General features: G+C 52.1%; 57 protein-coding genes and 4 pseudogenes (1 of these 61 running past the window's edge). 11 read left to right on the top strand and 50 right to left on the bottom strand.

The genetic code is table 11. The annotated features are described in order from the left end of the window. The 3 genes in view from IBT54_RS18335 to IBT54_RS18325 are tightly spaced (at most 52 nt apart) and all read right to left on the bottom strand, a layout consistent with a single transcriptional unit that may run on beyond the window. Positions 1-235, bottom strand: partial view of an isochorismatase family protein gene (locus IBT54_RS18335; RefSeq protein ID WP_236263490.1) — the beginning only. It extends 479 nt beyond the left edge of the window; only the first 235 of its 714 coding nucleotides appear in the window; the start codon lies at positions 233-235; the stop codon falls past the left edge of the window. A 52-nt stretch (positions 236-287) separates the two neighbouring features. Further along, positions 288-1,445, bottom strand: coding sequence for an alpha/beta fold hydrolase (locus IBT54_RS18330; RefSeq protein ID WP_201252647.1), 1,158 nt, complete (start codon positions 1,443-1,445; stop codon positions 288-290). 32 nt (positions 1,446-1,477) lie between these two features. Then, complete coding sequence (locus IBT54_RS18325; RefSeq protein ID WP_201252646.1) at positions 1,478-2,329, bottom strand: aldo/keto reductase; 852 nt, start codon at positions 2,327-2,329, stop codon at positions 1,478-1,480. Between the two features lie 144 nt (positions 2,330-2,473). Between IBT54_RS18325 and IBT54_RS18320 the strand changes: the two genes are divergently transcribed. Both IBT54_RS18320 and IBT54_RS18315 read left to right on the top strand, forming a co-directional pair. Next, positions 2,474-3,406 (top strand): AraC family transcriptional regulator, encoded by a 933-nt coding sequence (locus tag IBT54_RS18320; protein WP_201252645.1) that lies wholly within the window; start codon positions 2,474-2,476, stop codon positions 3,404-3,406. 992 nt (positions 3,407-4,398) lie between these two features. Next, positions 4,399-4,806 (top strand): DUF3742 family protein, encoded by a 408-nt coding sequence (locus IBT54_RS18315; RefSeq protein WP_201252644.1) that lies wholly within the window; start codon positions 4,399-4,401, stop codon positions 4,804-4,806. 27 nt (positions 4,807-4,833) lie between these two features. On the opposite strand, the gene IBT54_RS18310 is transcribed toward IBT54_RS18315, so the two are convergent. From IBT54_RS18310 to IBT54_RS18290, 5 genes are read right to left on the bottom strand one after another with little or no spacing between them, the layout of a single operon-like run. Next, on the bottom strand, positions 4,834-6,342 hold the full coding sequence (locus IBT54_RS18310; RefSeq protein ID WP_201252735.1) for a conjugal transfer protein TraG N-terminal domain-containing protein: 1,509 nt from the start codon (positions 6,340-6,342) through the stop codon (positions 4,834-4,836). Further along, positions 6,342-6,722: a hypothetical protein gene (locus IBT54_RS18305; RefSeq protein WP_201252643.1), complete on the bottom strand. Its 381-nt coding sequence runs from the start codon at positions 6,720-6,722 to the stop codon at positions 6,342-6,344. Before IBT54_RS18305 ends, IBT54_RS18310 begins: the two co-directional genes overlap by 1 nt. Next, the gene (locus tag IBT54_RS18300; protein WP_201252642.1) at positions 6,722-8,176 is read right to left on the bottom strand and encodes an integrating conjugative element protein; all 1,455 of its coding nucleotides are present in this window, start codon (positions 8,174-8,176) and stop codon (positions 6,722-6,724) included. Before IBT54_RS18300 ends, IBT54_RS18305 begins: the two co-directional genes overlap by 1 nt. An 8-nt stretch (positions 8,177-8,184) precedes the next feature. Continuing rightward, positions 8,185-9,162: a TIGR03756 family integrating conjugative element protein gene (locus tag IBT54_RS18295; RefSeq protein ID WP_370585144.1), complete on the bottom strand. Its 978-nt coding sequence runs from the start codon at positions 9,160-9,162 to the stop codon at positions 8,185-8,187. Beyond that, positions 9,159-9,554: a TIGR03757 family integrating conjugative element protein gene (locus IBT54_RS18290; RefSeq protein WP_201252641.1), complete on the bottom strand. Its 396-nt coding sequence runs from the start codon at positions 9,552-9,554 to the stop codon at positions 9,159-9,161. The genes IBT54_RS18295 and IBT54_RS18290 overlap by 4 nt, the downstream gene beginning before the upstream one ends. 233 nt (positions 9,555-9,787) lie before the next feature. Between IBT54_RS18290 and IBT54_RS18285 the strand changes: the two genes are divergently transcribed. After that, complete coding sequence (locus tag IBT54_RS18285; protein WP_201252640.1) at positions 9,788-10,384, top strand: hypothetical protein; 597 nt, start codon at positions 9,788-9,790, stop codon at positions 10,382-10,384. Between the two features lie 177 nt (positions 10,385-10,561). Here IBT54_RS18285 and IBT54_RS18280 read toward each other — a convergent pair whose 3' ends face one another. Genes IBT54_RS18280 through IBT54_RS18235 form a run of 10 tightly spaced genes read right to left on the bottom strand, consistent with a single transcriptional unit; the run spans position 10,562 to position 18,733 of the window. Further along, on the bottom strand, positions 10,562-10,957 hold the full coding sequence (locus IBT54_RS18280) for a hypothetical protein (RefSeq protein ID WP_201252639.1): 396 nt from the start codon (positions 10,955-10,957) through the stop codon (positions 10,562-10,564). Next, positions 10,954-13,818 (bottom strand): conjugative transfer ATPase, encoded by a 2,865-nt coding sequence (locus IBT54_RS18275; protein ID WP_201252638.1) that lies wholly within the window; start codon positions 13,816-13,818, stop codon positions 10,954-10,956. The genes IBT54_RS18280 and IBT54_RS18275 overlap by 4 nt, the downstream gene beginning before the upstream one ends. Next, positions 13,818-14,234: a TIGR03751 family conjugal transfer lipoprotein gene (locus IBT54_RS18270; RefSeq protein ID WP_166935535.1), complete on the bottom strand. Its 417-nt coding sequence runs from the start codon at positions 14,232-14,234 to the stop codon at positions 13,818-13,820. Before IBT54_RS18270 ends, IBT54_RS18275 begins: the two co-directional genes overlap by 1 nt. An 11-nt stretch (positions 14,235-14,245) precedes the next feature. Next, positions 14,246-15,781 carry a TIGR03752 family integrating conjugative element protein gene (locus IBT54_RS18265; protein WP_201252637.1) on the bottom strand — a complete coding sequence of 512 codons (1,536 nt, stop codon included), beginning with the start codon at positions 15,779-15,781 and terminating at the stop codon, positions 14,246-14,248. Beyond that, complete coding sequence (locus IBT54_RS18260; RefSeq protein ID WP_200547418.1) at positions 15,771-16,691, bottom strand: TIGR03749 family integrating conjugative element protein; 921 nt, start codon at positions 16,689-16,691, stop codon at positions 15,771-15,773. Before IBT54_RS18260 ends, IBT54_RS18265 begins: the two co-directional genes overlap by 11 nt. Further along, the gene (locus IBT54_RS18255; protein ID WP_200547419.1) at positions 16,691-17,347 is read right to left on the bottom strand and encodes a PFL_4703 family integrating conjugative element protein; all 657 of its coding nucleotides are present in this window, start codon (positions 17,345-17,347) and stop codon (positions 16,691-16,693) included. The genes IBT54_RS18260 and IBT54_RS18255 overlap by 1 nt, the downstream gene beginning before the upstream one ends. Then, positions 17,344-17,709: a TIGR03750 family conjugal transfer protein gene (locus IBT54_RS18250; protein ID WP_200547420.1), complete on the bottom strand. Its 366-nt coding sequence runs from the start codon at positions 17,707-17,709 to the stop codon at positions 17,344-17,346. The genes IBT54_RS18255 and IBT54_RS18250 overlap by 4 nt, the downstream gene beginning before the upstream one ends. A gap of 13 nt (positions 17,710-17,722) precedes the next feature. Then, the gene (locus IBT54_RS18245) at positions 17,723-18,124 is read right to left on the bottom strand and encodes a TIGR03745 family integrating conjugative element membrane protein (RefSeq protein ID WP_200539408.1); all 402 of its coding nucleotides are present in this window, start codon (positions 18,122-18,124) and stop codon (positions 17,723-17,725) included. 31 nt (positions 18,125-18,155) lie between these two features. Further along, entirely contained in the window at positions 18,156-18,398 is a 243-nt protein-coding gene (locus IBT54_RS18240; RefSeq protein ID WP_200547421.1) for a TIGR03758 family integrating conjugative element protein, read from the bottom strand. Continuing rightward, positions 18,398-18,733 carry an RAQPRD family integrative conjugative element protein gene (locus IBT54_RS18235; protein WP_200547422.1) on the bottom strand — a complete coding sequence of 112 codons (336 nt, stop codon included), beginning with the start codon at positions 18,731-18,733 and terminating at the stop codon, positions 18,398-18,400. Before IBT54_RS18235 ends, IBT54_RS18240 begins: the two co-directional genes overlap by 1 nt. Positions 18,734-19,113: 380 nt before the next feature. Between IBT54_RS18235 and IBT54_RS18230 the strand changes: the two are divergent. Further along, positions 19,114-19,455: pseudogene (locus tag IBT54_RS18230) on the top strand (SOS response-associated peptidase family protein); the annotation flags it as partial. A gap of 105 nt (positions 19,456-19,560) precedes the next feature. On the opposite strand, the gene IBT54_RS18225 reads toward IBT54_RS18230, so the two are convergent. The 6 genes from IBT54_RS18225 to IBT54_RS18200 form a co-directional block, all read right to left on the bottom strand. Next, on the bottom strand, positions 19,561-20,253 hold the full coding sequence (locus IBT54_RS18225) for a hypothetical protein (protein ID WP_234472886.1): 693 nt from the start codon (positions 20,251-20,253) through the stop codon (positions 19,561-19,563). Between the two features lie 266 nt (positions 20,254-20,519). Beyond that, positions 20,520-21,344 carry a helix-turn-helix domain-containing protein gene (locus IBT54_RS18220; protein WP_200547423.1) on the bottom strand — a complete coding sequence of 275 codons (825 nt, stop codon included), beginning with the start codon at positions 21,342-21,344 and terminating at the stop codon, positions 20,520-20,522. Between the two features lie 31 nt (positions 21,345-21,375). Further along, on the bottom strand, positions 21,376-22,023 hold the full coding sequence (locus IBT54_RS18215; protein WP_200547424.1) for a TetR/AcrR family transcriptional regulator: 648 nt from the start codon (positions 22,021-22,023) through the stop codon (positions 21,376-21,378). A gap of 12 nt (positions 22,024-22,035) precedes the next feature. After that, positions 22,036-22,881 (bottom strand): universal stress protein, encoded by an 846-nt coding sequence (locus IBT54_RS18210; protein ID WP_200547425.1) that lies wholly within the window; start codon positions 22,879-22,881, stop codon positions 22,036-22,038. A gap of 92 nt (positions 22,882-22,973) precedes the next feature. Continuing rightward, the gene (locus IBT54_RS18205; RefSeq protein WP_200547426.1) at positions 22,974-26,081 is read right to left on the bottom strand and encodes an efflux RND transporter permease subunit; all 3,108 of its coding nucleotides are present in this window, start codon (positions 26,079-26,081) and stop codon (positions 22,974-22,976) included. Between the two features lie 9 nt (positions 26,082-26,090). Next, entirely contained in the window at positions 26,091-27,272 is a 1,182-nt protein-coding gene (locus IBT54_RS18200) for an efflux RND transporter periplasmic adaptor subunit (RefSeq protein WP_200547427.1), read from the bottom strand. A gap of 331 nt (positions 27,273-27,603) precedes the next feature. Here IBT54_RS18200 and IBT54_RS18195 point away from each other — a divergent pair, with 331 nt between their 5' ends. Further along, positions 27,604-28,197 carry a TetR/AcrR family transcriptional regulator gene (locus tag IBT54_RS18195; RefSeq protein ID WP_004181878.1) on the top strand — a complete coding sequence of 198 codons (594 nt, stop codon included), beginning with the start codon at positions 27,604-27,606 and terminating at the stop codon, positions 28,195-28,197. 687 nt (positions 28,198-28,884) lie between these two features. On the opposite strand, the gene IBT54_RS18190 is transcribed toward IBT54_RS18195, so the two are convergent. Beyond that, on the bottom strand, positions 28,885-29,523 hold the full coding sequence (locus tag IBT54_RS18190; protein WP_200547428.1) for a TetR/AcrR family transcriptional regulator: 639 nt from the start codon (positions 29,521-29,523) through the stop codon (positions 28,885-28,887). Positions 29,524-29,782: 259 nt separating this feature from the next. Here IBT54_RS18190 and IBT54_RS18185 point away from each other — a divergent pair. Continuing rightward, positions 29,783-30,802, top strand: a pseudogene (locus tag IBT54_RS18185) (IS110 family transposase). A gap of 245 nt (positions 30,803-31,047) precedes the next feature. Here the strand turns inward: IBT54_RS18185 and IBT54_RS18180 are convergent. The 8 genes from IBT54_RS18180 to IBT54_RS18145 are packed head-to-tail and all read right to left on the bottom strand — an operon-like array spanning position 31,048 to position 37,739. Then, positions 31,048-31,821: a TIGR03747 family integrating conjugative element membrane protein gene (locus IBT54_RS18180; protein WP_201252636.1), complete on the bottom strand. Its 774-nt coding sequence runs from the start codon at positions 31,819-31,821 to the stop codon at positions 31,048-31,050. Then, entirely contained in the window at positions 31,814-33,913 is a 2,100-nt protein-coding gene (traD, locus tag IBT54_RS18175) for a type IV conjugative transfer system coupling protein TraD (protein ID WP_200547430.1), read from the bottom strand. Before traD ends, IBT54_RS18180 begins: the two co-directional genes overlap by 8 nt. After that, positions 33,906-34,478, bottom strand: coding sequence for a restriction endonuclease (locus tag IBT54_RS18170; protein ID WP_200547431.1), 573 nt, complete (start codon positions 34,476-34,478; stop codon positions 33,906-33,908). The genes traD and IBT54_RS18170 overlap by 8 nt, the downstream gene beginning before the upstream one ends. Further along, complete coding sequence (locus tag IBT54_RS18165) at positions 34,475-34,981, bottom strand: integrating conjugative element protein (protein WP_200547432.1); 507 nt, start codon at positions 34,979-34,981, stop codon at positions 34,475-34,477. Before IBT54_RS18165 ends, IBT54_RS18170 begins: the two co-directional genes overlap by 4 nt. Positions 34,982-34,983: 2 nt before the next feature. After that, entirely contained in the window at positions 34,984-35,613 is a 630-nt protein-coding gene (locus IBT54_RS18160; protein ID WP_200547433.1) for a lytic transglycosylase domain-containing protein, read from the bottom strand. Further along, positions 35,592-36,317 carry a TIGR03759 family integrating conjugative element protein gene (locus tag IBT54_RS18155; RefSeq protein ID WP_200547434.1) on the bottom strand — a complete coding sequence of 242 codons (726 nt, stop codon included), beginning with the start codon at positions 36,315-36,317 and terminating at the stop codon, positions 35,592-35,594. Before IBT54_RS18155 ends, IBT54_RS18160 begins: the two co-directional genes overlap by 22 nt. Before the next feature lie 10 nt (positions 36,318-36,327). Further along, the gene (locus tag IBT54_RS18150; protein WP_200578543.1) at positions 36,328-37,095 is read right to left on the bottom strand and encodes a TMF family protein; all 768 of its coding nucleotides are present in this window, start codon (positions 37,093-37,095) and stop codon (positions 36,328-36,330) included. Then, the gene (locus IBT54_RS18145; protein WP_200547436.1) at positions 37,092-37,739 is read right to left on the bottom strand and encodes a PilL N-terminal domain-containing protein; all 648 of its coding nucleotides are present in this window, start codon (positions 37,737-37,739) and stop codon (positions 37,092-37,094) included. Before IBT54_RS18145 ends, IBT54_RS18150 begins: the two co-directional genes overlap by 4 nt. Positions 37,740-37,939: 200 nt before the next feature. Between IBT54_RS18145 and IBT54_RS18140 the strand changes: the two are divergent. Beyond that, positions 37,940-39,257: pseudogene (locus tag IBT54_RS18140) on the top strand (IS4 family transposase). A 45-nt stretch (positions 39,258-39,302) separates the two neighbouring features. Here IBT54_RS18140 and IBT54_RS18135 read toward each other — a convergent pair. From IBT54_RS18135 to IBT54_RS18060, 17 genes are all read right to left on the bottom strand, one after another. After that, positions 39,303-39,551, bottom strand: a complete 249-nt coding sequence (locus IBT54_RS18135; RefSeq protein ID WP_007885438.1) for a DUF2442 domain-containing protein — start codon at positions 39,549-39,551, stop codon at positions 39,303-39,305. Next, positions 39,535-39,777 carry a DUF4160 domain-containing protein gene (locus IBT54_RS18130; RefSeq protein ID WP_200547437.1) on the bottom strand — a complete coding sequence of 81 codons (243 nt, stop codon included), beginning with the start codon at positions 39,775-39,777 and terminating at the stop codon, positions 39,535-39,537. Before IBT54_RS18130 ends, IBT54_RS18135 begins: the two co-directional genes overlap by 17 nt. Before the next feature lie 62 nt (positions 39,778-39,839). Then, on the bottom strand, positions 39,840-40,448 hold the full coding sequence (locus tag IBT54_RS18125) for a single-stranded DNA-binding protein (RefSeq protein WP_201252635.1): 609 nt from the start codon (positions 40,446-40,448) through the stop codon (positions 39,840-39,842). A 57-nt stretch (positions 40,449-40,505) separates the two neighbouring features. Further along, a complete protein-coding gene (locus tag IBT54_RS18120; RefSeq protein WP_200547439.1) occupies positions 40,506-40,988 on the bottom strand; it encodes an STY4534 family ICE replication protein in 483 nt (160 codons plus the stop codon). A gap of 329 nt (positions 40,989-41,317) precedes the next feature. Further along, a complete protein-coding gene (locus IBT54_RS18115; protein ID WP_201252634.1) occupies positions 41,318-43,384 on the bottom strand; it encodes a DNA topoisomerase III in 2,067 nt (688 codons plus the stop codon). 14 nt (positions 43,385-43,398) lie between these two features. Next, a complete protein-coding gene (locus tag IBT54_RS18110; protein WP_201252633.1) occupies positions 43,399-43,971 on the bottom strand; it encodes a hypothetical protein in 573 nt (190 codons plus the stop codon). 1 nt (position 43,972) lies between these two features. Continuing rightward, positions 43,973-44,686 (bottom strand): PFL_4669 family integrating conjugative element protein, encoded by a 714-nt coding sequence (locus IBT54_RS18105; protein ID WP_201252632.1) that lies wholly within the window; start codon positions 44,684-44,686, stop codon positions 43,973-43,975. Positions 44,687-44,904: 218 nt separating this feature from the next. After that, the gene (locus IBT54_RS18100) at positions 44,905-46,038 is read right to left on the bottom strand and encodes an STY4528 family pathogenicity island replication protein (RefSeq protein WP_201252631.1); all 1,134 of its coding nucleotides are present in this window, start codon (positions 46,036-46,038) and stop codon (positions 44,905-44,907) included. A gap of 101 nt (positions 46,039-46,139) precedes the next feature. Further along, positions 46,140-47,126 carry an ArdC family protein gene (locus tag IBT54_RS18095; protein WP_201252630.1) on the bottom strand — a complete coding sequence of 329 codons (987 nt, stop codon included), beginning with the start codon at positions 47,124-47,126 and terminating at the stop codon, positions 46,140-46,142. A 74-nt stretch (positions 47,127-47,200) separates the two neighbouring features. Then, positions 47,201-47,701 (bottom strand): hypothetical protein, encoded by a 501-nt coding sequence (locus IBT54_RS18090; protein ID WP_236263488.1) that lies wholly within the window; start codon positions 47,699-47,701, stop codon positions 47,201-47,203. Between the two features lie 167 nt (positions 47,702-47,868). Beyond that, entirely contained in the window at positions 47,869-48,036 is a 168-nt protein-coding gene (locus IBT54_RS25245) for a hypothetical protein (RefSeq protein WP_236263486.1), read from the bottom strand. 78 nt (positions 48,037-48,114) lie between these two features. Then, positions 48,115-48,480 carry a hypothetical protein gene (locus tag IBT54_RS25240; RefSeq protein WP_236263484.1) on the bottom strand — a complete coding sequence of 122 codons (366 nt, stop codon included), beginning with the start codon at positions 48,478-48,480 and terminating at the stop codon, positions 48,115-48,117. Between the two features lie 80 nt (positions 48,481-48,560). Beyond that, entirely contained in the window at positions 48,561-48,893 is a 333-nt protein-coding gene (locus IBT54_RS25235) for a hypothetical protein (protein ID WP_236263483.1), read from the bottom strand. Between the two features lie 285 nt (positions 48,894-49,178). After that, entirely contained in the window at positions 49,179-49,583 is a 405-nt protein-coding gene (locus IBT54_RS18075) for a hypothetical protein (RefSeq protein ID WP_201252628.1), read from the bottom strand. A gap of 13 nt (positions 49,584-49,596) precedes the next feature. Continuing rightward, positions 49,597-49,938 carry a hypothetical protein gene (locus IBT54_RS18070; protein WP_201252627.1) on the bottom strand — a complete coding sequence of 114 codons (342 nt, stop codon included), beginning with the start codon at positions 49,936-49,938 and terminating at the stop codon, positions 49,597-49,599. 98 nt (positions 49,939-50,036) lie between these two features. Next, on the bottom strand, positions 50,037-50,543 hold the full coding sequence (locus tag IBT54_RS18065) for a hypothetical protein (RefSeq protein ID WP_236263481.1): 507 nt from the start codon (positions 50,541-50,543) through the stop codon (positions 50,037-50,039). 152 nt (positions 50,544-50,695) lie between these two features. Next, positions 50,696-51,592, bottom strand: coding sequence for an integrase domain-containing protein (locus tag IBT54_RS18060; RefSeq protein WP_201252626.1), 897 nt, complete (start codon positions 51,590-51,592; stop codon positions 50,696-50,698). 878 nt (positions 51,593-52,470) lie between these two features. Between IBT54_RS18060 and IBT54_RS25390 the strand changes: the two genes are divergently transcribed. From IBT54_RS25390 to IBT54_RS18040, 4 genes and pseudogenes are all read left to right on the top strand, one after another. Then, positions 52,471-52,605, top strand: coding sequence for a hypothetical protein (locus IBT54_RS25390; RefSeq protein ID WP_255541628.1), 135 nt, complete (start codon positions 52,471-52,473; stop codon positions 52,603-52,605). Positions 52,606-53,802: 1,197 nt separating this feature from the next. Beyond that, positions 53,803-54,277: pseudogene (locus IBT54_RS25500) on the top strand (transglycosylase domain-containing protein). Positions 54,278-54,469: 192 nt separating this feature from the next. Further along, positions 54,470-55,120 carry a DUF2243 domain-containing protein gene (locus tag IBT54_RS18045; RefSeq protein ID WP_236263480.1) on the top strand — a complete coding sequence of 217 codons (651 nt, stop codon included), beginning with the start codon at positions 54,470-54,472 and terminating at the stop codon, positions 55,118-55,120. 12 nt (positions 55,121-55,132) lie between these two features. Next, positions 55,133-55,909, top strand: a complete 777-nt coding sequence (locus IBT54_RS18040; protein ID WP_201252623.1) for a cytochrome c oxidase assembly protein — start codon at positions 55,133-55,135, stop codon at positions 55,907-55,909. The last annotated feature ends 76 nt before the right edge of the window (positions 55,910-55,985 follow it).

Genomic DNA, 55,985 nt, shown 5'->3' with positions numbered 1-55,985 from the left:
CAGGAGGCAGCGTATTACATGTACTTACAAGGCCGGGGTGTAAATCAGCAAAGATAAAAATTGCATCATCTTTTATAACGCTGAATCTGTTAGTCATTTCTCGGCCTCCTGATAATTCGGGGTTATTAAGGTTTTTCTTTTCTTTATTTGCAGTTGCAGTTGCAGTTGCGGATACACCTAAAACTGTTGCGCCCAGCAATGCACTACCTACATTAATAAAATTTCTACGCTGCATTTTAACTTTCTCCACTGGCCAGTTTAGGAAGGAACGGATGAGTCTGATGTTGTCATTGTACTCTCTGATGAAAATGATACTGTTGTGTGCCGTCCAGGGCTCTGGAGTGAAGAAAGTTTTCTACAATATCTGCTATCCGTTGATTATTCTTATCTGCAAACGAAAAATGGGTGTTCCCGTGTATCCCATGCTCGGGAAGAATAAAGAGCGTAGCCTGCCCACCATGTCGGTTAAGAGTATCAACGAACTGCTGCGCACGTATTTCATTAACGCGCCAGAGTTCCTCACCAAAAATCTCACTCTCAGACCGTACAACGTTGTCCCCGATGATGACCATAACGGGGATAGCTGTTAATGCTCTAAACCGCTCAGGGGAAACAACCTGCGGAGCTGTTGCTTTTCCTACAAACGCAATTGAGGTTTTAACATTTTGAGGGAGGTCATTCGAAGGGAACGCAAACGCCCCTGGCTCGAAAGCAATAATGCTTCGAACCAATTTCGGAGACTCCATTGCAGTCTCCCATCCATACTGTCCGCTCAGTGAGTGAGTCATCAGAATGGCAGGTCCCGTTTGTTTCAACAAAGCAGTCATGGATTTTGCCATAAATTGTCTCTCCTGAATATCCGGTGAGGGTTCCGGCCCGGTATTGGGGGTCTGCCATCTTAAAAATTGCTCAATGGCACGCTCGTTTTGAGGGAATTGAGAGTCGTTGAAAAAAGCCGGTTTTTGAGGCGGGAGCCATTTACCCAGCCTGAACGTATTCCATGCGATGGATTCTTTATGGTCAGTGGGAATATCTGATACTGCGGGGGCCGGTTCTGTTCTTCCTGCCCTCCCACGGCGCGGCTGGTCAATTATAAAAACTGGCCAGTGTGCGCGGGTGAAAATTTGCCAGAATCCGTCACGTCCATCAGGCGTTGACTCCCACGATTTGCCTGATTGACCTCCACCATGCCACATCACTACAGGAAGGCTATGACTGCTTTGAGGAATAAAATACTGAGCATAACCATGATCGTAATGGAAAGTATTACCATCTTTATCCGTTTCGGTTTTTCCCGCAAACATCAGGCTACCCATGTCTGTCAGCACAATGGGAGGACGTGCTGCTTTATCGGCGAGCGAGATCTCTGCTGCGTTGCAAACCGTTGGCTGCAGCAGAGCTGCGGCCATCAATGGCAAAATTGAAGCAACAAATTTTTTATTCATTATAAGGCCGCTTAGTTTCGGAGAATTGAAATTCAGGTATTAAAAATTTTCGTGCCAACGGTTTTAATTCGCTCAGGATCGGTATGCGCGGTAAACAACGTTTCACCGGTTTCAAGCTGGCTGATTTTCTCCATATCAACATCGCTGATTGAGAAATCGAATACGTTAAAGTTTTCGCGGATGCGCGGCAGATTAACTGACTTAGGTATAACGATAACATTACGTTGTATCAGCCAGCGCAGAACAACTTGGGCTACGCTTTTATTATAAAGCTGTGCTATCGAGACAAGCAGCGGATTGCTGAACAGGTTGTTTTTTCCTTCAGCAAATGATGCCCAGGATTGTGCCTGTACGTTCATACTCTGCATGAACGCAACGTTTTGCCCCTGCTGCAAGAAAGGATGCATTTCAATCTGATTGACAGCTGGCGTAATACGATTAAAGGTTGCCAGATCGGTCAATCGGTCTGGAGCAAAATTACTCACGCCAATAGCCCTGATCAAGCCTTCATCATATAACTCTTCCATGGCGCGCCATGCACCGTGTACATCAGAATAAGGCTGATGGATAAGGTATAAATCCAGATAATCCAGCTTAAGACGATCAAGCGCTCGCAGAAATGCGCTGCGGGCTTTTTCATACCCAGCATCCTGTACCCATAATTTGGTAGTGATAAACAATTTATCACGCGCTATTCCGCTTTGCTGAATGGCTGCGCCAACGGCGGTTTCATTCTCATAAGCAGCAGCAGTATCAATAAGACGGTAACCCGTCTGAAGTGCGCCCAAAACGGCTTCCTGACATTCTTTCAAGTCCCGCATCTGATAGACGCCAAACCCGAGTAAAGGCATCTGAACGCCATTATTGAGAGTGGTAAATTTCATGAGCATTTTCCTGACAGTTTAGAAAGAGGTTATCAATTCTCAGCCAATATTGATTCCGTTTATCGACCAAAAGCATTGCTATTTTACAATGGCACGATTAGCATATTAATAATGTATAGTCTAAAAAACTTTACTTGGAGTCTAATGGATCCCTTTTCTGATGTTTTGAGTCTGCTGTCTGCACGCAGCTATGTCACTGCAGGTCTTTCCGCCGGCAACCACTGGGCTATGTCTTTTCCCGGGTATAATGGACTCAAGTTCCTTTTTATAAAAAAAGGGATGTTCTGGTTCAGGCTGGAAGCGAAACCTGAGTGGACGCTGTTAAGTGCGGGGCAAGGTCTCGTTCTGACCCGCTGTGCCCGCTTTTTGATGGCGACGGACCTTAACAGCCCCCCAGCTGAGTCCTCTGAGGGAAAAAGGCCTCGCGTCAGCGAGACCGTCAACTATGGAGGTGACGAAAATCTACTGCTGGCTGGAAAGATGGAAATTGATCTTACTTCGTCAGATATTCTTCTTAACGGCCTGCCGCTTGTTCTTCATTTTAATACGCAGACCGATGAGAGCTCTGCACTGAGCACGCTTATGTCGCTGTTATTTAGAGAAAAAGTAGCAAATAAGCCAGGTTCTGTTCAGGCCTGTGACTACCTTATGCATCTGATCATGATTGAGGTCCTGAGAAGTGGATATGAAAAGTCATCTAACGGCAGCAGAGTCATCGAAAAATTCAGTGATGCCCGTATAAACAAGGTACTTAGCGCAATTCATCAGGAACCTGAAAAGAACTGGAACTTGCTTGAGCTGGCAGCAATATCTGGTATGTCACGAGCTGGCTTTTCAAAAAAATTCAGGGAAGCAACGGGCATAACGCCTCTTCTGTATCTAACGAATTGGCGTATGCGGCTTGCGAGTAAATCCCTGAGATATACTCGTGAGTCTGTAAAAATGATTTGTTTTAAGCTGGGTTACAGTTCCGAGAGTACCTTTAGTACCGCCTTCAAAAGAGTTTATGGCGTCGCGCCTAGAATTTACCGTGATCAACACTTTCAAGTAGGATTGAAAAAGACGAATAAATCCTAGTCCTTCCCCACATAGGCGGTTCATTAGTTAACGGAACTTCACGGCTTTTTATCAAACTTTATTTAGCCAAGGTGCGGGGATAATTCATGTTTGTATCACAGCGCCCCGAAAGAGATCTCACCAGGGGCGTGACTAAAATTATTGAAGCGGTTTTTACGTCATATAACAGCGCTAAAATTTTTAATTGGTGCCTACTCAACCGGTACACATTGATGTAAGCCACGTCAGCCTTTGACACACAGCGGACATAATGTTTCCCGGGAAACCCTACTCAACGCGACTCCGGTGGGCGAGCAGTGCGCAGTCACCTTCTGGATGACGCGTTAGCGTCATGGAGGCACCAGATGACGGTGCATGTAACTCAGATGATAAACGGCACCGTAAGCCCGGCGTAGCCGGTTTATGACGTATATTATCTGCTAATTCAGCCTCTGCCCTGATTAGCCTGGCCCCGCTACCAGCAATGAAGAAGTTTTTGTAACCCCTTTAACCTCGATGAGCGGGCTTTGCGGCGCGTGCGACGTAATGGGCGTGATTTCCGGGGCCTTGGCGGCGGCAGCTTGCTGCTGACGCTTGGGGGGGTGTCAGATATAATTTTAGCGACAGGTACGGAACTTAACACGGTAGCTGCCAGACGCCGTTCAAGCAGCGGCTATTCAGGCGCACAGAAGCCAGCCGGTCGCAGACGAAAGAAAGAGCCAGCGGCACACTGACAGCAACTCTACACTCACTAGTTACAACACTCATTTATCAGCCTCCACTGATCCGGCCCTGCGGGCCGGGCGGCGGCGGCTGGTCAGGAGGGGCAACCGGGGTGCAGGTACGGCGCGGGTCCTGGTGGAGAGGGGCGCGGGGTTCTTGGTTTTGCACGGTGTTGGTGTTAATAGGAGTATTAATGTGTGTTGTAACTATAAGCTGGTGTCTTTACTCAATGTGCAATTCTGGTTAACTTTCGGTATCGTCAGCTTAAGACAAATTCAATTGAGGTGCGTATGAGTTCAACCGCATATGCTCGCGGAACAAAAGCTGCGTCTGTCTGGAAGCACTTATCTCGTGTCTACTTTGATGCTGATGACCGCTTTGCTGCCTGGGCTGAAAGGAAAAAGATACCGGCATCGATAGGAAAATCTGTTGTGCCCGTTTCTGTTCTTTTACTAATGACGCTGGCCATCGTTGCAGGATTTGCATTCGCCGCCGTAATCATAATTGTTGCTGCTTTTGTTTATATGGTTCGCCACATCCAGCTAAGTGGATCAGATGATTTGGATTCTACGTCATCTAACAGCTCCTGTGCTGCAGGCGGGCAATTCAGAAGCGGCAATGATGGAGAGGGTTTCTACAGCGGTCCTGACGACATTACGGTAACGGCTTCAAGGTTAGACAGAGAGGACGACGATTAGTCGATGCTAAACTAATCGTCGGTTTGATTAGATTTTCACTGCCCCTTTTGCCTTCTCAACAGCTTCTCCCCCACTCTTTTGAACCTGAGAGGTTCCACTTTTAAATGCACCGTCTAAAGTGCTGCCTATTCTGATTCCTGCCCATGACAGCGCCCCCATCCAGAACGCTGGCAGTACCAGAAACATCGTGGCCATAACAAAGTTCATGATAAGGTCATCCGAACTGTTCTGAAAACCCGCCATGTTAAAGCTGCTGTGCGTGTCAGAACTGTATAACGCTGTTAGCAGCCAACTGTCGAGCCATCGAGCCAGCTCCCACCAGAACGTCAGGAAGTTAAGGGCAAAAAGCACAAACGTGAGCGTAATGACGGTCTTAATTTCATAGGCTGAGAACGCCAGAATAAGCGGCAGAATCACCACCACCGCCATAAGCAATACAGCCTGCACCATTGGCAGCGCCTGGCGCATGGCATCGAATGCCGGAAACGCTGCCAGACTGCCTAACGCGGTGCCGCCGATCGCAGCCACGCGGGCTACGGAGTTATCAAGCGTGAAATCAGCGTTGCCTCCGTAGCCGGCATAGACGTGTCCGCCCTGTGATACTGTCAGACTCTCGGGGCTAACCAGGCGGCGGATAATAGCCTCCTTATAGTCTGCCGAGTTTCCCCCAATCATCGTCATGGCTGCCGACAGACGGGTCCACAATCCCGGGTCAGCCTGTTCGACTACGCGGGCCTGCAGTCCGGTATCCGCTTTATTCCACCATTCGCTGCAGGTCGGGTAGCCACCCCGGCCGGTATCCGGCCTTCCGCTATCGCGGCCTTCGTTCCAGGCAAATTCAGCTCGGGGCGTTTTCGATTGCAGGCTGCCGTAATAATTACTGAGGAAGGTTTTGCTGCCTATCCACTCAATATCGCGCAGCGTCGCTTTGTCTTTTGTCTGCCCCTGATCCTGACGTTTCCACATATACAGCGCGAGCGAATAGCAGTCGTTGGTAAAGTCCTGCAGCTCTTCCGCGAGAGATTTGTTGTTAATTCGCGTGTGCTGCACCTCAAAGCGCAGCTGACGCATGTCCGGGCGGCAGGGGATTGTGGCAACAGACGCCTGCGTAATGCCCTTCGCCAGCTTGTGAATCAGATACCACCAGACCGGCGCGGCAGCCGTCTGATCGTTAATGCTCGATATGACCGGTGAATATCCCGTGTCATCGGGCGCTTTTGGCGTCCACGTCCCGCAGCTCTGCGCACGCGCTGTGTCATATTTTATCGTACTCATATCGACGTTCATCAGCGGCATACAGCAGGCAATCATCACCAGAAAAGACGTGTAAATCGCATGTTCCATGCGGGGTATGGACAGAGCACCTTTATTCCCCTCATCTTCACCTTCCTCACGTACTTTCAGCCAGATGCCGATAAGCCGGAAAGCCACAGGCGCGGCAAACAGGCCGCTTGTGATGAGAATATTCCAGAGTCCGTTGTTAACCACCCAGCCGAGCAGGGTAAGGAAATATTCCAGGTAGCTGTTAGTCAGCATCATGACGCTCCCGTGCCGCCGAGCAGCACCAGTTCACAGACGACGGCAAAAATGACGCTGACAGCCGCAATGCGGATAAGAGGCTGGCGGTGTTGCGGGCCGAAGCCCGGCGCACGAAATACTTTCACAAAACCCCACGCCAGCGCACCATAAACCGCCAGGCGCCATATCAGCCAGCCATAGCGGGCATGCTCCATCCAGTCACTAAATGCAGCGGCCTGAGCAGAATCTTTGATAGCCCGGTCCGCGACGATGAGCCCGGCCAGGAGGAATGCCAGCAGAGCGCCGGCAGTAGACAGCACACGAAACAGCGCGGGGTGCCGGCGGAAAAATGAGGCGCGTTGCGCCCCGTTTTCGGTTTTCACAGGCTGCGCTCTCATCAGTTGCTTTCCGTCTCAGGAACGGCCAGACGGTTAATACGGTTGTCGGTGCTGTCATCGCTCTGCGTCTGCGGGTTACTGTTAACGCGCCCGTTTTCCCGATCGATAATGGTGAGCACAGAATTGCGGGACAGCTCGCGCTTGAGCTCCATTTCGTTGCGTAATGCGGTGATCTCGCGATCGATGGCCGCAACGCGACGATCGCCTTCCTCAATGGCCGCATTCTGCGCGGCAGCGTTAGGCTCTGACATGCCGGTAACGATCATGCGGCGCATAATCAGCGCGGTTTCAACCGTATCCGCCATCGCCAGCTCGCCGGCGAGGCGGGCGGTCAGGGCGGCGTTGTCAGGATCTCTCTGCAGTGCTCTGATGACGCCTGCAGTGATGGGTAAACTGCCGGTTTTGAGTTTTGCCAGGTTCGTCGCGTTGGGCTGCTCGGCGCCGTTAACGAGTTTGACCAGCTGTTCAGTATTCTCTTTGGTGGTCTCTTCCAGAATCGGCGCAAAGCCGGTGCCGGCCTGAGTAGCCCCCGGCTGCTGTTCGTCATCGCCGCTGGTACACTGAGATGCGTCGCTGCAGGTGCGCAGGGAGCTGTCCCCTACTACCTGCACCACGGCTTTGGCCGCTTCTTCAGCGCTGGCATATTTTCCGCAGGCTCCCCCGTTGCAGCTGTTGCTGCTGACTGGGTCAGAGCTCAGTACAGGCAGGCTGTTCATCATATTGAACCCTGCGGCCGTTAAGTCATGCGTTGGCCGGATGGCCTTCTGCCCCTGCCCGCCCCGTTTTTGTCCGCCGATCCAGTTCTGGCCTGAGTTGCCCTGCAGCTTGTCCGCTGAGTTATTCACGCGGACAGCATCAGCGTCTCCACTGTTAACAAGCGATCGGTACTCATCCATTACCGCGCCCTGCGTCCATTTGTTATTGCCGGCAAAATCCATCATGCGCTTCGACATGTTCTGGCAGTTGAGCTGGGCTTTATCAAAAGAGACGTTTGCCTGCAGCACGCCGTTTGTGAGCATGTCGTACAGGCCGGGATTGGCACGCTGGATAATCATTGCCGGCAGGCTGGCGACGGCACCGGTGGCGTTCTGCACCACATCGCCCATGAGGTTTTTAAAGCCGTTTGTTACCCCGTTGAGCTGATTACCGACCGTCGTTTTCAGGTCGAAGTTGCCGCACATCAGGTCGCTGCTCCAGCCAGCGCTCATACCGATTTTACGCATGCTGCTGCGCGTTGCCGGCTGTGAAATAACAGAGCCGCCGCCGAGTGTATAGTAAAGCTTGTCAGAAACCGCGCCGCTGACGTCCTTGCCGTAGCCTATGGCGCTGTTATTCACAGAGGGCAGTGAAATACCGAATGCGCCGGACTGGTTATCATCAGCCGCCTGCGCGGATGCCGCTGCGGACGCGATGCACAGCGCAAGCGCGGCCGATTTAAGTTGAACTGGTGACATTGTGCCTCTCAGAAGTCAGTTGAATAGAGGAAGGTCTGGCCCCGGCGCTTGCAGCAGCTGTAGGGCTGCCATAGCGCATAGGCTTCGTTGCCGTCCTGAGCGATGGGATACGCGCCGTCCGGAAAGACGGCGCAGGAAGCGGAGAGCGTGGGCGACAGGCGCTGCCATTTATGATTCGCCGTGCCCGTGTTTTCTTTCACCTCTCCGGGCGGCCAGTAGCCGGCTTTGTGCGTGCCCTTCAGTATCTGATAAACGTGAGGCTGCCCGGAGCGCGTGATAATGTCGGCGACCCGCTGCGCGACCACGGCGGAGGCTTTGTCATCGTCTGTCTGGCTGACGAAGCCGGAGCGGGGATAAATGTTGCCCCACATGTTGACGCTGGCCTGGCTGCCCAGTTCGCGCTGGCCGGGAACCAGCGCCTCGGGATAGAGCGATTCAGGCAGTCCCGACCGCCAGACAAGTGAATCCAGCGTGCTCAGAAAGTAGGGATTGAATGGCATGGCGGCGGTATCGCACGAATAACCGGCAATGCTGCCGCCAATAACCGAGGTGGCAGGGTGGCCTATCGCATCGGCGTACTTGAATTTGATGTTCGACTTGCGCTGTCCGGGCGTCTTGATATCGGCGGCGTTACCGCCGCCGGCTGGCGCACCGCTGGTTAGCGCGTTATCGATCGTATTGGACGCGCCGCTCATAAACGCCATTTCTGTCCAGGGATTCCCGCCCGGACCGGTGTAGGTAGATACCACCACTTCAGGAATGAAGTGCGTCACCTTAACGGAGGTTTTCACCGAACAGCCAAAGGGCGTGCACATCAGCCAGTAACAGATGCCGCTGACGCGCCAGTTGATGCAGTCCTGGGTGATGGCGCTGGCAATGATGCCGGCAGTATTAATGGCAGAAACCGTGGCCGGAGCCGCAGCTGCTATCAGCACGGTGGCAACACCTGCGGCGCTGAAGTGTGTTCCGGGGGATAAACGCATCATTTAACCCCCTGGCTGCGAAGCGTGGCAGCCTGTGCAACGTCGGAGGTGCCATAAACCACATCCCGATCATCGAAAACGACGGAGGGAAACTTATGTAGCCCGATCTCCCAGGCATGCACAACCTGCCGGTATGCCTGAGCAATCTCCTCCTGCTGTCCAGGCCATTGCGGCGACTGAGTGATTTCGCGGGCCTGCTGAGCGGCCATCTGCGGATCGGCTGCCAGCTGGCCGAAAATGGAGTCCTGCAGGCGGTCGGGGCCATCAAGCCAGACAACCGAGCTTTCTTCAGTCAGATTCTGAGGGGGATGTTCGGCATCGGTATACACAACAGTGCCGGCCATCAGCTGAAACGGTATAAATAGGAAAAGTGAGTGCAGTAGCCTGAGTCGCATAGCGGATCTCCGTTACGGTAACAGGCCGTCAGAGTGGCAGCGCATGGTCAGGCTTTCAGCAGTAAACTCTTTTTCCGATTTTGAAAATTACTAAGGCAGGGGTTAGTGATCCAGTTAGCGGTTGTTGATTGTGTCATCACTGCAATCATGGGGTTAAACTGTGAGCAGCTTTGTGCCGACAGAGGATTTTGATAAATTCTAGCAATATTATTCTTGAAGGAACATCGAAGTTAATGAGCATTCAAAATGGAAAAAAAATTCGGGCACGGATCTTTTTGGCCGCCGCTTTCATCATCACCTCCATACTTACCAGCACTAGTGATGCAGTTATGGAAGCATATCGTGATGTTGTTTCCCAAAATATTTACCCCGTCCTGAATTCATTCAGGTTTCAAATCTATGGCTTCTTTCATCCTCTCCTACAACATCATGACTATCATTTTTCAGTCACGTTCTATATCCCACCATCAGGTGGAAATTCGGGAGGCAGAGAAATGACTGGTGTATCAATCCCGGGTGAAAAGTGTACGCAGCCAGGAGGGCTAACTTCAAGCGAACCATCCAGCCTTAATGATGAAGGCTGGAAAAATAATGTTATTACAGAAGCATACTGTTCAAGCGGCAGAGTGACTGTAGCGCTTATTTCTTTAACTGGAGGGGAAAAGCAAATTATTTATGACGGTGTTTTCCAAGAGGGTAAAAAAATCCCTTTTTCTGGAATCTCTGGAAAATATAATGCGGGAGTGCTACAGCTTCTTTCAACAGACAGAACAGAGCCTATTGGCGAATGGGTACCAGTGAATGAATGTCAAAAGAATGGCACATGCTGATTTATAGTCCCATCTTTTATCTTTAAGTGAAGATGTATTATATGAAATATAATCGGTGCAAGATGAATTCAACTATTCCTCAAACAATGTGTAATCATATTGGGCATTATTGCATACGATTCCCGACCATTAAGCGAAAAAACCGGCCTTCAGGCCGGTTATACACTGACTTTGAACTCATTTCAAAAAAATGTTGTTGATCCAGAGTGTCAGGTAAACCATATCTGCGGCATCAGGTACGTTTACATGCCAGCGCGGCGAATCAAATTCGTGGTCAAGGGGAAGTCCTGCGCGACCTTCCTGCGTTAGCAGAATGTCCGCACGTTTGCCCCTGCTGTCCTCAAGATGAACTGACACGCAGCTGCTCTTGCCGATACGATGAGGGCTACAGGTGATCATAACCGGTGGCAGCAGTCGTGACCGCAGTGCATTTTCCATCGCTGCCAGGCGCTCAGACGTCGTCACTGTCATCGCGGGTTCACCCTGCGGGTGCAGGCTGAACATAACAGGGACAGGCGTTTCATCCGGCGCAGGGCGCTGGGTCAGAGGTTGCGCATACTTGAGCTTAATCATGCGGTCAGCATCTCTCTCTTATCATTGTGTTCGGGCATCCCGGCCGCATCTTCCGTCATCAATCCACGCAGACGATCCAGTTTTTTCGCTACGAGAATAGCAGCATCCAGCTCAGAACAGTTATGTTTACGCATCAGTGCTTTACGTTCGGCTTTTTCTTCTTTCTCTGTCATCCCTAGCGCGAGGTAAAGGCTGGGCGGAACAGCGCGAAACAGCGCTTCAATTTTCTTCGAGAGCACCACGCCTTCGGTATAGCACCGCGACAGCTTACTGGCGGAAAGCAGTACGGCTTTTTGCTCTTCTGAAAGCGTCCGGAATCGGGCAATATCCTCCACCTCTTTTTTTGGCATCGTCAGACAGATCCACCACTCCGCCATATTAAGCATCTTGCCGGCAGCGTTCGGGTAATCCTCAAGGTTCTGTGTGGCAAGCCATAGCCATGCGCCAAGCTTACGCCACATCTTGACCACTTTGGTCATATAGGGGGCAAGAAGTGGGTTAACCGTCACAACGTGCGCCTCATCCACGGTAAAAACGATGTCGCGTTCAAGGTACTGGTCACGTTCAGCAATGTTGTTGATGGTGTTGGTCAGTGACACCATCGTCAGCGCCATCTGCGCCTCGTACCCTTCACGAGCAAGATGCGCGAGATCAATCAGCGTAACGTCAGCCTCCGGCCACAGAGAACCTTCCTGATTAAAGAGCTCTGCCTCAAAGCTCCCCTGTTGCGTGAACATGCCCAGGGATTCGGCCATTTCAGCCGCTTTCGCCCGCCGGGTTTCGTTACGCACCTGTCCGTTGCCGCTTTCAGTCTCCAGTGAAATGGCGTTAAGCGCTTTCTGCAGGTCGCCCGGCAGCATCTGACGGCCTTCTTTCATAGTTTTACGCGCGGCCATAATCAACGCTTCGCGGATCATGGCGCGGTCGGCACGTTTCAGCGCGGCGTCTTCTTTCGGGTCGCCGCCGGTGATCATCATTCGGGCAGAAATCTCCATTTCGCCCAGAATGTCGCGCTTGCCATCCTCTTCATCATCATCCGGATCGTCCTCAATGTCCGGAAGATCGCTCTCATCAATTGCCGGAGCGGGCGCATCGCCGTCAAATAGCTTATGTGCATCAGCGAAGGGGGGCAGCGATACGCCGCTGCCGGGTTTGACGCTGACCTTGTTAACCGTAAGACCAAGACTTTCAAAGTAGTCTGCAGTAAGCCCGAAACTGTTACCGGCTTCTGCAATAAACAGGCGCGGGCGGTGCACTGCCATCAGCTGACAGAGCATTGAGCAGAGCGTGGCGGATTTACCCGCGCCGGTCGGGCCGAACAACAGCATATGCGCGTTCTGGGAGCGGTCATCTTTGTTCAGTGGATCAAAGTCCAGCACATCGCCGCCACGGTTAAAAAAGCTGAATCCGGCATTACCGGTCCCGGTTTCCCGGCCGGTAACGGGCAGCAGCCCGGCAATGTGCTGGACCCATGTCAGGCGGGTATACCAGTTTTTCCTGTCATGCTGCGGGTTAAAGCACATGGGCAGCGCCCGCAGCCAGGTGTTAAGCGGGCCGGTTTCATGCTCAGCACGTACCGGCTGCAGCCCTTCGTTCAGCAGTACTGTGCTGAGCTCGATGCGCTTGCGATGCATTTCGGGCATGTCTTTTGCGCGAAGGATAAACGTGATTGCCGCGCGATAGAGTTTGTGGCGGTTTCCCAGCAGTTCCTTGACGGCGGCGACGTCCTGGCGGACGCGACCGGACTCGGTATTCTCGCCGATGGCGTTTTTCGCCAGGCGGTTAAACTTCTCTTCCAGCGTGTCCTGCGGCTCTGCAACGACCGTAATGCAAAGCATGGTGCCTTCGGGGAAAGTGTCCATCAGCGCGTTGATTTTCTTTTCACCCCGGCTCTTTTCGCCGGTGAGTGTGCCTGGCTCAGGGGGTTTACGCAGGCGCTCCACGGAAATGGCTGAGTGGGCGATGTTATCAAGCCACCACACGCCGTTTTCGACATCTGAGCGTGGTGGCGTGAATAGCAGGGTTTCGGCAAAATCATTCTCTACAGGTATCATGCCTGCAGGCGTGTCGCGGCTGTCTTCATAGGCTGCCGCGCGGTAAAATGCTTCTTTATTCATGCCCTCTGGCGCGGGATTGAACATCCGCAGCAGCCAGGCGTGAACCTGCAAGCCATTCTGGCGTGTGCAGTTAATATTGACACTGGAAAAAGCGCTGCAGAGGCGCTCGCATGCCTGATTCAGCATGCCGATAGGTGACATCAAATCAACGCTGTTTTTAGTCGCCCAGCGGTAGATAACCATCCGCGTGCGTCGCTGTTGCCCTCGCCATGGCTGGCCGGTGATCAGTTTGTCTTCAAACAGACCTTCAGGGCGCGCAATCCCGCGCATATGCTGCTCGGTTTCTTTAAGCCATGCCTCGGTAAACTCGCTGTCCTGCGCGTGCGGTCTTACGTAACCGCGCAGACGGTCAAGGTAGGCATCAACGTTATTCTCGTCCTGACAGTAGAACTGAACGATCCACGGGTTGCTCGCCAGATCGTCAAAGCTGTCCTGCAGCGCATCTTCAACCACGTCACGGATCTGCTCCAGACGCTCGTCAGGTCGCCCTTCGGTTGCCGCCGGCGTCACTTCATAGACGGCCCCCACGGAGATACCATCGTCAAGCAGCAGGCACTGCTCCTCATCCAGAAATTCTGCCCACGGCAGATAATCAACGATGGACGGATTATGCAAATAAACGCGTTTTTCATCGGCCTGTGACATTTTGCCGGGACGGACAACGGGCTCCGGACCGGCCTGCTCAGAAACGTCAGATAAGTGATGGTTTTTTTTAGAGGATTTCCCTTTAAAGAGTCCGAACATTACAGCGCCTCCGTACGTTCGCCTGGCATGGCGTACTGCGTCTGGTCATAGAAGGGGAAAACAGTGCTGTAACCCGGCACGGGGGTGTTACCCTGTGCGAGATGAGGAAAGACGTACATCACCATGTCAGGATTAGGCAGGCGAGGGAACTGCTGGCTGATTTCGGACTCCTGCGTGCGGCTGTAGCTACGATCGTCGTGGAGTGCGGCCTGCTGTTCGCTGTCAGTAAGACCACGGCGCAGCGTGCTGCGTGCTTCACTGCCGCGCGATACACCTGATTCACCGTCGGTGCCTTTCCACAGCTCCAGCATGTTGCTGTTGCCCGGCGGCAGCATTTCATCTTTGTTTGTGGAGCAGCCGGCAAGCGTGCTGGCTGCAATAATCATGAAAATCCCGAATTTTGCAGTAATACCCATGGTCATTCTCCTCAGTCCAGTCCGCCGGTGCTGCCGTCTTCGCCGGGCAGGGTAAAGTCATAACGCACCCTGCGGCCTTTATCTTCGTAATCGATCGCCAGCTCGCGGGTAATATGCACAGCGAGATGCGCTCCGGGCTGAACATAAATTGCATCGAATGTTTGCCCGTAACGCTGCTTAACCCAATCAGTGGTTTCAGACATGCCGCCTGACAGGGCTTTACCCAGGACCGCTTGTCCTGCATCTCCTGTCATGGTTGAAGAGATACCATTTACATTGTTTTGAGTTGTGTACTGCCCCTGACTTAAGCCTTCGCCAGCTGCACCGGCTGCAGATAACCCAAAAATAGTTGGCAGATAGGTAGAAGCATTTGACTTACGTTCTCCACCAATACAGGGGATCCCGTTTTCATCAGAAATCCAGCCGATGCCGCCACTGGTGCCGGTATCTTTCCCGCCGTTCTGGTTGCTGTTATTGCTGCCTTTGCCGCTGCGGTCCGGTTTCGGCAGAGTACGTACAGTGCCGTCGGTGAATACAAACGTGACACTGTTGACCTGGCCGCGCACGCAGGACAGGGTCCAGTCGCCGGAGGCGGTGCCGGAGACGATCGCACCCTCAACGTCCGGCAACTCGATGCCGTTGGCCGTCAGGTTGTCTTTTCCGATGAGTACCTTAAAGGGATACGGGTCGGTTACGGTGCCGTTGATCGGCACGCGACCGAGCAGTGCCGTCATGGCGCGGCTGCCAATCAGCGTGGAGTTTTCCGGTAGTGTATATACCGGCTCGGCCTCCTCTTCTGCGCCTTTCTCAGCGGTTGAACCCTTTACCTGCTGTTCATAGCTGGATTTTTGCTTTGTCAGTGCGTTTTCACTGAGAAATGATGTTGGGAAGCCGGATTCGCCGGTGCTGCTGCTGCCTGCAGCGCCATTTTTCTGCGCTGAAGCCGAAGAGGGACTGTCCTGGGGCGAGACCCACATCAGGCCATCACTACCGGAGGCCGGAGGATTGCTATCGCCAGCACCCATGCCATCAAGGCCCAGACCGAGAGGGATATCGCTGTCAGCACCCTTTGCCTTGTCTGCAATACCCTTACCGGCATTCTGCAGTTTATTCGTGAGCTCATTGATTTTTGACGTCAGGACGTTCTGCTGCTGGCGCATCTGATTTTCACGATCGTGATAGCTTTTCTCCACGCCCTGAACCGCTTCATTAACCTGGCCGGAAACGTTGTTATTGCGATCGCGTAGCTTTTTGTTTTCGTCCAGCAGTCTGGCATTCTGCTTGTTAAGAGAATCCTGCTGCTGACGAACGGCGTTTAGCGAGCCCACGATGGTTTTCAGCGTATCCTGCGGCGTGTCGCCCTCGATGCCGAGCGCTTTGAGCTCTTGCGGAGACAGGTTTTTCAGCGCATCGTCTGTCTGCGCGTGTGTTGCCTGCGCGGCGGGCTCCTGTGGCTTGCTGTTATAACTTTTCACCGCAATGAATCCGCCGCCAACCAGAATGGCCGGAACCAGCACTTTAACCAGTCCGTTTGACTTAATTTTCATAGCGGATCACCTTCTGGGCCGGGCGGGTAGCAGCCTTATGGATTACGGATGGCTCACGTACAAACGCGTCATCAGGACGACCGGCGGTGACCAGGTACAGCGTAGTGGTGTCTTCGGGCGTGCCGGCGGCACCCACCCAGCGGTGCTGGAACGTTGCCGTGACAAACCGGCCCTGCAGCTCACGCGGATCGAGTACAACCTTCTGCGATGAGCTGTTGCGGATCCTCAGCGCAATGACGGTGCGACCGGCCACGCCCCAGCCCGCTACCGGTGACACGGTCACAGGAGCAGAGGGATATAACGTCGTAATGCGTGATGGCAGGTGCGGATTAACGGGATGAATGCCCGGCACGGCTTCAACGGTGCGCACCGGTGCATACAGATTCTGAGCTGCGTAGCGCGTCAGCAGTACCGGAACGGGAGCTTTATAACTCACTTTTTTTCGCTTCGCCTGCGTGCTGTTGCTGCCGCTGGCGGCTTTCTCCCCGGTGCCGGCGGTTGCCCTGCTGAGGGTGCTGACGTCGCCGCTGTAAACGATTTTAACCGGCTCGGCTGACGCGGTGGCCGTTGTATGGACGTCCAGCAGAATAACCTCACCGCTTTCCATGTCCTGCAGCTGCAGGCGCGTCTGAGGAAAATCGCTGTCAGCTTTGAGGTAGACCGCGCCGCCGGTGCTCTGTACGCGCAGTTTGCCGTTCAGTGCCGGCGGAAAACCCACGCGCACGTTTTTATCAACGAAAATCACGCGTTCCTGACCCGTTTTGAGTGGGATCTGCAGCGGCACGCGCTCCCATTTCATCAGCTCGTCCGCCTGCGCCGGTGCGGAAATCATCGCTGCCACCGGCAGCAGGGACAGTGACAGCGCCACAAGGCATGCACGCGATCCTGAGGTAAAAGATGGATTCAACATCAGAACATCCCCTTTCTTTCTGGTTTCGGCTGTTCAGGCGCGGCGGAAAGACGCTGCGGGATGCCTTCATAGCAGTCCAGCGCCATGCCAAATGGATTAGATTCAGAGTCGCCGTCCCAGCGCACGACTTTTAGCGGATAGCGCACCATCGCGCGTTTAACCGGTTCGGTGAGGTAGTACTCGTCGGCAACAAGATCGAGTTTCACCGCCCAGTTATCACGATCGATGACCTTCACGCTCTCACCTGAATAACCACGTCCGGGAATTTCGTAAACGACGCGCACACGGTCGGTTAACTCGTTTTTTTCACCGCGAACCTTTGAATCCTCTTCAAGAAATGCCTTGCACTGTGGCGTCAGGTAAGCTGAAAGCGACTGAATGCGGGCGGGATAGTCCACTTTGCCGTTTTTGGGCCAGGCGTTCAGCTGCTGGAAAATGTAATACGTAAAGCCGTACACGGTCGGAGGGGGGATTTCCCACCACGGGCGCGTGCTGCCCTTGCGCAAATCAGGCGGATTGTGGATGGTCAGCTTTTCAGGTGCCCGCATCCAGCCCCCCATTGCTGTAATTAGTAACAGCAGCAATACGACACAGGCCGCCCGCAGGGTAAAAATATGCTGATCGCGGCCCTTAACCGCGTGGCGAAAACGACTCATCTGATACTCCTGAGGGTTTTGCTGCGTCGCAGGGACCAGCCCCGCGAGTCAATAATCAATCTGAAATCCCCCAATCCCATGCGGCGCTTCTTTAACTCGAATTGCTGCCAGAGATAATTTTCTGGTTTTCCCCGTTTTTTGCTGGCAAGCCATTTGCCGCCAAACGCAATCAATACAAGTGGGAAAAGCAGAGCGCCGGTTGGAATGGCAAGCCAGCCAAAAAGTAACGCGAAGGGCAGGGAAAGTATGAAGCCGGATAAGATGCCAATTAGTGCTGTCAGTCCTAACTCGGGGGTATTAAACCCCCGAAATACGACTGGCTCAGCATTGAGGCGATCCGGTAAAAATTTAATGGTCGCCATCTGGGGCTGTCCCTTACGCGATAACTTCTGCAGACTTGCCGAGCAGCCAGATAACTGCGACCAGCATGACAACCCCGACAACAACAATGGACCCGAATTTGGTCCAGGAGGCACGGTCATTACGAACTTCACCAAACGTTACGAGACCAGCTTCAGCAACTTTAAAGAATGCAAAACCGCACAGAACGAGACCACCAAGAACGAGTCCATCCTGCACATGACCGCTGAGCGTTCCCATCAGGCCGGTTCCCGTGCCGCTCGACGTTGGACCTTCAACCGTCGGCAGATCGGCAAGAGCTGGCCTGGCAGCCAGAGCACTCAGCAGGCCAGCCGTCAGGATACGTGCCCAGGCTGATTTAGCTTTAGTCTGGGCTTTAGCGGTCACGCGGGTTACTGCTGATACGAATTTAGACATGATTTCACCTGTAAAAAGAGTGGGTTTAGGGTTAACTACAAAACATCCAGATACTTACGACTAACAATAAGACTGAGCGAACTACGGCTTTGCCCATTGCGCCCTCCTTCAGGCGCTGATTTGTCCAGCCTGAGTAGACATCCACGATTGCCCATGCTGCCCAGAAGAAGAGGAATGCAATCAGCAGCCCGAGACAGAGCAGGTGCAGCAGATTGGGTTCCACATTTCCGGAAGCCGCTTTAAAGGCTGCTTCCTGTGCAGCGGTCATTGCCATCAGGGACGCTCCCGGCGATAATTTCCTGCCACGCCAGACAAATCGCGGGGCTGGGCACGCGTGGGTTCCAGATAGCGATCAATGCCTGTGCTGATGGTTTTAAGGTCGTCGTTTGCCCGCTGATAATCGAAGAAATAGCGGCCACGCTCTGACGGATCAGCCTGTGCTGCGGTAACCCGCGCCCGTTCCAGCGAAGCCTGAACCTGGACGATCATTCGCTGAGCGGATGCCAGCTCGTCTTTCTCAGATGCAGACGCCGGAGAGGACGCGAGAAAGGTCAGGCCCAGCACACCGCCGCATAACAGAAGTTGTGTTGCCAGACGAAGAGATTTCATATGCACCTCCAGTGGTTGTTGAGTGCGGTAAGCATGCGAAATCTGGCAGCCGGGTTCAGCCGTTAACTCTTTTTGGAAAAATAAAAATTTAGAAAGCAGCTCAAATGCCGGAGGAAGTTGATTCAGATATTAATGATTGTTGTAACTAAATAGATGATCTGACGCGGCGCGATGCGCCTTGCCTGCTGACGGCCGGCATCTGAAAACAAGTTTCAGGTGCCTCCGTCCAGCTCTGATATGGGGAAACCAGCGTTAGACATTAAATTAATTCCCCGAACGCAGAATTTAATCTGCGGTTTCGCCGACTAATATTGAATGATGAGTAAAATCAGGCACAGCGCGCGTTAACAGGTATCGTGCAGAAAGGGAGGGGAAAAATTATGTGCGGAAGGTTTGCGCAGTATCAGAGCCGGGACATTTACCTTGACGCCCTTGGCGCAGCCGACAGCGATTACGCGCACGATCCAGAACCCATCGGCCGTTATAACGTAGCGCCCGGAACCAACGTGCTGTTGCTGAGCGAGCGCGACGAGGAACTGAAAATAGATTCGGTGTACTGGGGTTACGGACCCGAATGGTGGGACAAGCAGCCGCTCATCAATGCGCGGGGAGAAACCGCCGCATCGAGCCGTATGTTTAAACCGCTATGGAACAACGGCCGCGCCGTGGTGTTTGCCGATGGTTGGTTTGAGTGGGTGAAGGAAGAAGAAAGGAAACAGCCCTAATTTGGGTCAGTTTGGATATTAAAATGTGATGACGAAGACAAGTTTCACCCTCGTCATCTTGATAGCTAACCGTATTAAAATGACAGTCCGCGCTGATCCGTATCAGGTCCAGCTTTTCCGAAGAGCAGTGAATTTTTCACGCGTTTCTCCCAGATAAAGCGCTGAGGAGAGAAAGCATACGCTGTATCCCAGTAATTCAGTCGCTTCTTCCGCCAGATTTTTAACTTCCCGGTTATACCCGTAAGACATAAGATGCTCCCAGAGCTGATTCATGCCAAATATACGTGAGAATATTAATATTATGATCAACCCCATCGCAGTCATCAGCCACGAACGGTGCTGAATAAAATCAGTCAGCCCTGTAACGGTGCTTGCGGGTATGAGCGCGGAAAGTGCAATACACACGACGGCGGTTGTAAGAGCAAACCAGAGCCAGCTGCCGTGCCTGATCATGTCAAAGATGTCGTCCAGCTCCCGGATCAGCATACATAAGTAAAAACCCCCGATAAGGATAAGTCCGCCGCGGATCTCAGGGCGCTTTGTCGCGCACCAGAAAAACAGCACGGCGATGCCTGCCAGAATGATTTCCTGCAGGATTTCAGTCACGGAATTTTCATGTAGAGCGTTGTCCATAAAGTAAACGTCAACGTAGATGGCTGACATTGCCAGCAGGATAAAAACCGATGCGAATAGCAGGAATAAACATTCTCGGGTGAGAAGCGAAACAAAGGGAATCATGTCGAACTCCGTAAAGTTGGTCTTTTTATTCAGTTTACTTTTTCTGTTGCCTTTCATTTTTTGTATCATCAATATGTCATCAGTAATCTGTTCATTGAAATCATAAGGATATTAATCGCCGTTGCACACAGCGTATAAAGGTTCATATGAATAAATATCACCTTGCTTAACAAGCCTTATTTCAGTGCGTTATTTACAATAAAACGAACCCGTGATTTCGCTTTTTTAGTCAGGCCACTATTTCACCCGCTGATATAAGCGAACCCGATAAATAACTGAGCCTGACTCACTTAGTGAACAGCAGAGTCCGGAGAGCTATTTTCTTATGCGACCGGAATGTAGTAGCACCCTGAAAAATAACTATAACCATTAGAAGTTTTTATGCTGTTAATTTCCAGCAGGTCCGGGCCTTCAGCCCGGACTTCTTCTCTTAACGGCAGTTCAAAATGATAGATTGTTGAAATCATGTGCCTGAATTCGTCGTAACTACCAAGCAGATTAAATTTCAGGTAACTGCCTGCCATCCTGATACTTTCTAATTCGTCGGAATGAGTAGTGTCGCACAGTAACATCTTAAGCCTGGCATCACCGAATCTGCCTACAGGTTCGCAATGGACAACCGAGTAAATGGTTTCAGCTTGTTCGAGCATTGTCATTTCAAGATTAGACAAGCGGGTAATCTTATCACTAATACATTCGATGCTATGAAAATCAACATCATTAGTGAAACTGTGGTGATGGCTGAGGCTGATGTCCAGACTCACATAATCAGGTGGAGGCAGGGGATGCCTTACCATTGTCGAACTGGGAATGATCCCGGTAAAGTTCCACATACGGCTATCCCGGTATACTCTGGGTGGCGTTCTGAAATGCCTTGAGAAGACCCGTGTAAATGCCTGCTGTGTGCCAAATCCCAGCGCTTCTGCAATTTCAATGATAGGCATGTTCGTTAACTTCAGTACCTGAGCCGCCCTGGCGAGTCTTCTGTTGCGAATATAGGTGGCTAATGGCATGCCGGTCTCTTCCCGGAACAGCCTCTGGATGTGCCATTTGCTGTATCCGGACTTACGATAGATCTTCTGTATCGTCAGGGAGCTTCCCAGATTTTGTTCTATCCAGTGTAATAATTCTAGCGTGAATTTTCTCACGGTTTTCCTCTCAGAATAGCAAGGTGCAGGATTAGTCAGAGCTCTCATCTAAAACATAATTCTTATTGTTAATGACGAACTCCCCCAGAATGTGGTCAATGATTTCAATAAACTCTGTTAATGGCTTCTGGGACTTCCCCGTGATAAAAAATTTTCTGACGGCACCATAAAAAGAGTAAAGCAAGATATTTGTTATGATTACGGACTTGTCTTCCCCATCTATTTCGCCTTTACTTATGGATAAGCACATCGCATCTTTTACTAGCTGCTCAAAATCACACATGAATTTTGAGAGGCTGAGCTGCAATGGCTTGTAAGTTTCGGCCTCGTCACAGCGATAAATCATTAATTTCAGGTAGTGCTGCACCTGACTTTCCGTAGATAAATCATTAATGCAGCGCCTAAACATGGAAACAAGCGCGTTCAGTATATGCTCATCGCCTGACGACAGCCCTTTCAGCTCGGCCATTAAAGGCCATCTGAAACTCTGAGTGACATGGTAAAGCAACTCGTTTTTATCCCGGAAATGCCAGTAAATAGCTCCCCGGGTGCACTTTGCTTTTTTCGCCACCATATCGAAAGAACTCAGGTAAACGCCGTGTTCGCAAAAACATTCCTCCGCCGCTTTTATTATGCGTTCTTTTGTGATGGAAGCTTCTTCCTTGGTTTTTCTGACCAAGTTAACCTCCAGTCAGCGGGATATAAACAGGGGCAGCCGCACATCTTTAAGGAGGCTGTTAGTGGTACCGCCCAGGATCAGTTCGGACAGACGTGGCCGGCTCCATGCACCGATTACCAGCAGGTTTGAACCATGTGCGGTCGTGTGCTCAACAATGACATCGGCAACCTCTCTTCTGTCGGATTCGACGTTGACAAGGTCGACACTGACACCATGGCGAGCAAGGTAAGCCGCCATATCAGCGCCGGGGTCTTCACCGTGAAGGCCCTGACTGTGATGTGCATCCACAATCAGTAGCTGAACTTCTTCCGCACTGATTAAAAGGCCAAGAGAGTCAGATACGGCCCGCCATGCCTGCCGGCTGGCGTTCCACGCAATGGTGACTCTTTTCCCGATCCCCTCCCCCTGCCAGCTGTCAGGAACGACAATTATCGGCAGGCCGGAGTAGGAAATGAACGAGTTGATCGTCATTCCCTCCGGTAATCCACTCATGCTCGGATAATTAAAAATGACCAGATCGCTGAATAAAGCATGCTGAATTGCATTTTTATTATCTTCCGTCGACGGTATAACGCGAAGTTCAGCCTGCACGCCCAGCTTATCGGAAATATCCTGTATGCCATGATGCAGCTCCAGTAATTTACTGGTTGTTGAGAGCTGATGCTTTTTTATTACCTCAATGATGGCATCCCCTCGTGAAAACGATTCTTCCGGGACGCCAGATTCATGGCGCATTGACGTTACGCCTATCAGATGAGAATTCTGTACACCGGCTAGTTCTCCAGATCTGGCGAGTACGCTCAATCCTTCAGGGGAAGCATCAAAAAATACGGTAATGTTTGAATAGTCTGTCAGCATAAATACCTCATTATCTTTCGTTGCTATTTACGTTTACAGGAACTGTCCGGCTGGCAGGATGTGGATTTCCTGCCAGCCGGTTCAGATGGTCTTTATGTGTCAGTATTATTTTTACGCTTTTTAAGGCTGTTCACTAAAACGTAAAAAAGAGGGATGAAGAATATGGCAAGGAACGTCGCTGTCACCATACCGCCTACTACGCCCGTACCGATGGCATGTTTACTTCCTGAGCTTGCGCCGCTGGAAATTAACAGCGGTATGACCCCCATGGTAAATGCCAGAGACGTCATAATAATCGGACGCAGTCGGAGGCGTGCTGCCTCAATGGCCGCCTGAGATAAGGTCCTCCCCTCTTTCTCGTACAGCTCCTTGGCAAATTCGACGATCAGAATTGCGTTTTTGGCGGAAAGTCCCACCGTCGTCAACAGGCCAATCTGGAAGAAAACGTCGTTTTCCAGGCCGCGCATCATTGTGGCAAGCACGGTACCAATAACCCCCAGTGGAATGACAAGTATTACCGAGAAAGGTACAGACCAGCTTTCATAGAGCGCTGCAAGGCACAGGAAAACGGCGATGATTGACAGCGCATACAGCGCCGGAGCCTGCGAACCCGAGGATCTCTCCTCATAGGAAAGACCCGTCCAGGAGAGCTTCATTCCGGAAGGTAAATCTTTTGCAATGTCTTCCATTGCAGCCATGGCATCGCCTGAACTGTAACCCGGTGACGGCTGGCCCAGAAGCTCCACAGCAGGTACACCGTTGTATCGCTCCAGTTTAGGTGAGCCTATCTCCCACTTTCCGGAAGCGAAGGAGGCAAATGAAACCATTTCACCGGACGAATTTCTCACGTACCACTGGCTGAAATCCTTCTCCGTGATCCTGGACTGAGGCTGACCCTGAATGTAGACGCGCTTGATACGTCCGCGATCCAGGAAGTTGTTGACAAAAGAAGAGCCCCACGCAGCCGACATGGTGGTGTTGATGTCATCCAGGTTGACACCGAGCGTGCTTGCTTTTTCATCATCGATTTCGATTTTGTACTGCGGCTCATCGTTTTTACCGTTAGCACGCACCATACTGAGTGCCGGATTTTTAGCGGCTTCAGAGAGGATTTTTTCCTTAGCCTTCATCAGCTCGGCATGGCTGTGTCCGCTAAAGTCCTGCAGGAAAACATCGAACCCCGTGGCGTTGCCGAGCTCCATGATTGCCGGCGGTGCAAAAGCCAGGACCCTGGCTTCTTTTATTGTGCCAAAGTAGTCCATAGCCCGGCGCTGAAGATCAAAAACGGTATCCTTGCGCTCATCCCAGGGCTTGAGCTGCACAAAGGCAAGCGCAGAGTTCTGGCCGCGCCCCGCAAAGCTGAAGCCACTGACGGCGAATACAGCCTGAACGTTGCCTTTCTCCTGTTCGGCGAAATATTTCTGCACCTTATCCAGCACGGCATCGGTCTGATCCATGGTGGCGTTGGCAGGTAACTCAGCCTGAACAACCATCGTTCCCTGGTCCTCATCGGGTAAAAACGAGGTCGGCAGTCTGGGGAACAGCACGGCTAAAGCCACCACAATGAATAAAAACAGCATTAAATACCGGCGTTTGCCGGTAATTACCCGGGACACGCCATTTTCGTACCGGCGCGCATTTTTTTCGAACACGCGGTTGAACCAGCCAAAAAATCCTTTTTTATCATGATGATCCTTACCGACTGGCTTCAGCAGCGTTGCACAGAGTGCGGGCGTGAAGATCAGCGCGGTGAGTACGGATAGCGCCATTGCAGAAACGATGGTTAACGAGAACTGACGATAAATTACGCCTGTGGAACCGCCGAAAAACGCCATCGGTATAAATACGGCGGACAGCACCAGCCCGATGCCGACTAACGCACCGGAGATCTGATCCATAGATTTACGGGTCGCTTCAACCGGCGAGATGTCCTCTTCAGATAAAATTCGCTCGACGTTTTCCACGACCACGATTGCGTCATCAACCAGCAGGCCAATTGCCAGCACAAGACCAAACATGGTCAGGATGTTAATAGTGAAGCCGAAGGCTGACATGATGCCGAAGGTGCCCAGCAGAACGACGGGCACGGCCAGCGTCGGGATCAGCGTGGCGCGCCAGTTCTGGAGGAACAGGAACATGATCAGGAAAACCAGGGCGATCGCTTCAACTAACGTATGCACGACGCCTTTAATCGACTCTTTTACCACCGGAGCGGTATCGTACGGATACACCACTTTAACGCCCGGCGGCAGCGTTTTAGCTAACTGATCCAGGGTTGAACGCACGGCGCTGACGGCGTCAATGGTGTTCGCGCCAGTGGCTAAACGCAAAGCAATACCCGCACTGGGGTGACCGTTCAGCTTGGCATTGAAGTCATAGTTATCCGACCCCAGCATGACGTTTCCAACGTCTTTTAATAAGACGCGTGAGCCATCCGGATTTACCTTGAGCAGTATGTCCTGGAACTGAGAGGCTCTGGTGAAGAGTGTTTTGCCGATTACCGTTGCGTTTAATCTTGAGGTATCTGCTGAAGGCCGCCCGCCTAACTGACCGGAGGAGACCTGAACGTTTTGTGCCTGTATGGCGGCCATCACGTCACTGGGCATTAACTTGTAGTTGTTTAACTTGATCGGGTCCAGCCAGACACGCATCGCGTTCTGAGCGCCCAAGACATAAAAGTCGCCAACGCCTGACGTACGGCTGAGGGGATCCTGCAGCTGCGATACAATCAAATCGCCCAGTGCGTTGTTATCCAGTCGGCCATCTTCTGAAATCAGCGTGGCTACCAACATAAAGTTGATCTGGTACTTATAGACGCGGATACCCAGCTGCTGGACGGTCTGAGGAAGCATTGGTGTGGCAAGCTGCAGTTTGTTCTGAACCTGAACCTGTGCGGTATTCGGGTCAACACCCTGCTCAAAGGTCACAACAATATTTACGCTGCCGTCTGAATTGCTCTCAGAGCGAATGTATCGCAGGCCATCAAGGCCGTTCAGTTGCTGTTCAACGACTTGAGTCACCGTATCCTGAACGGTCTGCGCCGAAGCGCCCGGATAGGAAGCCGTTATGCCAATTGCCGGTGGTGCAACATCGGGGTACTGGTTAACGGGTAGCTTTAAAATTGCAAGCGCGCCTGCGATCATGACGATGATTGCAATGACCCATGCAAAGATAGGCCGATCTATAAAAAATCTGGACATGCTGCTCCCTTAAATATCCGTATTATCTTTGTGATCTGACGTCTTAGATAAACTGCCTTCGGATGAATTTTTTGCAGCCTGAACAGGCTTAACAATCATTCCAGGAGTCACATTCTGTAAACCATCGACAATGACCTGCTCGCCGGGCTTGAGTCCGGCACTGATTAACCAGTTCCCGTCAATGCTTTGATCCGTTGTAAGATTCTTCTGTTCCACAACGTTGTCAGCATCCACCACTAACGCGACCGCTTTACCCTGAGTGTCCCGCGTCACCCCTCTCTGTGGCACAAGAATGGCGTTTTCACGGATCCCCTGCTGCAGCTGCGCGCGCACAAACATACCGGGCAGCAAAACGCCATCAGGATTAGGGAAAACTGCCCGCAGGGTTACCGAACCGGTGCTTTCATTGACGCTGACTTCGGAGAACTGGAGAGTGCCGGTCTGTTTGTACTTTGTGCCGTTGTCAAATTCCAGGCTGATTTTTGCTCGCCCTTCGTCATCGCTTTTGAGGCGACCGCTTTCCAGATCCTCACGAATCTGAACCAGGGCCGATGCCGGTTGTGAAATATCCACATAGATCGGATCCAGCTGCTGCACCGTGGCTAATTCATTTGTCTGCCCGGCGGTGACCAGCGCTCCCTGGGTGACATTGGAACGTCCAATCCTTCCCGAAATCGGGGATTTAATTTCGGTGTAATTCAGATTAATTCTGGCATTGTCGGCGTTGGCCTTTGCCTGCAGATACTGGGACTTCGCGTCATCCAGATTCTGCTGGCTGACGACATTTAAAGACGCGAGTTTGCTGTATCGTGAGAACAGTAACTTAGCCGATTCCAGGCTTGCATCAGCACTGGCAAGCGTCGCCTTATAGGGCGCAGGATCGATATGATATAAGGTCTGGCCTTCTTTTACGTCCGTACCCTCGGTGAAATCCCTCTTTAATAAGATGCCCCCTACCTGCGGTCTGACTTCCGCGATCAGATAGGCGCTGGTGCGTCCGGGTAATTCCGTCAGCATGCGGACATTGCTGGGCTCGACTTTATACACACCTACCACGGGGGGTTCTACATCAGGTGTGGAAGCCGGTGATTCATCACACGCGCTGAGGAGGCTCGTAGCGCCGATCATTAACGCCAGGTTAATGAAGTTGCCTAGCTGTTTTCTTTTTTTAATATCATGAAAATAATACATTTTTTATCCCAAATTGTGATCTAGGTTGGTTGACCAATCTTTTATTAGCGTATGATTAAGCGCACAAACCTGCGGCATAGCGCGTTGTAGGTTGAACGACCGACCTAAAAATGTAAAGTTGTGATTAAAGTTTTTATTAATTGCGGGGCTCTTGACAGTTTTGCAAAAATCACGCCACACATTCAGAAAATGATGTTAGTCTTTACGGCGTGCTATATGATTTAAATGTATATTTATCAATTTCTTGCGTTGTTAGGTAATTGATTTTCTGGTCAGTGATGTTTATGTCCACCTTTCGCGAAGATAATTTTCAGGACAAGAAGGTTCAGGTATGTCTGTTAAAAAAAATGGCGGTGATTCTGATATAGCAAAAAGACGCAAAGAGCAGGTTCTTGAGGCTGCTGTTGAGTGTTTTAAGCTTCAGGGATTTCACAAAACGAGCATGTCTCAGATCTCAGCCGCAGCAGGAATGAGCTCCGGTCACATCTATCATTACTTCGGCAGCAAAGAGGGGATCGTTGAGGCAATCGTCGCCAGAGACCGGAGTCAAATTGAAACCTATATTTCTAACGTGAAATCCTCGATGAAAACCAAAAACGCCGTCGAGGCGCTCGTTGATGCCACGCTTGCGGATGAGCAGCGCTTTTTAGACAGAGGAACCGCAGCGCTGAAAATGGAAATTTCAGCAGAGGTTTCCCGCAATGCGTCCATAGCGCACTTGATCCAGGAATACGATAAAGACGTCTTCCAGGATTTCTATAATATTCTGGGCGGCGCTTCAGAAGACGTCATCTCAAAATGCGAAATCATCACCTCCTTACTGGAAGGGATGGCTGTGCGGTCGGTACGTAATCCCGCATTCGGAGAGGCTCTCGATAGGGATATGTTACGCAAAGTGATCACTTTCGTACTTAGCGAAACCTGAAAAGAGAATGGCCTTTATAAACGCAGGTTTCCGGGTGCTCTCAGGTTCCTGGCAGGAAGGTAGATCGCAAGGATTGACGGTTGCATTGGATAAAATTGCATGTATTTTTTCGGCTTATTGAGCGTTTCATCGGATGTTAATTGTGAAATTTAGCAAAGCCTGCATTTCACAGGCTTTGGTATCAGGCCATTAAAGATAATGGTATGAGCACCTCCCACCACAGGGTGCATGTGAGATTTACCATGCTTAACAGTCCGCTCATAGCTGACGTTAGCCTTACGTCAGTCCGCTTTGTGCCCAGGCTGTGTGAAAACCCTGCCCCAAAACTGAAGTGTGCGCATCTACGTAAAATCTTGCAGTGCCCAACTGGCTGGCTGAGCCAGATTTTACGTATGAGAGCAGTTTTCAACCCTGTTTTTGGCAGTTTAAGCGACCAAAGCAGTTTTCACACAGCCTGTGCAAGGAGCGGACGTCAGTATCAGGCACCGAAAAAGGGCATACCGGGGCTTTAAGTAAGAGGCCAAAAGTTTGAGTAAGGCACACATGTCTTTAACTCAGACAATGGAAAGCGTCTTTTGAAAAACTTTCCGTTATTGACCCAACCACATAAAGCCATGCCATTTTCACATTCGAGCACAACCATTGTACTTCTTCTTTTTCGACGCCGAACAATTGTGCCCACTTCCATCATGTTGATGCCTGACTGGAGAGGCCTTTCTCATCTTCATGTCTGTTTGAGAGCACCGATCTGACAATAAATTCGTTACTCTTTTTGAGTTCGTCAATTTCGGGCTGAATTTTCCCATAAACTCGCATCCCTTCCAGCATCATAAAAATGCTTATTGCCATTGTTCGTGGGCTTTCATCGCACCGAAAAAGCTGCTGCGTCTGACCCCTGCATAATATTTTTTCCAACTGATTGATTATTGAGTTGAATTTATGATGAACCTTACTTTTTACTTCTGCATCACCCGGTAGAAGTTCACTGGCCGCGGCAATGGTAAAACAACCTTTTTCTCCATCAGGAGAAGATGATAAAAGCGCTACAAATTCTAACGTTTCGCGCAATGCCATTTCTGGAGAAAACTCTGCATCGCGTTCTGCTGCTCTGGAAACACCTTCATCCATGTATTGCTGTAAGGCCGCGAGATAGATTGAGCGTTTATCAGGGTAAAGCTTATAGATACTGGCACTTGCAAGGCCAGAGGCTTTCATGAGGTCTGACATTGATGTTGCCCGATATCCTTTTTGCCAGAAGCATTCCAGCGCGGTATTAAGAAATGTTTCAGGGTCGAATTCTCGGGGTCTACCAACAGATGCTTTCATTTAATCCTCCAGAAGTGAGAATTAATTGTAGATTGTTCAATCTACAATTAAAAGCACCTTCTCAGATTTACCTGACAAACTTGTCTAGGCTGCAAAGCTTGATGAGCATATGTCTGCTTCACGCCCTGAGACATTCGGCAAGCAGCATGTCTGCTACTTTACCTCTTGAGATAGCTTCCAGCCTTGTAGCCCGTGTCGCAATCCATTCGACCTTACGCGCCCATAATTTCATTAAACGTTTATTAGTGAGTAACTGAACATGAGCAGCATGGTCGTTGGCGCTGACATCGCCAAAAACGTTATTCAGCTTCACTATGTTGATACTGAAACCGGAGAAGTGATCAACAAGGCGGTTAAACGCACCTCGTTTCTGAGCTTCTTTCAGAACCGGAAACCCTGTTTAGTCGGCATGGAGGCCAGCGGAGGAGCACATCACTGGGCCCGGCAACTGAGTCTTCTGGGACATCAGGTCAAGCTGATGCCCGGCGCCTATGTGAAAGCATTCAACATATGAAACAAAAATGATATGGCAGATGCTGAAGCAATCTGGCACGCTGCTCAGCAGCCGGGTAAAGCTGTGGCGGTGAAAACGGAAGCGCAGCAGGCGATGCTGGCACTTCACAGAGTGCGATTTCTCCTCGTTAAATCAAGGCAGATGCAGGTCAATGAACTGCACGGATTGTTGGCTGAGTATGGCGAAGTGATGCGCAAAGGCAGAGCGAGCCTTTTCAGCAGCATGCCTGACATTCTGGTGCGTCTGGAGGAGAGATTGCCTGCTGAACTCATTGAAACTCTGCGTGAACAGCTCGCGGAAATTGAACGTCTTGAGCATCGAATCTCTGCGCTGGAGCGGCGAATAAAATCGCTAAGCAAAGATGATCCGGGGGTAAGAGCGATCAGCGATATTCCCGGCGTTGGTTTTCTGACAGCAACAGCGGCCATTGCAGCAATGGGAAGTGCCGGTGCATTTCGTTCCGGCCGGGAGTTTGCGGCCTGGATAGGTCTGGTCCCAAGACAAACCGGTACAGGCGGCAAAGTGGTACTGAAGGGCATCAGCAAGCGAGGTGATAAATACCTGCGTAAGCTACTGATTAACGGTGCGCACAGCGTTATCCAGAATGCTAACGAACCGGGGGCGTGGGTAACCAACCTTCTCAAGAGACGGACAGTAAACGTTGCATCAGTCGCACTGGCCAACAAAATGGCCAGAACCATATGGGCAGTTCTGGCACACAATAAGCCGTATATCAAAGCGCCGCCGGAAACGGTGCAGCATTGAAGAATTCAAGATCAGTAAGTATCCTGCGATTGCGCGGGTAGTTGTAAGTAATGACATGACAGGTCAGACCGGGGCGCACTAAACCTGAAAAAAGTATCGAACTGCGGGTTCGTAAAGGTAATGAGGCGTGCGCCAGCGGAATTCATTAGGGCCCGCGACAGCTCAGGCTGACGCAGCAAGGCCGGATATATAACTGCAATCGCCTTAATGTCATAACCCTAAACTGCCTGGCATACGGGAGGTGCTCATATATATTTTTTGAACGATGCCGTTGTAACCGTAATGGTAAGCCCCAGCATTAACGCTGCGGGCAGCAGCAGAAGATTCGGATAGACCGCTGAAGGCCAGGAGAGATAGGCCATCACCGGCAGATACACAGCCGGCTTAATCAACCTTTTCGCACGGTGGTACAGAAAAGATGACTCATAACCGGCACCAAACCGGCGCAAATCACGTCGGCCAAGCCCTTCAACCACGCCAACGCATATAACCAGTACGAACAGCGGTACAGAAAGGGCAATGATAGTGACGCGGATCAGCGTCACAATAGAGACATATACCGTTGCCAGCATATACTGCTGCAAATAAGTCCCCAGCCAGCGGCTGGCACCCTTAAGATTGCGCGATACCTCATTGCCGCTGTTCATCTCGGCCTGATATTTTTCCTGTATCCAGCCGATGATCCCACTGTCCACAAACGCCCACTGATAGGCATCCGTTATCCAGCGCGTCACCGTTGCAGCCGGCTCTGAAAGCAGCAGGCTGCGGGTAAAATCAGAAGACAGATAGCCAAACTCGGTATTCATCACGGCCTGGCTGTGCGCTGCCCCCATTTCAGGCCAGAAGAACGCAATCCCGACATATTCAATAACAAGGCTCACCATCAGTGAAGCCAGGATCACGCCAACGAGTTTCCACGGCCAGCCCCAGGCCAGGTTATAAAGCAGGCCGTGCTCACGGGGTTGCGCGGGGTGCTGCTGCGGATATTGCTGCGGTGCGGTACGACGTGCCTCAGCCATTGTTATCTCCATTCACTGGCGCAGCTGCTGAACTGCGGCTGTCCCACCACCCTTCACTGCTGTGGTAATTCCGGCGCATCTCTTCGGCAAGACGCGCGATGTTCTCAGGCATATGCACGTCACCTGCATCGCCCGCCGGCAGCGGCATACGAATTTTCCAGAGCTGGCCGCCCTCAAGCAGCGCAAACGCCTGACCTTTAGGCAGTGTGACAATGTCGGCAGGCTCAAGCAGCGGCACCTTAATGGTGCCGACGCGGTCCTGGGTGCTGGAGGTAAAATCGTGATTGACGGTGACGTCAGCTGAATCCTGATGACCCGAGACCAGCGTTTTGCTGTAGATTTCAACCTGCGGCAGCTGCGAGGTTAGCAGCTCTGCCGTCCGGTTTTCTCTCACGCGCAGCATGATCAGGTTGTTGAAGTTGCCCTGAACCTGAGAGGTCTTGGCCGCGCTCCCGATCCGGGCTTCAATATCAGATGAGGTCTGCGTGTAGGCCGTCACCTGCATGCCCGCACCGCCACCTTTGTTGATGAGCGGGATAAACTCATTGCCCATCAGTTCGTTGAATTCATCGCAGTGCAGGTTAATGGCGTCCTTACCCTCTTTTGAACCCGGCAGGCCGCCGTTGATACCGTGCTTGTAGATGTGCCCGGCCACGCTCACCAGATCGGCAAACATGCTGTTACCCACGGCGCTGGCAACCTCGCTGTCGCTGAGCGCATCCAGCCCCACGTAAACGATGCCTTTTTTACGGATAACCTGCTCCCAGTCAAAAATAGGGCGCGGATCTTCCATATTCAGATAATCGGGAGACAGCAGCTCCGCCGTTTTGCCGGTGGTCAGTTTTTCCAGCAGCGGCAGCAGTGACGCCACGATTTTGTCAAAGTAGGTGCGGTCATAGCGTACGGCAGAGCGCAGTCCGTCAAGGATCGGGTCATACAGCGCATTTCCTGCATCAGAACTCAGCGCCACTTCAACGGCCCAAATCCGGATAGCTTCAGGCTGTCCCTGCATGTTGCGCGGCACGTCGTCTTCACTGAATGCGTTGGCGTTGTTCTCGATCTGGCCGTGCAGTTCGGGCAGTTTCTCGGTAATGATTTTTTCGGCATAACGCAGATACAGATCGGCGATGTTGTTCACGTAGCGGGTAATAAGGGTGTAATCCGGGCGTTCCCCGAGAGCAACCAGCGCACGCGCAACGATATTCACGAACCGCCAGGCAAACTCACGAAACGCAGCGCTGTTACCTTCACCGCTGAGCTGACCAGCAACGCGGGTAGCAACTTCCGATACGCGCCCGAAGCGCCCTACGGCGTTATACCGCGCGGAAATATCAGGCCAGCCCAGGTGGAAAACGGTCAGCTCATCGCCCCGGCCTGCCCGGTGCGCTTCCGCCCAGACCCTTTTCAGCAGGTCCGCATCGCCTTTCGGATCAAACACAATGGTGACGTCTCCACGGCGTATATCCTGAGTGATTAACAGCTCAGCGAGGCGGGTTTTGCCCACGCGTGTTGTACCGTAGACAATCGTGTGGCCGACACGCTCACGTAGATCGAGCGTGACGTCAGTTTCATCCGGTTCAATGCCGTGTACGGCTGGATTTCCGCCAACCGGGGGAAGCGGGCGAACCGGATTGACGGGCGTATCGGCACTGAGCAGTTTGCCGATCGCCGGCAAACTGTTTTCCGACGCTTCCTCTAACTGGCGGGCAAGCTGATACAGCCTCGACGGCTTCAGGTAGTGGGCCACTTCCGGGCGCAGCGTATCGCGCAGGCGCTGGGTGTGTTTCTGAGTCCAGCGAAACCCACGGCCCAGAAAAAGCCGGCGTTTACTGACGGGGATCTGTTTTGACGTCATGACGTAGCACGGTAAACGGCGAAGGTTGCGGCGGTAGCGAATAACCTGCATTCCCTGACGCGCGCGTATGGCAGAAAGCACGGCAAATCCGCCTGCGGTAACGTAGCTGACGGAGGGGGCCAGGGCGACTGCCCAGGGCGCTGTCACGCAGACGATGGCGGCAGTGCCCGCTGCGACCGCTGTATTCAGCTCCACAGCCGGGCGCAGAAGGGCTTCAATTACGTATTTATCACTCACAAAAAAACTCCTTAAAGGGCTTACCTGCCAGCAGAGCCAGAAGGCGTTGTCCGCTGATAATCATCAGTTGCTGTGAATCGCTGCTGACAGCCCTGCTTTTCTGGCCCGTCCTGCCGGTATGAATAAACAGGCCACGCTGCCCCATGCGCGTCAGCAGCGCGTCAAAATCCTGAACATGCGCCGGCGCGATCGCCCGGCTGTAGCGTTTGGCCTGAATCAGCCAGCACTCACCGTTAATGTGTACCCGTCCGTCAAGACCGCCGTCGCCGCTGTATGACGCATTGCGCTGTACGGCATAGCCCTGGCGCTCAAATGCCAGCAGCAGTAACTCCTCAAAGACGTAGGGATTAATCCTGCGCAGATAGCTCATGCGCTGCCCGTCTCCGCCGAGCTGGCGAAGGCGGGTACAGACGCGCTCTGCCGTGGCGCGATACCGGCGGTGCCGCCGCTCGCTGGCCGACTCACGACGAAAACGCCAGAGCAGAAAGATAATCAGGGCCAGCAGGACGGTCAGGAGAACCGGATTTGCCATCAGCAATGCAGCGACGTAGGGAGCGGATATCACTGCCCTGCCTCCTGAGACAGGCCGCTGTCCGTGATAAGTACGGGGTAATGGGTCAGCTGCAGGCGGCGGGCAAGTTCAGATCCCGATGAGGGAGCTAGCTGAAGACCGGGCGCGAGACCGCGCAGAGATTTCAGCGATTCCATGCTTTCAACGTTTACAACGAGGCCGGCTGCATTTCTGGCCGAAAGCTGCCGTGCGTTCTGCTGCAGCCACTGCCGTGAATAGCTGTCATCGCCAATGATAAACAGCGCTCCGATGCCCGGCAGCTGCAGCGCCCGGGGGGGCACGTTTCCGGGGGAAAGTTCTGGAGTAATAACGGGCAGCATGGCCGCTTCCCCCTGTTCAGGGGCTGCAGCAGGCGCAGGCGACGTATCCTGGCGGTTTACGGCCTCGAAAACAGCCTGCGTGCTCTGCCCACCCAGGTCTGCAATGACGTTGAGCTCCGCCAGCGCGGCTGGCGAAAAGGCGATAAATGCGGTAACGATGAGGTTTTTCAGATTCATGATCACTGACTCCGTGGATCTATCCAGACGAGGCCGTTATCCGGCAACGATGCGGACGCGGTCTGTTCAACTGCGGTAGCCGCCGGCAGATGCGGCGAGGACTGGAGCATGGCGAGCTTGCTTTTAACGAAAGCGCGATAGCGGGCAGCAGGTGCGCCGCCTGCGGGATGGTGATAACAACCGGCGGCATCGAGCCAGCTTCCGGGTTTCCGGTCCCAGCACTCGCGCAGGATGGCGGCAGCGGCGTTGAGATTTACGTAAGGGTCCAGCGCCTCCCAGGTTGACGTAAAACGCTGGCCGTTCCAGCCGAGATTAACCTGGGCAATACCGACATCGATGCGCTTCAGTGAGTTCGTTTTCATGAACACCTGCAGCGCCTGCCAGGCTTCAAGGCGGGTTTTATAGCGATAGCCCTTACCCGCGACGTTCAGGGTCCACGGCCACGGGCGTTCGCCCTGCGGCAGCCTGCGCGATGATTCCTGCAGGCTGACAGAGTAGAGCGATTCAGGCGGTACGCTGTGAGTCTGCGCCACGCGCACGTACCCCTCCGGAACGGTCTGTTTGCCCCCGGCAAACGTGGACAATGAAAGCAACAGCAGCGCCGCTCCGGTCAGAATGCGGCGAGTTGCCATCCGTCTTCCCCCTGCTGCAGAACGACTGGCATGATGCCGTTACCGAACCGCATCCAGCGACCGCCGTCGTGATTCAGCGTGATCTGACGGCTGCGCACCCTGTCCAGCGGAATGTGATGGTCTTTCGCCCAGCCGCGAAGTTTCCCGTCATCGCCCTGGCTGTCTACAAGGTAGATATCAACCGGCCTGTTATCGGCTAATACCGCTGCCAGCCGGGCGTCACACTGCCCGCAGCCCGCTGACTTAACGAACAGCGCCAGCCGCCCGCCGGTGTCGTGCGCAATGCCGGCTGCGTTGCCCATATTGACCGCAAGCGTTTCCGGATAGAGCCGCTTCCATGCGGCAGTGACTTCGCGCTGGAAATCCAGCTCTTTTTGCGTACGCGCAAACTCTTCCTTTACCCACTTCTCAGCATACTGACGACGCTCGACCTGGCTCCGCGCCTCGATACCCAGCGTGGACAACGGATCCAGACCCGGTGACTGAATGCCGCGCGGACCGTTCATCAGCGACTGATAGCGCTGATAATCGTCCTGACTCAGCCCCCACTGACCGGCTTGCTGTTGCAGATCCTGTACGCTGCTTTGTTGCACGCTCTGACCTTGCGCATCCACCGGTTCGCCTCTGGAATTCTGAACCTGAACGCTGGCCTGCGCAGAGCAGCAGAGCATAATCGCTGCAAGACTGGCTATTTTTAGCTTCATATCGTCTCCGTTAGCGAACGTTGATAGTCGTTAAGCGACCGTTCACGCGAAATTGCGCCTGCCCGTAGCCGGCGTGAACAAGTGTCCAGCCATTAACGGTCTGGCCTTCGCCGATCAGGCGGATTTCAGCCAGCGAGCTGAATCCCGTCGGCGCAATGGCCGCAAACGACTCCGTGCCCCGCTTTTCAACGCCGGTCAGTACGAATGGCGCTTTGCGGGCCACTGTCCTGACAGCCCGGTGCGGCTTAGCGGGTGTCGGCTTTTTTACAGGCGTTGCCGCTTTGGGTTCAGCTGTGGCCTGCTGCGCTTTCTGAGGCGGATGCTGCAGCGCAGTAACTGACTGTTCCAGTGCAGCCTGACGGCTCTGCAGTGCAGTCTGCGAATCATTCAGCTCACCGATTGACTGGCGAACCTGACCGACTGCTTCAGATAAGCCTTCGGCAGACCAGGCTTCGAGCGATTTACGGACCGCATCGAGCTGAACCTGCTGCCTTTTTATCGCTTCAGCCTGCGTGCTGATGTTGGCCTGGAGTGGTTCAAGATCGGTTTTAGCCAGTGCCTGGGTGTAAACCACGTTTTGCTGTTTCTCGACGTAACTGAGACGGTTTTCCTGCGACACACCGGCGCGAAGAGATATGAATGCGAGACCCAGCGCGGCAATAGAAAGCGTGGTAAGTCCTATAGCCGGCAGCCGGCGTTTTACGGCGCTGAAACTGCCGCCTGATGACGGAACAACGTCATCAGCGTTTTGGTGAGGGAAGGACGTTTCTGTTGTCATTTTGTCAGCCACCCTCCGTGAGCAGGCTGGGCCTGAACGGGACGAGGGGCGATCGCCTGAGAGGAACTGGCAGAAGATGGCGTGCCTGCAGCCGGTTCGTAGGCGCTGGCAGGACGCGGAGGCAGCTGTGTTACGGGCAACTGGTAACCGGCACGCAGGCTGTGGCAGACCACACGCTGTACGTCATCCACTTCAAGCTCCCATGCCGGGCCCGCCAGCACCTGTAGCGCGGTGCGAAGGCGCATCGGGCCGAGCTGGAACTGGACGGCCGGCAACGACTGACGGTACAACACGCCGTTAGCCGGACCGGTCTGACAAAGCGAGTAGCCGGACTGCTTCAGGGCATAGCGCATGGCGTCAGCCACGGTTGGCTGCACTGAGGAGGGGATACGGACGTCAATAATCTGGGAGAGGGGGTCGCGCTGCACGGCCTGCGGATCCGTGCTGACCAGCAGATAACGATCGTAGCGAACCACTTCTGGCGTCCGCGCATAAACATCATCAGCGGATGCCTGAATATTGCGGGATACGCTGACCGGGGCAACCGGTTCAGCAGGTGCCCGCTCCTGCAGCTTCTGGGGCTGCTGAACGCACCCCGCGAGCAGCGCAAGCGGTAAAGCGGCAAAGACGGCGTTAAATTTCATCTGAAAAGTTCCTGAACAGTGAGAACAGGCTTCACTGTGCGCAACTCTTCAGCAGGCTTCTATCAACAACTCTTTTTGCGATTTCAAAAAAAAACGCCGACCGGAGTCATAATGCCGATCAGTTAAGACAAAAATGATCGGTTGAACGATCCGGCAGTTCTGCAAAAATCCGTAATCTCTCAGGGATTACGGATTTTTTTATGCTTCTCAGTCAGGCTCTCGATATCGTTCATCACTTTACGCCTCAGGAATTCTCGGCGCTTTCTGATCTCCTTTCTCCTGAGCTCATTGATGAGTGTCTTGCTGATACCGGCACAGTGACGTTACGGAAGCGCCGGTTATCGATGGAAATGATGGTCTGGGCTGTGACCGGCATGGCACTTTTTCGCTCCCATTCGATGACCCAGCTCGTCTCACACCTGGATATCCTTCTGCCGGGGAAAAAGGCCCTTTGTTGCGCCCAGCGCGGTTGTGCAGGCCCGACAGCGATTTGGAGAAGATGTTATCCGGTTAATGTTTGAGAAAACGCAGCGCCTGTGGTTTGAAAAGACACCGCTGTCGCACTGGAACGGACTGACTCTGATGGCGGTGGATGGCACCGTATGGCGCACCCCTGACACACCAGAGAATGATGCCGCCTTCGGGCGAACGGCCAATATTAATAAGTGCTCTGAGTGGCCGCAGGTGCGAATGGTCTGTCAGATGGAAGTCACCAGTCACCTGCTGTCAGCAGTAGCGTTCGACAGCGTCTCAGCTGTCGGCGAAGCCGATCTTGCCGCTCAGCTTATCCCACAGACCCCCGACCACTCTTTGACTCTCTTTGATAAAGGTTTTTATGCGCTGGGTCTGCTGCACGCCTGGCACTCAGCGGGAACGGAAAGACACTGGATGCTGCCGCTGCGCAAAGGAGCACAGTACCGTGTAGTCCGTAGCTTAGGAGCCGGGCAGGAGTTGGTGGAATTACAGCTGTCGCCGCAGGCGAAGAAAAAATGGCAGGGTGCTGGAGACACGCTGACGGCAAGGCTTATCAGCAAAGAACTCAACGGAAAAACGGTTCAAATCCTGACATCTATGTGCGACCCCCTGAGGTATCCCAAAGCAGATGTCGTGGATTTATACAGCCATCGCTGGGAAATAGAGCATGGGTTCCGCGAGATGAAACAACACCTGCTGAATAATGAGCTGACGCTGAGAAGCAAAAAGCCAGAACTTGTGCGTCAGGAGCTGTGGGGCGTGGTCCTGGCCTATAACCTTCTGAGGTTCATGATGGCGCAAATGGCGTACAGTCTGAAAGGCGTGGAACCTTATCAGATGAGTTTTAAGCAGTCCGCACTGTATCTGAGAAGTCATCTGAGCCTGCTACCGGGCATCTCACCGGGAAAAATACCGCGGATAATGGAAGAGATAATGGCGATGGCGCCAGGGCTGGTGTTGCCGGAAAGAAGAGTGCGGCATTACCCAAGGGCGGTAAAAAAGAAGCCGCAACGTTATCCGTTGCGGCCTCCATTAAGATCTTAACTGACAAGCATTACGACCGGAGTCAGCGTTTTTTAATCAGCACCTTCAGGCGACCTGATGAGGCGGGTGCGTTACATCACCGCGCCCCTGTAACAGGCCATCGATTGAGATATCTTCGTCCAGTGCGTCCCAGTGGATACCACGGGGAGACAGTTCGTAATCTTTCAGCTGTTCGGCAGACGCGTTGCGAAGCCGGGGAAACCATGAAAGCGGTACGCCGATTATCCGCTCGTCCGAGAGTTCGACCCACATAATGTGATGATCGAACCGAACGTTCTTAGCTGAAATAATCATTCCAGGCCTCCAGAAGCATGGGTTGGTGTTGCCTTATCACTGTCATCAGCTCTTTTAACGTCCGGGAGTCAAATCCATCGTTACTTGCCAGTTTTACAACCGGCTCCAGCCAGAATTTTGCTTCTGTACCGGCCTTTATCACATGAATGTGAGCAGGTTCGCGCGGATTGCCTTCGTTGGAGTAGAAAAAAAACCGAAAACCGTTCAGCCGTAGTATGGCAGGCATCGTCAGTAACCTTTAAAGGATTATGGTGAAATTTAGTGCAGCGGTCAAAACGCAGCGGAGGGTCAGAGAGAGGATGAAGCGTGCTTCGCCAGGCCGTAACCGTGTCCGAGGAACGGTATATCATCATCCCATTCTCCGGCAGGCTGCGACTGTGGCGCTGGCTGCTGAGGCGTGGGCTGAGCGGCATTGTTACGCTGTGAACCATGATTACCTTTCCCGTTATTTCCACTGTTTTTCTGTTGCGGAGCCGGACCGGGCTGTGACGGCGGCTGCTGAGGCTGGCCCCAGTTACCACTGTACTGCTGCTGGTCGCTGTTTTGTGTGCGGCCACCCAGCATCTGCATGGTGCCGCCAACGTTCACGACGACTTCCGTCGAGTATTTGTCCTGTCCGCTCTGGTCCTGCCACTTGCGGGTGCGCAGCTGACCCTCAATGTAGATCTGAGAACCTTTGCGAAGGTATTCGCCGGCGACTTCTGCAAGCTTGCCAAACAGCACAACGCGATGCCATTCGGTAATTTCACGATTTTCGCCGGTCTGCTTATCACGCCATGACTCCGACGTTGCCAGTGAAATGTTAGCGACAGCGCCGCCGTTAGGCATGTAACGGATTTCCGGATCCTGACCGAGATTGCCAACGAGAATGACTTTGTTTACGCCACGTGAGGACATAAGTATGCTCCTTTTGAGGGGAAGCCTGCTCTGAAGAGAGCAGGCTATGGTGAACAATCAGAATGAGTTTTCTGCGTAGGATTGCTGCTGGGAAGCGGCGCTCTGGGCATGCTGCGGTTCGGCGCGTTCAGTCTTGAAGACCATGTCCTGGCCTATCTTGATCCAGTCCACCCTGATCAGGCGGGCTTTCAGACTGACGCGGCTTTCACCTGCGTGCTCACCATTTTTCAGCTGAAAAATGTCCGTTGATGGATTGCTCAGAACAAAGCCAATCAGCACTTTCTTATCCTCATCCACCGCTTTCTGGCAGCGGTTTATGAGGCTGCTGGCTTCTTTGCCGGCAACGGTAACGTCAAAACGCACATAAGAAGGACTGTCGCTCGGACCTGACAGTGCGTTAATAACGCAGCTGATAAAGGTGCCGGACTGAGCATTGACCTGGCGAACGTTGCTGAGATAGCCCAGTCCATTGATGGTCAGGTTGAAGTAGTCTTTAGATTTACCGGTGTTACTGGCATTAGAGGTGTTGTTTACAGACATGATGTTTTCTCCATGGAGGTCAAATTTGGTTCGACGGAGAAAACTTCTGCCCGGACGGGAGAAGTATTCCCGTCGGGGAGTCAGAATCAGCTAAATTCTGACTGTCTTGATAGTTGAATGTACCTTCATCGCCAGGCAGTAGGAGCCGTGATTGACGATATCTGCTTCCAAAGGCGGGCAGATGTACCACACTGATGTGTTCTCCCTTGCAGGCTACAGGAGTGTTATGTTCAGCCACCCGAAGGCGATTCTCTCAGGCCGGTGAATCATTGGTGGTCGTCAGAGACGACGGACAAGCACGTTTATTTTTAAGCCAAATGTCACTACTGTCAACTTTTCTGGCTCTGCAGATTGAGGGTAGCCGGCGCAGAAGCCGGGCTTTTCCGGCCCTTACCTGAGCCCCGGCTTTTCCCCGCAGTCTGGCGTCGGGTTTTACGGTTTTTCTCACCAACAATTCCCTTACAGTCAGGGTACTTAACACAGCCCCAGAATTTACCGTCCTTACTCTTGCGCTGATGGGTCTGGCCACCGCACAGCGGACAGCCTGGGCCGACCGGAACCGTGACCTTAAAAGCAGTGTCCCGCCCTTTTTCGACCAGATGCCGTGTCCACTGGCTTTGCTTTTGCATAAACTCACTGAGTCCGCTTTTTCCCTGGGCAATATCATCCAGCGCCTGCTCCCAGAGGGCCGTCATGCCCGGACTGGTCAGCGTCTCCGGCAAGGCAGCGATCAGTTCCCGCGCCATCTGCGTGGCAATGATGAATCTTCCTTTTTTCTCCAGGAAGCCCCGTTTAAACAGCGTTTCCAGTACGCCGCTGCGCGTTGCTTCCGTACCAAGCCCTGCGTTATCACGCAGTATCTTTCTGAGCTGGGGATCCGTGACCAGGCTGGCGGCATTTTTCATAGCAGCAATAAGCGTTCCTTCCGTATGGTGCGGCGGCGCTTTTGTCACATTATCTTTGACGTCTGCACCGGTGACGCTGCAGACATTGCCCTGCTCAAGCACGGGCAGCTGCGCGGCGGACTCCTTATCACCCTTCTCCTCTTCAGCCAGCTCCCCCCTGAACAGTGATTTCCACCCGGCATGAACCATTACGCGGCCGCGCGTGCGGAAAAGCTGATTACCGATATTGAAAGTGGCATCCGTCACGTCGGATTCCTGCAGCGGCATAAACTGAGCCAGATAGTGCAGGCGGATAAGAGTGTAGACTTTGAGCTCTTTCGCGTTCAGCTTTGCTATGTCGAAGAGCTGTCGCGTCGGAATAATGGCGTGGTGCGCAGTAATTTTCTTGTCGTTCCAGACACGCGAGGTAAAAGCGGTATCAAGACGGGAAAGCTCGCCGCCGATAGCCGGATCAGAATGCTGTACTGCCTGGAGAACGTCATTGACCTCTCCCCGCATCGATACAGGCAGATAACCGCAGTCTGTTCGCGGATAGGTCGTCGCTTTATGCGTTTCATACAGCGACTGGGCTATAGACAGTACCTCATTAGCGCCGAAACCCCATTTCCTGTTGCAGGCTTCCTGAAGATCGCCGAGGGAAAAACAGAGCGGTGCCGGCGTTTTATCCCGCTTTTTTTCAACGGAAATCACGCTGCCGCTCCCGGCTTTCTGGCAGAGCTGCTGAACGGCCTGTGCAATCTGCTGATTTACGCACCGCTTTTCATCATCACAGTATTGCTCCGCAGCAACCCATTCAGCCTCAAAACGGACACCGTCTTTTTCAAGCTGCGCTCTGACTTTCCACCAGGGCTTTGGTGTGAAGCCGGCAATTTCAAGATCCCGGTTAACCACTATAGCGAGTGTAGGCGTCTGCACCCTGCCCACGGAAAACACCTCCGATAACCCGGCTTCACCGGCCTTAAGGGTATAAAGCCGCGTCAGGTTCATTCCGATAAGCCAGTCTGCCCGCGAGCGGCCAATACCCGCCTGATACAGTTTTTCGGTCTTGTCGCCCGTCAGCATTTCACTGAGGGCTTTTTTGATGCTGGCTTCATCCAGCGCGGAAAGCCACAGCCGACGTACGGCACCTGTGTAATTGCAGTAGTCCATCAGCTCGCGCGCGATCACCTCACCTTCGCGATCGGCATCGGTTGCGATGACTACCTCACGGGCCTGTTTCAGCAGTTTTTTGATAACGCCAAACTGATCGGCAGTGTCTTTCTTGACGGTCATCTGCCAGCGGTCCGGGATTATCGGCAGCACTTCCGAGCGCCACGGGCGACCAAACTGCTCGCCATAGGTTTCGGGCGTGGCCGTTTCCAGTAAATGGCCTACTGCCCACGTGACCGTAATGTTACCGCCGGTAATACACCCCTGGCCGCGCTGGCTGACGCCCAGCACGCGGGCAATATCTTTGGCCTGAGAGGGTTTTTCACATAGATAAAGCTGCATGCCGGCCTCCGGTTTTAGCGTGCCTGACCAGAAGCAACCTGGCGGACCTGAGACATAACGTTGTTGAACGCGCTGCCGGTAAGGTGCGATGCAACGGGTGATTTGTATGTCGCATATACCCGCGTACCGGAACCGTTCTTTTCAAGCTCAATATCCATATGGTCGTTGTCACCCACGTCGCTGCCCATACGATAGGAGCTCCCCGGAACGGCTTCCCACACTGGATGGGCATCTTCAATGGCAGCGGCACTCCAGCGGCTGTTACGATCTCTGGAGCGAATACGTTCAATTTCATCCGCACTCACATAGCCATAGTGGCGCTTTAATCGCGCGGCGGCCGTATCGATATCTACCGGCACGCTAAACTGTTTACTGGCACTTTTCCCGCCAGATCCTGATGCTTTTGTCAGTACCGGCATACCGTTGCCGGAATCCATGGAATCCATGGAATCCGAATCACTGCCGCGCAGGGTTTTACTGATACTGAAAGCGGTATCGCTGATATTTTTGTTGATGCTGCCAAAGTCAGTGCCGGCACAGCCGCTGAGAAGGGCGCAGATAACGCCCGAAGTAATCATCCGGTTCAAATTAATCGTCCTCTGAGGTAACAGCAGAAAGTGGAGAGAATGAAGAACGTTTTTTACCCGACATAACGGCAGGATCGGGTTCACCCAGACGCTCTATAGCAGCCAGACCACGCGCCGTTTTATGACGGATATCCTCATATGTCACCGGCACGGTCCGGTAGTTCTGAATCACCCCGTAGACGACACGTATCGCTTTACTCCCTTTTTCCAGGAAATCATCGCGTTGTGAACGGGAGATCAGGCCGTAATGGAATGCCCGGAAGGCTTTCAGCGCCAGCTGATCGTAATGCACTAACAGCCAGACACAGCGATAGCCGAGGGGGGAACGGCTGAATACATCAAGGTTCAGCGGCTCGGAAGATGTAACTTCAGATAGGGTGATACCTGCCGGAATGGCGGCGGTGATGGTTGCAATCTTTTTGACTTGCCCTTCCACCTTCTCAGTCGCCAGCTTAATGGCCTCTTCAAGATTGACCAGCAACTCATCACCATAGGGGTTGCCGGCCGCAGCATCACGTCCGGCGAAACCTGCCCGCGAAATCGCTTCCGGCATCCCCAGTATTTTGGGGCGTTTTTCAGCCTTTGATTTCTCATCTGATCGATTGCGCCCTTCCCAGAGCCTGATTGCATAATGCGAATGCAGCTCGACAGTCAGCGTGGATACTAATCCGCCAGATCGCCGGGGCGCTGTTTGAGGGGTTGTCTGTTCGGCCATAGCTATCTCCTGATTGGCAAAGGCTTTCGTAAGTTAAGTGGCGATCCTCATTCCTGAGAGGACCGTAAACAATTCGAAATCAGATATTCGAAAAGTAAAATTTGTTTGCTGCCTGTGACGCTTATTTAATGACCCTGTTGCACGGTGCAGTATTGCTCGTTTTTTAACCTCTGTTGCGTGGTGCAACAGTGCTCACTTTTCGAACATGCATTGACCGGCTAATCATTTTTTTGAGTTCCAACAGACACTCGCAGGCTCTGAACAATTTCTCTTACGCGCTCTTCACTGCACGTCTGCCGGCTCTCTGGACGGGAAGGCTTAAAGGGGCGCAGTTCAGGGCGTGATGACGGGTTCATGTGATCAGGTACTTTTCGTACGTTTTCTGCAGGATAAAGCTCTCCCTGCCGGGCCTTTTTGAGCACAGTCAGCAACCAGCCAAGCGGGTTTTGCAGGCTGTCTTCACGCTGCGCACGCATGACATTCGACAACACCAGGGCAGATCGCTCAGGCGACAGCGCCTGCAGCTGGCGATTAACCATGTCCCGGTCTTCTGGTTTCAGCAGTGAGCCGAAATCATCTGGCAGGCAAACCGAACCGGTTACGTATGTTTTATCTGTATTATTAGTAAAACTACGTACGTAACTGTTCGGATTCCGAACCCGGTTGTCATTCCCGGTACTCTCACTGAGTTCGGAATCCGAACCGAGCTTATGATCATGCTTTTTTAAGCTGAGTTCGGAATCCGAACCCGGTGAGCGCTCTGTCTGCCCGGGTGCGGCACGGCGGGTCAATTCTTCAGGACTTTGGGCTGAGCCCAGACGGGCCTCAATCATCTGGAGATGACTGCGATGATGGAGCATTGTGGGATCAAGCCGGATTTCACTGATGATTGTTTGTGCCGTGGCGCTGATGGTGCGGTTACTGCTCAGGCAAGCTTCAGCCACTGTTTTGAGCCAGTGCGGATCGAACGTTTCTGCATCAGCAAATGACAATGGCTCATCATGCTGCGCGTAAATATTGCCTCTTACCCTTCCCTTTTCATCCCTCACGCGTTTGCAGAGGCTGAGCCAGCCCGTGATGCGTAACATCAGGAGTATCCGGCTGATGGTCTCTTTTGATGCCCTGCCTTTGCCCGGCGTTGCCAGCTGCAGCTGCAATTCTTCATAGGAAGGAAAAACGGCACCATCGTTGCTCAAAGCGTGCAGGCGGATAATGATCCAGCCCATTTTATCAAGCGGGGAGAGACGCTGATCGAGAAGCAGCCGGCGCGGCATGGAATCGTGTATGTTACCTGTAAACAACAGACCGCCACGTACAAAGCTGTTCTGTTCTTCTGGTAAACGTGCCGTCATGGTTAATTCCTCTTCTTTCAAAAAAAGAGGGCACTGTCCCGTGAGGAACAATGCCCTCACGGGACGGCAACGTGTTTACTTAACGATGCCGGGTTGGTGTGTTATGCAGCTTCAGCCGCACGTTGATCTAACTGCAGTAAAAACTCTGACGCTTCTCTCGCGTGCCGGCAGGCACGAAAGAGTGCTTTTTTGTCCGACTTCAGTACCTCAAGCCACGATTTTATGTAGCTGTCGTGCTGAACATCACCAAACACACCGAGCCGGGCGCAGAGAAACGCGCTGCCCATCTCCGCTATCAGCTCCTCAAACGCATACACCGGATCGCCGAACGTTTTCGACGGTTTGGTTATGCCTTCGCGGTTCAGTCGTGACTCATGGCCGGTGGCGTGTACAACTTCATGCAGCAGCGTGCTGAAGTAGTCAGCGTGGGTAAAAAACTGTTCAGCCTTCGGTATCAGTATGGAATCAGTGTGTCTGGCGTAACAGGCCCGGTTCTGTAATCTGAACTCAACCTTAACGCCCGCCATATGCACAATCTCACATATCCGTTTTTCCGTCGGCCAGTCGATCGTACCGGGGTATTCAGCTACGGGAGACTCATGCGGTACAGCCGCAACACTGTCCGGTAAACCGTCACACTGCTCGACGTTAAACAGGAAGTTAGGCTTTATCATGGCCCGCGATTCCATCAGCGGCTTACCGTCGGAATCAAACAGCTTGTTTCCACTGGCATCCTCAGCCTGCTTTTCAAAAGGTCTGAAGATAATGGCCTCTGATGACGTTTCACCTTTGCGAACCTGACCGCCCAGCTCCTGCGCCTGACGATACGTTACCCAGCGATCTGTGCTGTATCCTTTTTCCTCTGCGGCCAGCCATAACAGCAGCACGTTTACGCCACTGTAAGGCTTACCGGTTAAGGCATTAACCGGTAACGGACCCGCTGCGGCGTAGCGGCCAGCAGTGCGCCACGGTTTTTTCCATGGCGCGACGCCGTTCTCCAGTGCCTCAACGATACGGTCAGTGACCTTCTGGTACAGATCGACGCTCTCAGTTTTCTTCGTGCGACGGGTTTTGGTTGGTTTGGTCATGGGATGTTCCTTAAATAAAAAAAGGGCGCATCCCTCCCCTGACGGGCGAGAAATACGCCCGTCAGGGGAAGTGGTTAACGCACCGGAGAAATAATCTTTCCGTCGGCGGTTATGCTGTTCAGCCGCAACCGGAGTTGCCGCCTTGAATGATAGAAAGCGTGGCGGTCATGCCGCTTACTGTCAGTAAACATTGCTTCTTCAAGCATTGAAGCTGCCGAACCGAACCACCGGGCCCGCTCTTCGTCGCAGCTGCAGTCACAAAAATCCGAAGTCCTCATCAGGTCGATCCGTTCACAGAACAGCGCGAGTTTACGCTGACTGAGCCAGCTGATGGTTTTGCGCTTAAGCTGATAAGGTGAACGGACAGACAGAACAACCACCCTGTCTGCCGGCGTTATGGGACTGAAAAAGGCCGGGTCATCCACAGTGAGATCGTACGACTCAGAGATCTGACCAAACTTCATTTCAACCTGCACGCCCGGGTCGGCACTCCCGCCGCTGTATTCAAGGGCATAAATTCGCTCTTTGCGGTAGAAAAGCTGACCGGGTAATCCGTTCCTGAACTCCAGGAACAAACCTTCCTGCGAACAGATAACAAGCCTGACTGACATAGGCTGATGGTAGGTTTCATGAAACAGCTGCGCGAGCGCGTCACTGTTAAAAGTAAACATAGGATCACCTGCTGTAATAGCGGGATCTGTCTCCTTCCGGAGAGCAAATCCCGGAAGGATGGGTAGACAGGTCAGCTGTTGTGCTGCTGAGCAAGCCAGAACTCAATGCCTGATATGGCTTCCCACTCTTCAGTGGTGACCTGCTTGCCGGGACCGGAGGTTTTTACCAGCAGCAGGTGTTCAATTGCGCCAGGTATAACAAACGATGCCGGTATGTTTTCAGGTGCTTTGGTAAACATGTCCATATTCCATGCCAGCCATCGCTGCGCGAAACGCCAGCTTTGCGGACAGGAACTGGTTATGTAATAGCTTTCGGGTCATAGGTTATGCAGAAGAACCAGCACGATGCGCACGAATAAATCCTGTTTGCATCGCTGGCTCTCCACTTTACGGTATGTCCGAAAATTATCCGAAAGCGTCTGCCTGAGATATAACGGATTGAGGCAGTAGCCTTCGCCGCCCTTATGGCTGAACGTGACCGAACCCTCTTCGTCAAAAAGTTCTGACGCGCGGTTCATGTCAAAACCCAGTTGCTTATAAGGCCGGAGCTGAGCGGGAAGAAGCCAGAAGGCTTCTTTAACTGCGTCGGTAAACCTGAACCACTGTTCATCATTTATGGACGCTCCCTGCTCAAACTGGTAAACGCCAGGAAGGACAAGAGGCTCGTTTGGTGTATGTGTCATGGTAAATCTCCATTAAAAAGGGGATCTACCGCCCACAGGGAGGTAAATCCCCGTTGGGTTAAGTTAGATTGATTGCCGGATCAGCGTGTGCCGGTTTTCAGTTCTTCGAGCGCGAACTCAAGTTCTGAAATCAGCCCCCAGTCAGCCGTCGTAAACGGACGTTCACCCCCGGAAACGCTTCTGATGAGCAGTTCATCAGCTGCGCCGGTAATGAAACCTTCCGTGCTGAAAGGCTGAGGAGCATCACTGACAGCAATCAGTTGGTGCCGTATTGCCCAGCGAACCGGAAGCGCCCAGCTGGCGCCGCCGGCTGATGACTTTATCTCAAAGCAGCCTGAGCAATGGTGATACAGCATCAGCAGCGCAATCCGCGTGAAGAAGTCAATGGGCTGCCCTTCCGTTTCAATACGCAAATCAGGGCTCATTTACAGGGTAAACATCACGCTTCTGGATATGTAATTCCCTTCGTCTGTTCCACCGAATTCAAATGCCTCGGGGTGAGGAAACATCATGGAAGCGCGTTCCAGACGAGTACCGTTAGTTGGCGAGCACGGGCGGAGATGTACTGGTAACAGCCAGAATGCTTCAGTGACTGCCAGGGTAAAACTGTGCCACTGGCTCGGGGATATCCATCCGATCTGCTTAACGTCATAAGTGACGTGTTGGGGCGGTGCGGAGATTGGTGTCATGATAAATCCTCAAAAAAAAGGGGATTTATCCCCCTGATGGGGAATAAATCCCCACAGGGTTACGTCAGATTTGAAAGATTCTAATCTGGCAATTTCCAGATCTCCCAGACCGTCATTATGACCATCTGAAGAAATCCGTTCATGCAAAGTGCGGTCGAGCCTGATGCTCATGGCACGGATGGAGTCAACCAGGTCAGCACAGCCAGGACTGATAAAACGGTCCTGAACCATACCGAATTCAAGGTTGTAAATAACGTTTATCTGAACAGCAACCGTGACGGGCAGCTCACCGTAGAGGGGCACCTGCTCGTCAAGGTCGTCCAGACAAAACCTCTGATAGGCTAATGCCGTAAGCATGTCGCACTCGTAGTTAGCTAACTGCAGCATATCTGCCAGGTTTGCTGAAATAGTCATATTCCAATTTCCCTTACTGATACGCATAACGCAGGTTTGCCATCTGATTCGCCAGCTTCAGTGCAAAACGGCGAGCCTGATGGTAAGAGCGGAATACCTCGTCCGGATTTTTCAAAGATCCAAACCGGTGATTACCGTAAAACGTGCCGGAACGTGTAAGTATGCCGGCCGTCCATTTTCCTGACGATAACTGATGAACCTGAACCTTAAAGCTGAGTGAGCCAGCCCGGTTCATTATCCACTCTTCTTTTCTTTTGCCGGCCGCGACGCGATCCCGCAGGGATGACGCTGCAGCAGAGACTGCTGAAAAGATGCCTTTTATGGAAAAAGAGGTTGGTAATAAAAGGCTGTGCATGGTGTTTCTCCTGTTGAGCGGGAAACACCTGCCCTGTCGGGAAGATGTTTCCCGATGGGCATTCGCATAGCGAATGTATGGTTCAGACGACTGCGCTGTTATTTCTGAGCGGTGAACACCCTGAAAGTCGCAGCATCAGACGCGGCATGCTGAGCGGCTTTCGCTGCAGCTTTGTGTGTAAAATGCTCACCGTGCCGGCTGAAAATGAATTCATCGCCTGGCTGGCCTGCAATCGGCGTTCTTGCCATAACAATGGCGTGATAACGTTGATCATCAAACCAGACGCGGGAACGAAATTCATAATGACCGGAAGGTGAAGCAAGCCACGATGTTCCCCTGAGTGCAGCCTTAAGGTCAGGACATTCAGATGCAACGCGGGTTGCAACGGAGAGGACCAGATCGAATGGCGTACGCAACTCATTCAGAAACGAGCGGGTTATGGACATAGTTTCTCCAGAAAAAAGAGAAACATTTGCCCTGTCGGGAATGTTTCCCCGAAGGACGAAGGCCGGAGCCGGAGCCGGATGGTTAAATGTACCTTCATCGCCAGGCAGTAGGAGCCGTAATTGACAATATCTGCTTCCAAAGGCGGGCAGATGTACCACACTGATGTGTTCTCTCTTTCAGGCTACAGGAGTGTTATTTGCAGCTACCCGAAGGCGGTCATCTCAAGCTACAGACCATTGGTGGTTGTCCGAAGACAACTTAAGAAGCGTTTTAATAATAGCGTTTGCCTAAGGCAAATTACAAGAGCCTTTTATTCATCTGACTCATTTGTCCGGTTATAAACCCGGGCAACGTAAGCACCACGTCCATCACCATGTCCAAGATCCATTGAAACTAACGCCTCAGCTTCTTTGCGACTCATGCTATTTTCTAAATGATGATTTACGGCATCCTTGGAATAAGCATACCTGAGACTGTGCGGGGCATGGATCCCCGTCATTCCACTTTCACGCAATACGTTATGATAACGATCAAGCGCCTGATGAAGCGTTGGTTTATCGATTAACTTACCGTTATTTTGTTCGATATAGCGAATAGCTTCATTTAACAGGACAACAACTTTCTGTTTATCAAAAACGCTGGCATCACGTGGACGCCCTCCTTTAGAGCCAAACACAACACGCACATTATTATTTCCGGCTTCTAAATTTTTTCTCCAGGTCTTAAGTGACTTTGCCGACTGAACAGTTTCTTCTGCACGCAGCCCAATATATCTGGCGAGCTGAATACCTAACGCAATCCCCCTGTCCTTTTCTGAAACCGTTATAACGATTTCTCTGAGACGTTCGTCAGAAATCGCAACTTTAGTGCCTTCCCGACTGGCTCCTGAAATATTCAGTGCCTGATTACTTAATTTCTCATGTGCAGGATTAGCCAGAATGTTACGTCCGCCTTGTGACAGGATTGAACGTAAAGCGGCCATTTCATTTTGCAGGGTGCGTGGCGAGATATTTTCATCCTGACGACTACGGATATAATTCTCGATATGTTTGGTTTTAATATGGCTAACGTCCCGAATCTGAATATTAAGGGTTGCCAGTCGCTCTGAAAAGCGACTGGCAATCTTTGAACGATCAGAAACCGTTTTAAAACTTCCTCCGCCCTGACGTGCGAGCGTGACGAGCTGCTTACCTAATTTACCAGACACTTTTTATCTCCTTCAAAACCTACAGCTGTAAGCCCATAAACCAACAGCTGTATGACTCTGAATCTGTACATCTCTTCCCCGATGACACGGTTGCTTTTGCGCTTCCTGCGTCTCGACTGGTATCTGTGCATCGGGGCGGCGAGATGTTGAGTTCTTGCGAGGCTCCCCAGGTCTCTGACCTGTTTGCGGCTTGCGCCGTACTGACGTCAGTCAGTCTGCCTCCGTACATCAGTTTCCTGATGTCGCCATCGATACCGAGTCGATCATTCTCCTTCTAGTAAAACGCCCTTAACGGATTGTTCGTTAACGTCGCGTCATGGTTGATAAATAGCCAGTTGAGTATCTGAAAACACGTAATACATGCACGTCAGATTGTAACGGCATGCTGAAAACCGCACTGTACGTGGGTCTGGTCGTTATGCGCTGCGCGCGTCACTTTGTTCTCGTTTCACTCGAACCAAAGTGACACCGCGCAGCTTCATGCTCCTGATGCGTCTTCCGCAAGCGCCCAAATGTTCCAAATGGGCTTATGCGTCATAGCAAAAGTCGTATGCAGCTCAGGGCGTATCCCTGAAAATTCTCATAACGTAGGTGAATTAAGGCATCTTTGTGGACGCCTTTTAGCTTGCCAGGCTTAGGTGAAAGCCCAGGCTTTGAAGTGACTAATGTACCCTCATCGTCGCGTCGTAGGTGCGCATTTGCTGACGATATCTGCTTCCAAAGGCGGGCAGATGTACCACACTTTTCGTGTTCTCCCTTTCAGGCTACAGGAGTCTTTTTGCTGCTACCCGAAGGCGATCCTCTCAAGCTGCTGGATCATTGGTGGTCGTCATCTGACGACATACAACAGTTGAAAAGATAACAATCAGGCTGTAGAAATGTCAAATATTGAAAACTTAATCATGATTGTTATCGCCCGTTATAATAATGGAGGAAGTAAGAATATATACTGGCTTAAAATCATGAACCTTAGTATTCCGTTAGCCGCACTGCTTTTAAACCTCTATGCGTGATTAATATGGTTGCTAATAAAAATACATCTGCATATAAGTACTTAAAAAATCTGTATTCATATGTAAAAATAAATATTTAAGTTATAAAATACAGCAACAATGAAATAAAGAAAATAACTCTTACTGAAACCGCCGAAAATTAGAATACTGACTCAGTAATGATTTATTTAAAAATATTGAGCTACAGCACCAGCATTGAACCACGCACAAAGGTTGGGTTATAAGAATCAATAAAAAGAACTAACGAACAAATAATATACGCCATCAATAAAAACACTTAATTAAAAATTAAAACCGTCATAAAATACTAATAAAGAGCTAGGGAAGACATGACTTTATAATCAGCTTTCTTTTGGCATATTTTGCATTTTTGGCAAAAACCCTCAACCTAAGCAAGAAAAATCATATTTTAGGGGGCGTGTATTTTATGGCTGATTTTTACATCACAACACCTGCAGCAACCAAGTCCACATACCCTTCCCATGAAACCTATAACAGGCATAAAAATTACTAAATACATGAATCATTCTCCATTGAATTAGCACTCAAACATCTTAGCACAACAAAAATAAAAAATCACCTTTACACCAACGCGCTATAATTAGATGTTATTATGCAGAGGATATAAAAAAACAATCAAACAACCCTTGCGCCAATTATAAATTCTAGTTTGTTGCCATACTTTTAGATAGTGATTACTAGAGGTATTACGTGATTTTTATAGTTTAAAAAACGGCTACTCTAGGGTCGAAATTGAGCAGACAAAAAACCGCCTCATATTTCTTATGCGCTAATAGCAGGAAGTTTACTACTCACATCCCTAACAGTAACTTCTTTTGCAATTAAAGACATCCGAGAATTGGAAAACACTATTACAAAAAAATAAATGGCATTGTATGGGAGGCGCCAGCTATTGTGTACGGTAAAACGTACATTTCTACTAAGAATAAATATTCAGTTAAAAGAGTTAAAACCATCCTTGTTTCATCTCGCTACAGACGCGTAAAAAAACTCCCAGCCCTAGTGAATATTCATTAAATGAAAAGAAATTACTTTTTATCGCCATGACTTTTCAATATTAGGAAGAATGAACTAGCTCTTAAGGTTACTGTTTCGTCCGGAGATAACAGAATTGACCAGATACACGGCGCAAATACAGAGCGACAATACGGTTCCGTCGCAATAGAACATCGCCTAGTGACAATCCTGTATCCCGGAGACCACGAGGAGCGCATACTGACAACGCTCAGTCGCTTCCCGCCTCTGCTGGATAAAATGCTCATTGCGACAGAAAATAGAGATTTTGAGCATCATGTAGGGATCAACTTTATCGCGATCCTACGTGCATGGTTCGCCAGCGTGCGCGCCGGAAAAAGTACAAGGCGGCAGCACCCTGACACAACAGGTTGTCAAAAACCTTTTTCTGAGTGACGAGCGCAGGTTCAGCTGAAAATTCAGGGAAGCGTTGATGTCATTCATACTTAATTACCGCTACCCAAAAAGCCGAATCCTTGAATTCTACCTCAACGAAATTTTTCTGGGTCAGAATGGCTCTAATAGCGTTTACGGCTTTCTTCTGGCAAGTTATTTTTATTTTGGAAAACCCATTGGTGAACGACTGAGCAAGCCGGCTTCAGGGGGTTGGGTAGAATTTGGCGACTCTACCGGTTAGGCTGACACGATAATGATTTGGCCACCTCGGCGGCGTTGCTCCGCGTCACGCCGTCTAACTGACATATGGCGGCCGTTAACATGTATCGTCACCGTCTGGTTCTTGGCCTGCAAGGAATATTCATACCCGCAGAGTCAAACGCACGGGCTGTGGTGCACGCCGGAAGCGGCTTAGAAAAGCCAGCGATGGCAAATGCTGCTTCTGACGTGGCGCGTAAACAGTCAGTTAATCGTCGGCCAGACTAAGCGTTCTGCCTTTGTCTGCGCTATAAGCAATCGCATGGCGGCTCAGGGAACCCGATCGGGAGCCGGTGAGTTTCAGCTACGCTTCCTGTTCAGGCATTTTCATTTTTCTCAGGAGAGCGCAGTGCAGTCTTCGACTACAACCCAGCAGTCCGGCCTGAAACGTTCATTCATCACGACCATTCCGCTTGGCGTCGGTATGATGGCGGCGATTGATGAAATCATTTTTCATCAGATTCTTGCCTGGCATCACTTTTTTGACTGGGGCACGCCAGCTTTCAGCCTGCTGTCGGATGGACTGCTGCATTCAGGCGAGCTGATTTTTTTTGTACTCGGCTTTTTTATGTTTGCCGACCTACGCAGCCGCAAACGGCTTGATCTGACAGCGGCATGGGCAGGCTTCATTTTGGGCCTGGGCGCTTTTCAGCTTTTTGACGGCATTGTCGATCATAAGCTGCTCAGGCTGCATCAGATTCGCTATGTCGATAACCTGTGGCTCTATGACCTTATCTGGAACGCGTTTGGTCTGCTGTTCATCGCGGCGGGCGTTCTTCTCTATCGCCGCGCACGGGCAGTGAGGTGTCCTGAGACGGGAAGGTAGCCAGTGGATTCTATGATACATCATACAGGGGGGCCCCCTTCAGCCGCGCTGTGGCTACTGCTGGTCATCCTGCCTCTCGTGCTGCTCTGCTTTTATCTGCTGGCCGCGGTGCGGCTGCGCTGCGCCGCCCGATGGAGCCTCTGGCGCCTGGGCAGCTTTACGGCCGGTACCCTTGTGATCGTGGCCTCCGTGTTGCCGCCTCTGGCTGACTGGGCGCATCACGATTTACGGGGTCACATGCTGCAGCATCTCTGTCTGGGGATGTTTGGGCCGCTTGGGCTGGTATTCGGTGCGCCCGGATCGCTTTTGCTGCGCAGCGTCTCCGCGAAGCTGGCGCGCGGCATCATGAATATTCTGCGTACCCGGCCGGTGCGCTTTTTAATCCATCCGGTTACCGCTGCTTTTCTGGATATTGGCGGGATGTATCTGCTTTATCTCACCCCCTTTTACGCGCTGAGTATGGCCAGTCCCGTCCTTTTTGTTTTTCTTCATCTGCATTTTGTCCTCTCCGGCTACCTGTTTACATGGTCTGTCGCTGGGCCTGATCCTGCGCCCCATCGCCCGCCGAGATCCGTACGGCTTATGGTTATCTTCCTGTCCACGGCTGCTCATGCCATTCTCGGTAAACTGATGTACGGCTACGGCTACCCGCACGGAACCTCAGCCAGCCTTAAGGAGATACAGGCAGCCGCGCAGTGGATGTATTATGGCGGCGATATCGCCGAATTTTGCATTATTATCGGCTTTTTCGCGGCGTGGTTCAGGCAGCGCAGCACGCTGCCGGATTGACGCTCCTGCCCGTCCGCAGAGCAGGCAGCAGTCAGCAGTCAGCAGTCAGCAGTCAGCAGTCAGCAGTCAGCAGTCA

This window comes from Pantoea sp. S62 (assembly GCF_016658625.1).
In the GTDB taxonomy this organism is placed as follows: domain Bacteria; phylum Pseudomonadota; class Gammaproteobacteria; order Enterobacterales; family Enterobacteriaceae; genus Pantoea; species Pantoea vagans.
Note: the sequence above shows the minus strand (reverse complement) of the source record. Positions and strands in the feature narration are given on the sequence as shown.

What these genes read in the sequence shown, in the direction of transcription:
- IBT54_RS18045 (WP_236263480.1), top strand. Translation starts at nt 54,470, where the DNA reads ATGCTGCTTCTGACGTGGCGCGTAAACAGTCAGTTAATCGTCGGCCAG.
- IBT54_RS18205 (WP_200547426.1), bottom strand. Translation starts at nt 26,081, where the DNA reads ATGTCCAGATTTTTTATAGATCGGCCTATCTTTGCATGGGTCATTGCA.
- IBT54_RS18135 (WP_007885438.1), bottom strand. Translation starts at nt 39,551, where the DNA reads ATGATTATTTCAGCTAAGAACGTTCGGTTCGATCATCACATTATGTGG.
- IBT54_RS18275 (WP_201252638.1), bottom strand. Translation starts at nt 13,818, where the DNA reads ATGTTCGGACTCTTTAAAGGGAAATCCTCTAAAAAAAACCATCACTTA.
- IBT54_RS18240 (WP_200547421.1), bottom strand. Translation starts at nt 18,398, where the DNA reads ATGGCAATGACCGCTGCACAGGAAGCAGCCTTTAAAGCGGCTTCCGGA.
- IBT54_RS18225 (WP_234472886.1), bottom strand. Translation starts at nt 20,253, where the DNA reads ATGAAAGGCAACAGAAAAAGTAAACTGAATAAAAAGACCAACTTTACG.
- IBT54_RS18190 (WP_200547428.1), bottom strand. Translation starts at nt 29,523, where the DNA reads ATGAAAGCATCTGTTGGTAGACCCCGAGAATTCGACCCTGAAACATTT.
- IBT54_RS18300 (WP_201252642.1), bottom strand. Translation starts at nt 8,176, where the DNA reads ATGTCACCAGTTCAACTTAAATCGGCCGCGCTTGCGCTGTGCATCGCG.
- IBT54_RS18095 (WP_201252630.1), bottom strand. Translation starts at nt 47,126, where the DNA reads ATGACCAAACCAACCAAAACCCGTCGCACGAAGAAAACTGAGAGCGTC.
- IBT54_RS25240 (WP_236263484.1), bottom strand. Translation starts at nt 48,480, where the DNA reads ATGACACATACACCAAACGAGCCTCTTGTCCTTCCTGGCGTTTACCAG.
- IBT54_RS18115 (WP_201252634.1), bottom strand. Translation starts at nt 43,384, where the DNA reads ATGCAGCTTTATCTATGTGAAAAACCCTCTCAGGCCAAAGATATTGCC.
- IBT54_RS18165 (WP_200547432.1), bottom strand. Translation starts at nt 34,981, where the DNA reads ATGAATCTGAAAAACCTCATCGTTACCGCATTTATCGCCTTTTCGCCA.
- IBT54_RS18290 (WP_201252641.1), bottom strand. Translation starts at nt 9,554, where the DNA reads ATGCGACTCAGGCTACTGCACTCACTTTTCCTATTTATACCGTTTCAG.
- IBT54_RS18250 (WP_200547420.1), bottom strand. Translation starts at nt 17,709, where the DNA reads ATGGCGACCATTAAATTTTTACCGGATCGCCTCAATGCTGAGCCAGTC.
- IBT54_RS18120 (WP_200547439.1), bottom strand. Translation starts at nt 40,988, where the DNA reads ATGTCTGTAAACAACACCTCTAATGCCAGTAACACCGGTAAATCTAAA.
- IBT54_RS18145 (WP_200547436.1), bottom strand. Translation starts at nt 37,739, where the DNA reads ATGAAATTTAACGCCGTCTTTGCCGCTTTACCGCTTGCGCTGCTCGCG.
- IBT54_RS18245 (WP_200539408.1), bottom strand. Translation starts at nt 18,124, where the DNA reads ATGTCTAAATTCGTATCAGCAGTAACCCGCGTGACCGCTAAAGCCCAG.
- IBT54_RS18330 (WP_201252647.1), bottom strand. Translation starts at nt 1,445, where the DNA reads ATGAATAAAAAATTTGTTGCTTCAATTTTGCCATTGATGGCCGCAGCT.
- IBT54_RS18270 (WP_166935535.1), bottom strand. Translation starts at nt 14,234, where the DNA reads ATGGGTATTACTGCAAAATTCGGGATTTTCATGATTATTGCAGCCAGC.
- IBT54_RS18200 (WP_200547427.1), bottom strand. Translation starts at nt 27,272, where the DNA reads ATGTATTATTTTCATGATATTAAAAAAAGAAAACAGCTAGGCAACTTC.
- IBT54_RS25245 (WP_236263486.1), bottom strand. Translation starts at nt 48,036, where the DNA reads ATGTTTACCAAAGCACCTGAAAACATACCGGCATCGTTTGTTATACCT.
- IBT54_RS18210 (WP_200547425.1), bottom strand. Translation starts at nt 22,881, where the DNA reads ATGCTGACAGACTATTCAAACATTACCGTATTTTTTGATGCTTCCCCT.
- IBT54_RS18320 (WP_201252645.1), top strand. Translation starts at nt 2,474, where the DNA reads ATGGATCCCTTTTCTGATGTTTTGAGTCTGCTGTCTGCACGCAGCTAT.
- IBT54_RS18280 (WP_201252639.1), bottom strand. Translation starts at nt 10,957, where the DNA reads ATGATTAAGCTCAAGTATGCGCAACCTCTGACCCAGCGCCCTGCGCCG.
- IBT54_RS18265 (WP_201252637.1), bottom strand. Translation starts at nt 15,781, where the DNA reads ATGAAAATTAAGTCAAACGGACTGGTTAAAGTGCTGGTTCCGGCCATT.
- IBT54_RS18195 (WP_004181878.1), top strand. Translation starts at nt 27,604, where the DNA reads ATGTCTGTTAAAAAAAATGGCGGTGATTCTGATATAGCAAAAAGACGC.
- IBT54_RS18255 (WP_200547419.1), bottom strand. Translation starts at nt 17,347, where the DNA reads ATGAGTCGTTTTCGCCACGCGGTTAAGGGCCGCGATCAGCATATTTTT.
- IBT54_RS18235 (WP_200547422.1), bottom strand. Translation starts at nt 18,733, where the DNA reads ATGAAATCTCTTCGTCTGGCAACACAACTTCTGTTATGCGGCGGTGTG.
- IBT54_RS18125 (WP_201252635.1), bottom strand. Translation starts at nt 40,448, where the DNA reads ATGTCCTCACGTGGCGTAAACAAAGTCATTCTCGTTGGCAATCTCGGT.
- IBT54_RS18310 (WP_201252735.1), bottom strand. Translation starts at nt 6,342, where the DNA reads ATGCTGACTAACAGCTACCTGGAATATTTCCTTACCCTGCTCGGCTGG.
- IBT54_RS18150 (WP_200578543.1), bottom strand. Translation starts at nt 37,095, where the DNA reads ATGACAACAGAAACGTCCTTCCCTCACCAAAACGCTGATGACGTTGTT.
- IBT54_RS18130 (WP_200547437.1), bottom strand. Translation starts at nt 39,777, where the DNA reads ATGCCTGCCATACTACGGCTGAACGGTTTTCGGTTTTTTTTCTACTCC.
- IBT54_RS18285 (WP_201252640.1), top strand. Translation starts at nt 9,788, where the DNA reads ATGAGCATTCAAAATGGAAAAAAAATTCGGGCACGGATCTTTTTGGCC.
- IBT54_RS18105 (WP_201252632.1), bottom strand. Translation starts at nt 44,686, where the DNA reads ATGGCCGAACAGACAACCCCTCAAACAGCGCCCCGGCGATCTGGCGGA.
- IBT54_RS18100 (WP_201252631.1), bottom strand. Translation starts at nt 46,038, where the DNA reads ATGACGGCACGTTTACCAGAAGAACAGAACAGCTTTGTACGTGGCGGT.
- IBT54_RS18160 (WP_200547433.1), bottom strand. Translation starts at nt 35,613, where the DNA reads ATGGCAACTCGCCGCATTCTGACCGGAGCGGCGCTGCTGTTGCTTTCA.
- IBT54_RS25390 (WP_255541628.1), top strand. Translation starts at nt 52,471, where the DNA reads ATGTCAAATATTGAAAACTTAATCATGATTGTTATCGCCCGTTATAAT.
- IBT54_RS18295 (WP_370585144.1), bottom strand. Translation starts at nt 9,162, where the DNA reads ATGATGCGTTTATCCCCCGGAACACACTTCAGCGCCGCAGGTGTTGCC.
- IBT54_RS18155 (WP_200547434.1), bottom strand. Translation starts at nt 36,317, where the DNA reads ATGAAGCTAAAAATAGCCAGTCTTGCAGCGATTATGCTCTGCTGCTCT.
- IBT54_RS18260 (WP_200547418.1), bottom strand. Translation starts at nt 16,691, where the DNA reads ATGTTGAATCCATCTTTTACCTCAGGATCGCGTGCATGCCTTGTGGCG.
- IBT54_RS18070 (WP_201252627.1), bottom strand. Translation starts at nt 49,938, where the DNA reads ATGCACAGCCTTTTATTACCAACCTCTTTTTCCATAAAAGGCATCTTT.
- IBT54_RS18075 (WP_201252628.1), bottom strand. Translation starts at nt 49,583, where the DNA reads ATGACTATTTCAGCAAACCTGGCAGATATGCTGCAGTTAGCTAACTAC.
- IBT54_RS18040 (WP_201252623.1), top strand. Translation starts at nt 55,133, where the DNA reads ATGATACATCATACAGGGGGGCCCCCTTCAGCCGCGCTGTGGCTACTG.
- IBT54_RS18315 (WP_201252644.1), top strand. Translation starts at nt 4,399, where the DNA reads ATGAGTTCAACCGCATATGCTCGCGGAACAAAAGCTGCGTCTGTCTGG.
- IBT54_RS18180 (WP_201252636.1), bottom strand. Translation starts at nt 31,821, where the DNA reads ATGGCTGAGGCACGTCGTACCGCACCGCAGCAATATCCGCAGCAGCAC.
- IBT54_RS18325 (WP_201252646.1), bottom strand. Translation starts at nt 2,329, where the DNA reads ATGAAATTTACCACTCTCAATAATGGCGTTCAGATGCCTTTACTCGGG.
- IBT54_RS18305 (WP_201252643.1), bottom strand. Translation starts at nt 6,722, where the DNA reads ATGAGAGCGCAGCCTGTGAAAACCGAAAACGGGGCGCAACGCGCCTCA.